The 55,719-nt window shown below is 63.2% G+C and carries 50 protein-coding genes and 4 tRNA genes; 14 read left to right on the forward strand and 40 right to left on the reverse strand.

The annotated features are described in order from the left end of the window. Window positions 1-161 precede the first annotated feature (161 nt). From glmM to P0D80_RS38730, 4 genes are all read right to left on the reverse strand, one after another. Window positions 162-1,520, reverse strand: coding sequence for a phosphoglucosamine mutase (glmM, locus tag P0D80_RS38715; protein WP_408291685.1), 1,359 nt, complete (start codon window positions 1,518-1,520; stop codon window positions 162-164). A 27-nt stretch (window positions 1,521-1,547) separates the two neighbouring features. After that, window positions 1,548-2,360 (reverse strand): dihydropteroate synthase, encoded by an 813-nt coding sequence (gene folP, locus P0D80_RS38720; protein WP_408291723.1) that lies wholly within the window; start codon window positions 2,358-2,360, stop codon window positions 1,548-1,550. Window positions 2,361-2,530: 170 nt separating this feature from the next. Further along, complete coding sequence (gene ftsH, locus P0D80_RS38725; RefSeq protein WP_006051983.1) at window positions 2,531-4,420, reverse strand: ATP-dependent zinc metalloprotease FtsH; 1,890 nt, start codon at window positions 4,418-4,420, stop codon at window positions 2,531-2,533. 189 nt (window positions 4,421-4,609) lie between these two features. Continuing rightward, window positions 4,610-5,272 (reverse strand): RlmE family RNA methyltransferase, encoded by a 663-nt coding sequence (locus P0D80_RS38730; protein ID WP_132373611.1) that lies wholly within the window; start codon window positions 5,270-5,272, stop codon window positions 4,610-4,612. A 183-nt stretch (window positions 5,273-5,455) separates the two neighbouring features. Between P0D80_RS38730 and P0D80_RS38735 the strand changes: the two genes are divergently transcribed. After that, entirely contained in the window at window positions 5,456-5,983 is a 528-nt protein-coding gene (locus P0D80_RS38735; RefSeq protein WP_408181735.1) for a YhbY family RNA-binding protein, read from the forward strand. A gap of 139 nt (window positions 5,984-6,122) precedes the next feature. Here the strand turns inward: P0D80_RS38735 and P0D80_RS38740 are convergent, their stop codons facing one another. The 7 genes from P0D80_RS38740 to gloB all read right to left on the reverse strand — a co-directional run bounded on the left by P0D80_RS38740 (window position 6,123) and on the right by gloB (window position 16,404). After that, on the reverse strand, window positions 6,123-6,632 hold the full coding sequence (locus P0D80_RS38740) for a DUF4149 domain-containing protein (protein WP_408181734.1): 510 nt from the start codon (window positions 6,630-6,632) through the stop codon (window positions 6,123-6,125). 20 nt (window positions 6,633-6,652) lie between these two features. Next, the gene (gene greA / locus P0D80_RS38745; protein WP_012433846.1) at window positions 6,653-7,129 is read right to left on the reverse strand and encodes a transcription elongation factor GreA; all 477 of its coding nucleotides are present in this window, start codon (window positions 7,127-7,129) and stop codon (window positions 6,653-6,655) included. Between the two features lie 151 nt (window positions 7,130-7,280). Continuing rightward, on the reverse strand, window positions 7,281-10,535 hold the full coding sequence (gene carB / locus P0D80_RS38750; RefSeq protein ID WP_342961240.1) for a carbamoyl-phosphate synthase large subunit: 3,255 nt from the start codon (window positions 10,533-10,535) through the stop codon (window positions 7,281-7,283). Window positions 10,536-10,715: 180 nt separating this feature from the next. Beyond that, window positions 10,716-11,870, reverse strand: a complete 1,155-nt coding sequence (gene carA, locus P0D80_RS38755; protein ID WP_132373609.1) for a glutamine-hydrolyzing carbamoyl-phosphate synthase small subunit — start codon at window positions 11,868-11,870, stop codon at window positions 10,716-10,718. Window positions 11,871-12,309: 439 nt separating this feature from the next. Then, window positions 12,310-13,551 (reverse strand): MFS transporter, encoded by a 1,242-nt coding sequence (locus P0D80_RS38760; protein WP_408291689.1) that lies wholly within the window; start codon window positions 13,549-13,551, stop codon window positions 12,310-12,312. 210 nt (window positions 13,552-13,761) lie between these two features. Then, complete coding sequence (locus P0D80_RS38765) at window positions 13,762-15,456, reverse strand: transglycosylase SLT domain-containing protein (protein ID WP_408181732.1); 1,695 nt, start codon at window positions 15,454-15,456, stop codon at window positions 13,762-13,764. 156 nt (window positions 15,457-15,612) lie between these two features. After that, the gene (gene gloB / locus P0D80_RS38770) at window positions 15,613-16,404 is read right to left on the reverse strand and encodes a hydroxyacylglutathione hydrolase (protein ID WP_132373606.1); all 792 of its coding nucleotides are present in this window, start codon (window positions 16,402-16,404) and stop codon (window positions 15,613-15,615) included. 19 nt (window positions 16,405-16,423) lie between these two features. Here gloB and P0D80_RS38775 point away from each other — a divergent pair, with 19 nt between their 5' ends. The 5 genes from P0D80_RS38775 to P0D80_RS38795 all read left to right on the forward strand — a co-directional run bounded on the left by P0D80_RS38775 (window position 16,424) and on the right by P0D80_RS38795 (window position 21,047). After that, a complete protein-coding gene (locus P0D80_RS38775; RefSeq protein WP_408181731.1) occupies window positions 16,424-17,299 on the forward strand; it encodes a class I SAM-dependent methyltransferase in 876 nt (291 codons plus the stop codon). Next, the gene (gene rnhA, locus P0D80_RS38780; protein WP_106283734.1) at window positions 17,296-17,742 is read left to right on the forward strand and encodes a ribonuclease HI; all 447 of its coding nucleotides are present in this window, start codon (window positions 17,296-17,298) and stop codon (window positions 17,740-17,742) included. The genes P0D80_RS38775 and rnhA overlap by 4 nt, the downstream gene beginning before the upstream one ends. A gap of 78 nt (window positions 17,743-17,820) precedes the next feature. Beyond that, window positions 17,821-18,555 (forward strand): DNA polymerase III subunit epsilon, encoded by a 735-nt coding sequence (gene dnaQ / locus P0D80_RS38785; protein WP_408291692.1) that lies wholly within the window; start codon window positions 17,821-17,823, stop codon window positions 18,553-18,555. A gap of 48 nt (window positions 18,556-18,603) precedes the next feature. After that, window positions 18,604-18,678, forward strand: a tRNA-Val gene (locus tag P0D80_RS38790). 488 nt (window positions 18,679-19,166) lie between these two features. Further along, entirely contained in the window at window positions 19,167-21,047 is a 1,881-nt protein-coding gene (locus tag P0D80_RS38795) for an ABC transporter ATP-binding protein (protein ID WP_408291694.1), read from the forward strand. Window positions 21,048-21,216: 169 nt separating this feature from the next. Here the strand turns inward: P0D80_RS38795 and P0D80_RS38800 are convergent, their stop codons facing one another. From P0D80_RS38800 to P0D80_RS38810, 3 genes are all read right to left on the reverse strand, one after another. Then, entirely contained in the window at window positions 21,217-21,681 is a 465-nt protein-coding gene (locus tag P0D80_RS38800) for a DUF2214 family protein (protein ID WP_408181727.1), read from the reverse strand. Between the two features lie 151 nt (window positions 21,682-21,832). Beyond that, window positions 21,833-22,687, reverse strand: a complete 855-nt coding sequence (locus P0D80_RS38805; RefSeq protein WP_408181725.1) for a hypothetical protein — start codon at window positions 22,685-22,687, stop codon at window positions 21,833-21,835. 249 nt (window positions 22,688-22,936) lie between these two features. Next, entirely contained in the window at window positions 22,937-24,001 is a 1,065-nt protein-coding gene (locus tag P0D80_RS38810) for a glycosyltransferase family 4 protein (protein ID WP_132373600.1), read from the reverse strand. Window positions 24,002-24,692: 691 nt separating this feature from the next. On the opposite strand from P0D80_RS38810, the gene P0D80_RS38815 reads away from it, so the two are divergent. Continuing rightward, entirely contained in the window at window positions 24,693-26,528 is a 1,836-nt protein-coding gene (locus P0D80_RS38815; RefSeq protein WP_132373599.1) for an ABC transporter ATP-binding protein, read from the forward strand. Between the two features lie 104 nt (window positions 26,529-26,632). Here P0D80_RS38815 and otsA read toward each other — a convergent pair whose 3' ends face one another. Beyond that, entirely contained in the window at window positions 26,633-28,093 is a 1,461-nt protein-coding gene (otsA, locus tag P0D80_RS38820; RefSeq protein WP_408291697.1) for an alpha,alpha-trehalose-phosphate synthase (UDP-forming), read from the reverse strand. A gap of 55 nt (window positions 28,094-28,148) precedes the next feature. Then, window positions 28,149-28,898 carry a trehalose-phosphatase gene (gene otsB / locus P0D80_RS38825; protein WP_408181721.1) on the reverse strand — a complete coding sequence of 250 codons (750 nt, stop codon included), beginning with the start codon at window positions 28,896-28,898 and terminating at the stop codon, window positions 28,149-28,151. A gap of 452 nt (window positions 28,899-29,350) precedes the next feature. Here otsB and P0D80_RS38830 point away from each other — a divergent pair, with 452 nt between their 5' ends. Genes P0D80_RS38830 through P0D80_RS38840 form a run of 3 tightly spaced genes read left to right on the forward strand, consistent with a single transcriptional unit; the run spans window position 29,351 to window position 31,302 of the window. Continuing rightward, entirely contained in the window at window positions 29,351-29,920 is a 570-nt protein-coding gene (locus tag P0D80_RS38830) for an SCO family protein (protein ID WP_408291699.1), read from the forward strand. 18 nt (window positions 29,921-29,938) lie between these two features. Then, on the forward strand, window positions 29,939-30,400 hold the full coding sequence (locus P0D80_RS38835; RefSeq protein ID WP_408181718.1) for a copper chaperone PCu(A)C: 462 nt from the start codon (window positions 29,939-29,941) through the stop codon (window positions 30,398-30,400). A 17-nt stretch (window positions 30,401-30,417) separates the two neighbouring features. Continuing rightward, complete coding sequence (locus P0D80_RS38840; protein ID WP_408291702.1) at window positions 30,418-31,302, forward strand: cytochrome c oxidase assembly protein; 885 nt, start codon at window positions 30,418-30,420, stop codon at window positions 31,300-31,302. A gap of 60 nt (window positions 31,303-31,362) precedes the next feature. Here P0D80_RS38840 and P0D80_RS38845 read toward each other — a convergent pair whose 3' ends face one another. The 9 genes from P0D80_RS38845 to uvrC all read right to left on the reverse strand — a co-directional run bounded on the left by P0D80_RS38845 (window position 31,363) and on the right by uvrC (window position 37,779). Then, the gene (locus P0D80_RS38845; RefSeq protein ID WP_408291704.1) at window positions 31,363-31,857 is read right to left on the reverse strand and encodes a GNAT family N-acetyltransferase; all 495 of its coding nucleotides are present in this window, start codon (window positions 31,855-31,857) and stop codon (window positions 31,363-31,365) included. Window positions 31,858-31,949: 92 nt separating this feature from the next. After that, window positions 31,950-32,930, reverse strand: coding sequence for a sensor domain-containing diguanylate cyclase (locus P0D80_RS38850; protein WP_408181714.1), 981 nt, complete (start codon window positions 32,928-32,930; stop codon window positions 31,950-31,952). Between the two features lie 179 nt (window positions 32,931-33,109). Continuing rightward, a complete protein-coding gene (locus tag P0D80_RS38855) occupies window positions 33,110-33,868 on the reverse strand; it encodes a TraB/GumN family protein (RefSeq protein ID WP_408181712.1) in 759 nt (252 codons plus the stop codon). Window positions 33,869-33,913: 45 nt separating this feature from the next. After that, a complete protein-coding gene (locus P0D80_RS38860; RefSeq protein WP_408181711.1) occupies window positions 33,914-34,153 on the reverse strand; it encodes a hypothetical protein in 240 nt (79 codons plus the stop codon). 80 nt (window positions 34,154-34,233) lie between these two features. Next, window positions 34,234-34,307, reverse strand: a tRNA-Cys gene (locus tag P0D80_RS38865). A 105-nt stretch (window positions 34,308-34,412) separates the two neighbouring features. Further along, window positions 34,413-34,488 (reverse strand) — tRNA-Gly (locus P0D80_RS38870). 62 nt (window positions 34,489-34,550) lie between these two features. Then, a tRNA-Gly gene (locus P0D80_RS38875) sits at window positions 34,551-34,626 on the reverse strand. A gap of 216 nt (window positions 34,627-34,842) precedes the next feature. Further along, a complete protein-coding gene (gene pgsA / locus P0D80_RS38880) occupies window positions 34,843-35,436 on the reverse strand; it encodes a CDP-diacylglycerol--glycerol-3-phosphate 3-phosphatidyltransferase (RefSeq protein ID WP_132373590.1) in 594 nt (197 codons plus the stop codon). A 144-nt stretch (window positions 35,437-35,580) separates the two neighbouring features. Beyond that, a complete protein-coding gene (gene uvrC, locus P0D80_RS38885; RefSeq protein ID WP_408291707.1) occupies window positions 35,581-37,779 on the reverse strand; it encodes an excinuclease ABC subunit UvrC in 2,199 nt (732 codons plus the stop codon). A gap of 271 nt (window positions 37,780-38,050) precedes the next feature. Between uvrC and earP the strand changes: the two genes are divergently transcribed. The 3 genes from earP (at window position 38,051) to P0D80_RS38900 (ending at window position 40,700) form a co-directional block, all read left to right on the forward strand. Then, window positions 38,051-39,244, forward strand: a complete 1,194-nt coding sequence (gene earP / locus P0D80_RS38890) for an elongation factor P maturation arginine rhamnosyltransferase EarP (RefSeq protein WP_408291709.1) — start codon at window positions 38,051-38,053, stop codon at window positions 39,242-39,244. 409 nt (window positions 39,245-39,653) lie between these two features. Further along, a complete protein-coding gene (gene efp, locus P0D80_RS38895; RefSeq protein ID WP_012433870.1) occupies window positions 39,654-40,211 on the forward strand; it encodes an elongation factor P in 558 nt (185 codons plus the stop codon). 282 nt (window positions 40,212-40,493) lie between these two features. Beyond that, entirely contained in the window at window positions 40,494-40,700 is a 207-nt protein-coding gene (locus tag P0D80_RS38900; RefSeq protein ID WP_062127806.1) for a CsbD family protein, read from the forward strand. A 37-nt stretch (window positions 40,701-40,737) separates the two neighbouring features. Here P0D80_RS38900 and P0D80_RS38905 read toward each other — a convergent pair whose 3' ends face one another. Continuing rightward, the gene (locus P0D80_RS38905) at window positions 40,738-41,025 is read right to left on the reverse strand and encodes a hypothetical protein (RefSeq protein ID WP_132373588.1); all 288 of its coding nucleotides are present in this window, start codon (window positions 41,023-41,025) and stop codon (window positions 40,738-40,740) included. On the opposite strand from P0D80_RS38905, the gene P0D80_RS38910 reads away from it, so the two are divergent. Further along, a complete protein-coding gene (locus tag P0D80_RS38910) occupies window positions 41,024-42,406 on the forward strand; it encodes a sigma-54-dependent transcriptional regulator (RefSeq protein WP_408181706.1) in 1,383 nt (460 codons plus the stop codon). The genes P0D80_RS38905 and P0D80_RS38910 overlap by 2 nt on opposite strands. Window positions 42,407-42,510: 104 nt before the next feature. On the opposite strand, the gene nagZ is transcribed toward P0D80_RS38910, so the two are convergent. The 14 genes from nagZ to P0D80_RS38980 form a co-directional block, all read right to left on the reverse strand. Beyond that, window positions 42,511-43,539 (reverse strand): beta-N-acetylhexosaminidase, encoded by a 1,029-nt coding sequence (gene nagZ / locus P0D80_RS38915; protein ID WP_408181704.1) that lies wholly within the window; start codon window positions 43,537-43,539, stop codon window positions 42,511-42,513. Window positions 43,540-43,610: 71 nt separating this feature from the next. Next, window positions 43,611-44,036, reverse strand: coding sequence for a holo-ACP synthase (gene acpS, locus P0D80_RS38920; protein ID WP_408181703.1), 426 nt, complete (start codon window positions 44,034-44,036; stop codon window positions 43,611-43,613). A 25-nt stretch (window positions 44,037-44,061) separates the two neighbouring features. Beyond that, window positions 44,062-44,826 carry a pyridoxine 5'-phosphate synthase gene (gene pdxJ, locus P0D80_RS38925; RefSeq protein WP_408181702.1) on the reverse strand — a complete coding sequence of 255 codons (765 nt, stop codon included), beginning with the start codon at window positions 44,824-44,826 and terminating at the stop codon, window positions 44,062-44,064. After that, window positions 44,823-45,728, reverse strand: a complete 906-nt coding sequence (gene recO / locus P0D80_RS38930) for a DNA repair protein RecO (RefSeq protein WP_408181701.1) — start codon at window positions 45,726-45,728, stop codon at window positions 44,823-44,825. Before recO ends, pdxJ begins: the two co-directional genes overlap by 4 nt. After that, the gene (era, locus tag P0D80_RS38935) at window positions 45,715-46,614 is read right to left on the reverse strand and encodes a GTPase Era (protein ID WP_408291714.1); all 900 of its coding nucleotides are present in this window, start codon (window positions 46,612-46,614) and stop codon (window positions 45,715-45,717) included. Before era ends, recO begins: the two co-directional genes overlap by 14 nt. Window positions 46,615-46,669: 55 nt before the next feature. Beyond that, window positions 46,670-47,926: a ribonuclease III gene (gene rnc, locus P0D80_RS38940; RefSeq protein WP_408291716.1), complete on the reverse strand. Its 1,257-nt coding sequence runs from the start codon at window positions 47,924-47,926 to the stop codon at window positions 46,670-46,672. A 174-nt stretch (window positions 47,927-48,100) separates the two neighbouring features. Further along, the gene (gene lepB / locus P0D80_RS38945; protein ID WP_408291718.1) at window positions 48,101-48,994 is read right to left on the reverse strand and encodes a signal peptidase I; all 894 of its coding nucleotides are present in this window, start codon (window positions 48,992-48,994) and stop codon (window positions 48,101-48,103) included. Window positions 48,995-49,012: 18 nt separating this feature from the next. Further along, on the reverse strand, window positions 49,013-50,806 hold the full coding sequence (gene lepA, locus P0D80_RS38950; RefSeq protein ID WP_132373579.1) for a translation elongation factor 4: 1,794 nt from the start codon (window positions 50,804-50,806) through the stop codon (window positions 49,013-49,015). Between the two features lie 205 nt (window positions 50,807-51,011). Next, on the reverse strand, window positions 51,012-51,275 hold the full coding sequence (locus tag P0D80_RS38955) for a glutaredoxin family protein (RefSeq protein ID WP_408181696.1): 264 nt from the start codon (window positions 51,273-51,275) through the stop codon (window positions 51,012-51,014). Beyond that, a complete protein-coding gene (locus P0D80_RS38960) occupies window positions 51,272-52,789 on the reverse strand; it encodes a DegQ family serine endoprotease (protein ID WP_408181694.1) in 1,518 nt (505 codons plus the stop codon). The genes P0D80_RS38955 and P0D80_RS38960 overlap by 4 nt, the downstream gene beginning before the upstream one ends. A 35-nt stretch (window positions 52,790-52,824) precedes the next feature. Further along, window positions 52,825-53,868 (reverse strand): MucB/RseB C-terminal domain-containing protein, encoded by a 1,044-nt coding sequence (locus P0D80_RS38965; protein WP_132373576.1) that lies wholly within the window; start codon window positions 53,866-53,868, stop codon window positions 52,825-52,827. A gap of 4 nt (window positions 53,869-53,872) precedes the next feature. Then, window positions 53,873-54,505, reverse strand: coding sequence for a sigma-E factor negative regulatory protein (locus tag P0D80_RS38970; protein ID WP_408181691.1), 633 nt, complete (start codon window positions 54,503-54,505; stop codon window positions 53,873-53,875). Between the two features lie 83 nt (window positions 54,506-54,588). Continuing rightward, entirely contained in the window at window positions 54,589-55,188 is a 600-nt protein-coding gene (gene rpoE / locus P0D80_RS38975; protein ID WP_006051939.1) for an RNA polymerase sigma factor RpoE, read from the reverse strand. A gap of 101 nt (window positions 55,189-55,289) precedes the next feature. Further along, complete coding sequence (locus P0D80_RS38980) at window positions 55,290-55,697, reverse strand: hypothetical protein (RefSeq protein ID WP_408291725.1); 408 nt, start codon at window positions 55,695-55,697, stop codon at window positions 55,290-55,292. Between the last annotated feature and the right edge of the window lie 22 nt (window positions 55,698-55,719).

The raw sequence follows: 55,719 nt of genomic DNA on the forward strand, positions 1-55,719 counted from the left end.
GGGGGGGGGGGGGGGCGGGCCGGGGGGGGGGGGGGGGTGCGGGCGAGGGCGGGGGGCGGGGGCGGTTGTGGGGGGGGGGGGGGGCGGGCGGGGGCCCGGGGGCGGGGGGGGGTCCGCACCCCCCCCCCCCCCGGCCGCGCTGTGCCGCTAAAGAACGTGGCTTACGCCGTAGCCTCTTTCACCGCGTCGGCAATCGACTCCGCATGATGAAGCGCGTCGGCGACATTTTCCGCTTCGACCATCACGCGCAGCACCGGCTCCGTGCCGGACGCGCGGATCAGCACGCGGCCGCGGCCGTTCAGCGCGCTCTCGGCCTTGGCGATGGCACGGCGGATCACGTCGCTGCTCTTCCAGTCCGCGTCGGGCTTCATGCGCACGTTGATCAGCTTCTGCGGGAACAGCGTGACGCCGTCGAGCAGGTCGGCGAGCGATTTTTCGCTGCGTTTCATGGCCGCGAGCACCAGCAACGCGGACACGATGCCGTCGCCCGTGGAATGGCGGTCGAGTGAAAGAATATGGCCGGAGCCTTCGGCGCCGAGTTGCCAGCCGTGTTCGCGCAACTGCTCGAGCACGTAGCGGTCGCCGACCGCCGCGCGGACGAACTTCACGCCGGCTTCCTGCAGCGCCACTTCCACCGCCATATTCGTCATCAAGGTGCCGACCGCGCCTTCCACCTTGCCGTCGGTCGCAACACGATCCTTGACCAGGACGTACAGCAGTTCGTCGCCGTTATAGAGGCGCCCTGCCGAATCGACCACCTGCAGACGGTCAGCGTCGCCATCGAGCGCTATGCCCAAGTCCGCATGATTCGCGCGCACAGCGCGCACCAGTGCATCCGGTGCGGTCGCGCCGACACCGTCGTTGATGTTGAAGCCGTTCGGCGCGACGCCGATCGGAATCACTTCGGCGCCGAGTTCGTGGAACACATGCGGCGCGACGTCATACGCGGCGCCATGCGCGCAGTCGACCACCAGTTTTAGACCGCGCAGATCGAACGCAGCGGGAAACGTGCTCTTGCAGAACTCGATGTAGCGGCCCGCCGCGTCGTCGAGACGCCGCGCCTTGCCGAGTTGCTCGGACGCGGCACAGGCGAGCGGCAAATCGAGTTGCTCTTCGATCAGCGCTTCCACTTCGTCCGGCAGCTTGTTGCCGTCGGCGGAGAAAAATTTGATGCCGTTGTCGTAGTACGGGTTGTGCGATGCGCTGATGACCACGCCCGCGGCGAGCCGCAACGCGCGCGTCAGATAGGCGATGCCGGGGGTCGGCATCGGGCCGGCCAGCATCACATCCACACCGGCCGCGGAGAAACCCGATTCGAGCGCGGCTTCGAGCATGTAGCCCGACACCCGCGTGTCTTTACCGATCAACACAGTTGGCCGCGCGCCTGTCCTCGCCCAGCGGTCAGCCCCTGCCAAAACCTTGCCGGCCGCATAGCCGAGCCGCAATACAAACTCCGGCGTGATAGGCCCTTCGCCGACTTTGCCCCGAATGCCGTCCGTTCCGAAATAACGACGTGCCATGTTTTATCTTCCTCCTTGGCTGTGGGTTCAACCGCGCGCGCGGCTGTGCTTCGCCGCGTCGCGCATGGCCGCCCATACTTTCAATGCATCTACCGTTTGCGCGACGTCGTGCACGCGCAGAATCGCAGCGCCCCGTTCAGCGGCGCACACCGCCGCCGCAATACTGCCCGCGACGCGGTCCGGCGCCGGGCGTCCCACCACCGCGCCGACCATTGACTTGCGCGACATGCCGGCAAGAATCGGGTACGGCGGCTCCGCTCGCGGCGCCGTTTCCGGCAAGTGTGCAAGCAGCGCGTAATTATGCTCGACTACGGCCTTGCCGAAGCCAAAACCTGGGTCCACGCTGATACGAGCACGCGCGATGCCCGCCTGCCTCAGCGCCGCGACACGCTCCTCGAGAAAATCCCGAACCTCGCTCACTACATCATCATAGACGGGCTCGCCGAGCTGCATGGTCTGCGGCTCGCCAAGCATGTGCATGACGCACAGGCCGCATTCACTGGCGCGCACCGCGTCGATTGCGCCGGGCATCCGGAAGCCCCAGATGTCGTTGATCAGATCCGCCCCCGCAGCCAACGTGTGGCGCATCACTTCGGGCTTGTAGGTGTCGATCGACAACGGTACATTCGCGCCGCGCAGTTGCTCGACGAGCGGGATCACCCGCTCCAGCTCTTCGTCGAGCGGCACCGGGGGCGCACCGGGACGCGTCGATTCGCCGCCGATATCGATGATGTCCGCGCCGTCGAGCATCATGCGCTCGGCCTGGCGCAACGCATCGCCGCGCATCGCGTACTTGCCGCCGTCGGAAAAAGAATCGGGCGTGACGTTCAGAATGCCCATGACCAACGGGCGTTCAAAGGTCAGCTTGAAGCGGCCGCATTGCAGCGGCTCGGGAATAGACAAAGAAGGGAATTCGACTTTCGACACGTGGTGGTGCTTCACGCAAAACGGATAAATGCAAAACGGGCCGGTGTGAAACACACCGGCCCGCACTTTCTACTGGTCGCCTATCAGGCCGGCGCGGTCGCGCTGCCCGGCTTGACCTCGGTGCCCGGGCTGCCGCCCGACGAGGCGTCGCTTGCCGACGGCGGCGAGCTCTTCGGCGAACGCGGCGGACGGCCTGCCATGATGTCGTTGATCTGATCGGCGTCGATCGTTTCCCACTCCATCAGCGCGGCGGTCATCGCTTCGACCTTGTCGCGGTTCTCGTCCAGCAGACGCTTCGCGAGGTTGTATTGCTCATCCAGCACGCGGCGAATTTCTGCGTCGACCTTCTGCTGCGTCGCTTCCGAAATGGTGCGCGTGAAACCGCGCCCAAACGGCGTGGCGTCGTTTTCGTCGTCGACGTAGACCATCGGTCCGAGTGCGTCAGTCATACCGAAGCGAGCCACCATGGCACGCGCCGTTTGCGTCGCCTTGTTGAAGTCGTCCGATGCGCCGGTGCTGATCAGGTTCAGGAACAGCTCTTCCGCGACGCGGCCACCGAACAGGATCGCGAGACGATCCAGCAGGTAGTCCTTCGAATACGTTTCGTTGTCATGCTCCGGCAACTGCCACGTCACGCCCAGCGCACGGCCACGCGGAATGATCGTGACCTTGTGCACCGGATCGGCCTTCGGCAACAGCTTGGCGATCACCGCATGGCCCGATTCGTGGTACGCCGTGGCGCGCTTCGATTCTTCGCGGATCACAGCCGACTTGCGCTCCGGACCCATGAAGATCTTGTCCTTCGCGTCTTCGAAGTCCGTCATTTCGACGATGCGCTTGCCGCGGCGTGCCGCGAACAGAGCCGCTTCGTTCACGAGGTTCGCGAGGTCGGCGCCCGAGAAGCCCGGCGTGCCGCGTGCGATCACCGCCGCGTCGACGTCGTTCGAAATCGGCACCTTGCGCAGGTGAACCTTCATGATGTGCTCACGGCCGCGAATATCCGGCAGACCGACGTACACCTGACGGTCGAAACGGCCCGGACGCAGCAGCGCCTTGTCGAGCACGTCCGAACGGTTCGTTGCAGCGATCACGATCACGCCCGAGTTCGCTTCGAAGCCGTCCATCTCGACCAGCATCTGGTTCAAGGTCTGTTCGCGTTCGTCGTTACCGCCGCCCATGCCGGCGCCACGGTGACGGCCGACCGCGTCGATTTCGTCGATGAACACGATGCACGGTGCGTGCTTCTTGGCCTGCTCGAACATGTCGCGCACACGCGCCGCGCCGACACCGACGAACATTTCCACGAAGTCCGAACCCGAGATGCTGAAGAACGGCACTTTCGCTTCACCCGCGATAGCACGCGCGAGCAGCGTCTTACCGGTTCCCGGCGGACCGACCAGCAGCACGCCGCGTGGAATGCGGCCACCCAGCTTCTGGAATTTCTGCGGATCGCGCAGGAAGTCGACCAGTTCGGAGACTTCTTCCTTGGCTTCGTCGCAACCGGCGACGTCGGTGAAATTGATTGCGTTGTTGTTTTCGTCGATCAGACGTGCACGGGATTTACCGAACGAGAACGCACCACCTTTCCCGCCCCCCTGCATCTGTCGCATCATGTAGAACCAGAAACCGATGATCAGGATCGTCGGCCCGAGGTAGTACAGCGCGGACACCAGCGCATTGGGTTCGTCATCAGCCTTGCCGCTCACCTGAACGCCATACTTCATCAGATCGCCGACCATCCAGATGTCGCCGGGCGACACGATCTGGTACTTCTGGCCGTCTGCTGGAGTGACCGTGAGGTTCCGCCCCTGGACAATGACGTTCTTGACTTTGCCGTTCTTCGCGTCGTCCATGAACTGCGAATAGGAAACGCCTTCCTGGACACGGGGCTTGTCGAACTGCTTGAACACCGTAAACAGCACCAGTGCGATAACCAGCCACACTGCTGCTTTCGAAAACATATTGTTGTTCAAAGCACCACTCCTTCACTTAGACGGGCGCCTACATTTGCCTTGCGGCACCACGAAAGCATTCTAATCCAGTCCGCAGACCCCTGCCATAAGGTTTCACTACCACAGAAATAGCGCAGCGGGCCATTGCTCCACCCATTTCCGGGGCCGTGATCGCATTATCGGCAGATGCGGAACCGTCCTGCAGCGCCCCTATGCGGGCCGCTTGAGATGCTTACCCAAAATAAATGTTTCTGACGACTTGTCCCGCGACGCTTTCGGCTTGCGGGCCGCCACCACCTTGAACTGATGCTTGAACTTTTCGACAATCTGGCTGTAACCGCTGCCGTGAAAGCATTTGACTAAAAGGGCACCATCCGACTTCAGGTGATTTTGTGAGAATTCCAGCGCGAGATCGCATAAATGCTCGATTCGCGCCGCATCCGCCACCGCCACTCCCGACAGGTTGGGCGCCATATCCGAAATTACAAGATCAACCTGGCGTTCTCCGACCAATTCTTCGAGTTGGCCCAGCACGGTGTCTTCACGAAAGTCGCCCTGAATGAACGTGACGTCGGCGATCGGCTCCATGGGGAGGATATCCAGCGCGATGATCGTGCCGTCGATGCCCCCTTCGCGCTCGGCGTCGCGCTGCGAACCCTTTGCGAGCTTGTTACGCGCGTACTGACTCCAACTGCCCGGCACCGAGCCGAGGTCGACGATCACCTGCCCCGGACGGATCAGCTTGTCCTGCTCGTCGATTTCCTTGAGCTTGTAGGCTGCGCGGGCACGATAGCCCTCCCGCTGCGCCATTTTTACGTACGGGTCGTTGATGTGATCATGCAACCACGCCGTGTTGAACTTGTTTTTTGCCATTAAGCGTTGAACTCTTGCTGCGTTATGACACGCTTTAGGGGATAATACGCGGTTAATTCGCGCGGACACCGCCAAAACTGGCAGTCATCCGCGATTCTGTTGTTCTGACGCGCCGCCCTGCGCAATTGGCCGAATCTCTCGGAAATGCAGGTGCCGCCATTTTAGTCGAGTCTCCCACTTTCCATGCCCGCCCTCAAAGTCTCTTCCGACCAACGCGCCGAGTTGCGCTCCCAGGCACATGCGCTCAAACCGGTCGTGCTCGTCGGCGCCGAAGGCTTGACCGACGCCGTGCTCTCCGAGATCAAGGTCCACCTTGGTGCTCATCAGCTCATCAAAATCCGCGTGTTCGGCGACGAACGCGAAGAGCGCATCGCGATCTATGAAGAAATCTGCGACAAGCTGAACGCCGCGCCGATCCAGCATATCGGCAAGCTGCTGGTAATCTGGAAGCCGGAAACCGCGCAGCCGGCGGTGAAGACCAAACGCGGCGCGTTGCCGAGCGCTCGCGAAGCCGCCGTGGAAGCCAAACCGGGTAAGGGCCGTGCGCCGCGCGTCGTGACCGTGGTGAAGCCCAGCGAAATCCCGATGCGCAAACCCAAGGCCAAAGCGGTCGTGGTACGCGGCAATGAACGCGTGACGCAAGGCGGCAATATCAAGCGCGCCAAGAAGCGCCAGACCAGCGCGAAGCGCTCGCATCAGTCGTCGAAATAAGCGAATGATGAGAGGTGCGGGCGGCGTCCGCACCTTGACGTGGGCTACGTGATCAAGACCCGAAAGCCCAACGTTGCCTATCAAGCTCGCTGCGTCAGCTTGCACGCTCAGGCGCCGCAAAGCAGTTCAGCGGATTGCCTCAGCCGGCGACCTTCCCCGCCGTGCCGCGAGCACCCTGCTCCGCCGGCACAACGCCTGCGCCGGCAGGCAGTTTCCACACCAGCGCCACGCCCAGCAGGCTTTCGATCAGATAGAACAGACTCGAGACGCCGTGCAGAATGCCGAAGCGTGTCGCATAAACCGAGTGTCCGACATCGCTGCCCGCTTCTAGCGCGGCAATGCGCATTGCATTCATAAACGGCTGCAACGCGAAGTAACCGACCAGCACGCACACCAGCATGCCGGCAATCAGCCAGCGCAAACGGCGATACGCATCGCTGCCGCGCCGAACCAGCACATTCGCGAGACCGAGCAGCAAAATGCCGCACACCGCACCCAGCACGCCTTCAATGCGAAACAGTTGCGCCGCCACCGCGCCCGCCGTCATCCGGTCGAGCGACGTGAACAGCACGGGTGCGACGGCATAGCCGATAGTCAGCAGACTACCGACCCACACCACCGTCAACAAACGGAAAAATCGATGCGGCATCTGGGACACCGGAACCGCCTTCAAACGTAGCTAACCGCGATGATTTCGTATTCGCGCACGCCGCCCGGTGCCTGCACCGATGCAACGTCGCCTTCCGACTTGCCGATCAGGGCGCGCGCGATCGGCGAACTGATCGAGATCAAACCATGGTCGATGTCCGCTTCGTCGTCGCCGACGATCTGATATTTGACGGACGCACCCGAGTCCAGATCTTCCAGTTCCACCGTCGCGCCGAACACCACGCGACCGTCCGCTTCCACCGCCGCCGGGTCGATCACCTGCGCGCCGGCCAGCTTTGATTCGATTTCAGCAATCCGGCCTTCGATAAAGCCCTGCTTTTCCTTCGCCGCGTCGTATTCCGCGTTTTCCGACAGATCGCCCTGGGCACGCGCTTCCGCGATCGAATTGATCACCGAAGGACGCTCAACCGATTTCAGGCGCTGCAATTCATCGCGCAACATTTCCGCGCCGCGCTTCGTCAATGGAACAGTGCTCATAAACAACTCTATGCAAAAAACAGCCGTAAAAAAAATCACCGCGGTTAAGTGCATTCCGCCGGGGCCAGAGCGCTGAGCAAAGCTCGGCGCCAAGCACCTGCGGAACGCCGCTTAACCGCGGCACTTACATCTTGGACAGGTATTCGAAGCCTTAGTTTAGGCGAGCGTGGAGGCCTTGTAAATCATAGACTTCCAGGTCCTTCAAATAGCGCAAACCTTCGACGGCAGCACGCGCACCCGACATGGTCGTGTAGTACGTGACCTTGTTCGCCTGCGCGCTCATGCGGATCGAGCGCGAGTCGGCGATCGCGGCGCGGGTCTCGTCGACGGTCGTGAAGACCAGCGCGATTTCGCCGTTCTTGATCATGTCGACGATGTGCGGACGGCCGTCCTTCACCTTGTTGACGACCTTCACCGGCACGCCGGCCGCTTCGATCGCGGCGGCCGTGCCCTTGGTCGCAACGATCGGATAGCCGAGTTCGTGCAGCATGCGCGCGACTTCGACGGCCTTCGGCTTGTCCGCGTCCATCACGGTCAACAGCACCGTGCCCGACTCCGGCAGACGCGAACCCGCCGCGAGTTGCGACTTGAACAGCGCTTCGCCGAACGTCTCGCCCACGCCCATCACTTCGCCGGTCGAACGCATTTCCGGTCCGAGCACCGGATCGACTGCCGGGAACTTGACGAACGGGAACACGGCTTCCTTCACGCTGAAATACGGCGGATCGATTTCCTTCGTCACGCCTTGCTGCGCGAGCGTCTGACCGACCATGGCACGCGCCGCGATCTTCGCGAGCGGCAGGCTCGTCGCCTTCGACACGTACGGCACCGTGCGCGAGGCGCGCGGATTCACTTCGAGCACGTAGATGACGTCTTCTTTCGAGCCGTCTGCCTGAGGCACCTGCTGAATCGCGAACTGCACGTTCATCAGGCCGATCACGTTCAGTGCTTTCGCCATCGCGCCGGTCTGGCGCTTCAACTCGGCCACGGTTTCCTTCGACAGCGAATACGGCGGCAGCGAGCACGCCGAGTCGCCCGAGTGCACACCGGCCTGTTCGATGTGTTCCATCACGCCGCCGATGAACACGGCTTCGCCGTCGGAGATGCAATCCACGTCGCATTCGATCGCGTCGTTCAGGAAGCGGTCGAGCAGCACCGGCGAATCGTTCGACACCTTCACGGCCTCGCGCATATAGCGCTCGAGGTCGCGCGGCTCGTGGACGATTTCCATCGCGCGGCCGCCGAGCACATACGACGGACGCACCACCAGCGGATAGCCGATTTCGTCGGCGAGCTTGAGCGCTTCGTCTTCGGCGCGCGCGGTGCGGTTCGGCGGCTGACGCAGGCCGAGGTCTTGTAGCAGCTTCTGGAAACGCTCGCGGTCTTCGGCGGCGTCGATCATGTCAGGCGACGTGCCGACGATCGGCACACCGTTCGCTTCGAGATCGAGCGCGAGCTTCAGCGGCGTCTGGCCGCCGTATTGCACGATCACGCCGACCGGCTTTTCCTTGTCGACGATTTCGAGCACGTCTTCCAGCGTCAGCGATTCGAAGTACAGACGATCGGACGTATCGTAGTCGGTCGAAACGGTTTCAGGGTTGCAGTTGACCATGATCGTTTCGTAGCCGTCTTCGCGCATGGCGAGCGCGGCGTGCACGCAGCAGTAGTCGAACTCGATGCCCTGGCCGATCCGGTTCGGGCCGCCGCCCAGCACCATGATCTTCTTGTTGTTGGTCGGGTTTGCCTCGCACTCTTCCTCGTAGGTCGAGTACATGTAGGCGGTTTTCGTGGCGAACTCGGCCGCGCAGGTGTCGACGCGCTTGTACACCGGGCGCACGTTCAACTCGATACGGCGTTGACGCACTTCCGCAGGCTTCGCGCCGAGCAGCCTGGCAAGACGGCGATCCGAGAAGCCGCTTTGCTTCAGATACTTCAGCTCTTCCTTCGAGAGGCTCGCGAGCGTGCGGCCTGCCAGCGCCTTTTCCTTCAGGATGATCTGTTCGATCTGCGCGAGGAACCACGGGTCGATCGAGGTTTCTTCGAAAATCTCTTCGGCCGTCATGCCGACACGGAACGCGTCGCCCACGTACCAGATGCGATCCGGACCGGCTTCGCCGATCTCGCGGATGATCTCGTCGCGGTTATCGGTCTTTTCGTCCAGACCGTCGACGCCGACTTCCAGACCGCGCAGCGCCTTCTGGAACGACTCCTGGAAGGTGCGGCCAATCGCCATCACTTCGCCGACCGACTTCATCTGCGTGGTCAGGCGTGAATCGGCTTCGCGGAATTTTTCGAACGCGAAACGCGGAATCTTGGTGACGACGTAGTCGATGGTCGGCTCGAACGATGCCGGCGTTTGACCGCCGGTGATTTCGTTCTTCAACTCATCCAGCGTATAGCCGACGGCGAGCTTGGCCGCGACCTTGGCGATCGGGAAACCGGTTGCCTTCGACGCCAATGCCGACGAGCGCGACACGCGCGGGTTCATTTCGATCACGATCATCCGGCCGTCTTTCGGATTGATCGAGAACTGCACATTCGAACCGCCGGTATCGACGCCGATCTCGCGCAGCACCGCGAGCGATGCGTTACGCAGGACCTGATATTCCTTGTCGGTGAGCGTTTGCGCCGGCGCGACGGTGATCGAGTCGCCGGTGTGGATGCCCATCGGGTCCAGGTTTTCGATCGAGCAAACGATGATGCAGTTGTCCTTCTTGTCGCGGACCACTTCCATCTCGTACTCTTTCCAGCCGAGCAGCGACTCTTCGATCAGCAACTCGCGCGTGGGCGACAGATCGAGACCGCGCTTGCAGATCTCTTCGAACTCGTCGCGGTTATACGCGATGCCGCCGCCCGAACCGCCCAGCGTGAACGACGGACGGATCACGACCGGATAGCCGCCGCTGCCCGTTTGCGCAGCGATCTCGGCCTGCACCTGGAGCGCTTCTTCCATGGAATGCGCGGTGCCCGATTTGGCCGAACCGAGGCCGATCTTGGTCATCGCGTCCTTGAACTTCTGGCGGTCTTCCGCCTTGTCGATCGCTTCCGGCGATGCGCCGATCAGCTCGACCTTGTACTTCTCCAACACGCCGTGCGCGTGCAGATCGAGCGCGCAGTTCAGCGCGGTCTGACCGCCCATCGTCGGCAGGATCGCGTCGGGGCGCTCCTTCGCGATGATGCGCTCGACCACTTCCCACGTGATCGGCTCGATGTAGGTCACGTCGGCCGTGTTTGGGTCGGTCATGATCGTCGCCGGATTGCTGTTGACGAGAATGACCTTGTAGCCTTCCTCACGCAGCGCCTTGCATGCCTGCGCGCCCGAGTAATCGAACTCGCACGCCTGGCCGATGATGATCGGACCCGCGCCGATGATGAGGATGCTCTTGATGTCTGTCCGCTTGGGCATAACGCTCTCGCTAATGTATTCCTGAATTCTTTCCGTCGGCGCGCGTCGCTGTGACGTTGCGCGCGCTCTGCTCTGTCTGGTGCGGCTCGCCGCGCGTGCGCCGCTGTATGTCGCGTGTGCGTCGATGACGCGCACCGCAGCGCGGCGCGAGCCGCGCGCCTCCGAGACTTGTATGCCGCTTTATGCCGCTGCGGTCTTGCCGGCCTTCTTCGTATCCATCAACGCCGTGAAGCGATCGAACAGATAGGCGATGTCATGCGGACCTGGCGATGCTTCCGGGTGACCCTGGAAGCAGAACGCCGGCTTGTCGGTCAGCGCGAAGCCCTGCAGCGTGCCGTCGAACAGCGAGACGTGCGTGGCGCGGGCGTTGGCGGGCAGCGTGTCGGCATCGACCGCGAAACCGTGGTTCTGCGACGTGATCACCACGCGGCCGTCGTCCAGATCTTTCACCGGATGGTTCGCGCCGTGGTGGCCGGTCTTCATCTTCATGGTTTTGGCGCCGACCGCGAGGCCCATGATCTGATGGCCGAGACAGATGCCGAAGGTCGGAATGCCGCGCTCGATCAGCTCCTTCGTGGCGCGAATCGCGTAGTCGCACGGTTCCGGGTCGCCCGGGCCGTTCGACAGGAAGATGCCGTCCGGATTGAGCGCGAGCGCGTCAGCGGCGCTGGCTTGCGCCGGCAGCACGGTGACGTGGCAGCCGCGTTCGGCCAGCATGCGCAGGATGTTGTATTTGACGCCGTAGTCGAACGCCACCACGCGATACTTCGGCGCCTTCTGCGTGCCGTAGCCTTCGCCCAAACGCCATTCGGTCTGGGTCCACTCGTAGGTTTCCTTCGTCGACACGACCTTCGCCAGGTCCATGCCCGAGAGACCCGGGAACGAGCGTGCGAGTTCGATGGCTTTGGCTTCGTCGTCCGAACCGGCGAGGATCGCGCCGTTCTGCGCGCCCTTGTCGCGCAGAACGCGCGTCAGCATGCGGGTGTCGAGACCGGCGATGGCGACCACGCCTTCGTCCTGCAGATATTGCGAGAGCGTGCGCTCCATGCGGAAGTTCGACGCGAGAACCGGCAGATCGCGAATGATTAGGCCGGCGGCATGGACTTTCGTAGCTTCAACGTCTTCGGCGTTCACGCCGACGTTACCGATATGCGGATACGTGAGGGTCACGATCTGGCGCGCGTAGCTCGGGTCAGTCAGGATTTCCTGATAGCCGGTGATAGCGGTGTTGAACACGACTTCGCCGATGGTGTGCCCGGGGGCGCCGATCGAGTAACCACGAAAGACCGTGCCGTCGGCGAGCGCGAGCAGAGCGGGAGAAAATGACGGCAACACGGGAGACTCCTTGGGGAACACCCTGTTGCCGACCTGTCTATCCGACTGCGAGCCGCAGCGAAACGCATCCGGGATGCGCGCGCAGACTCGCTCGCGAACTGCCGTTGACGTTGCAAGAGACGCGATGGGTCCATTGTGTGGACGGATCGGCTGGGGGCGGGGCCCTGCTTGCTACGCCGGTGGCGCGCGGCGGATGAACGGTATGGGAGAGGTAGGCGCTAGGGTGCGGGTTGATAAGCTCAAACCTTGGAATTATAGCGTGAAACTACCCTTCCCTCCAAATCCGAGATGGCTTCGACTCGTGGGACGGCGCGGCGCGAAATCGCTCAAAGCCTTGCTGCGGCTGGTGCGGACGGCGCTCCGCGGCGTTTCCATGAGCGCGAATCGGGATAGTGCCGGCAGATGGGGCGCGACCGACGAAGCGGCGCACCGGCCGGGCTCAAGCGTCCTGTTCGGCGGGGATTTCGGCCGGACGAACCATCTTGCGGCCCGGCAGTACGTACCAGATCGCGCTCAACACCTGCAGCGCGACCAGAATGCCCCACGCGGTCAGATGCGCGGCCGCCGGATAATGGCCGCCGCTCGCCGGCCAACGCGACAGCACCGCACCGACGCCGATCTGAAAGCCGAAAATCAGCAGGAAGATGATCAACGTCAGCGTGGTATTCACGCGGCCGATCATCTGCGCCGGGAAGTGCCGGGTCATGACCGCGTAGCTGAGAATGCCAGTGCCGCCGAAAATCCCGTACGCCGCCCACAACAGACCCGCGGGCAGCGGCGCCTTGAACATGATCAGCAGCTGCGTCAGAACGTACAGCGCCATGCCGATGCCGCAAAACGCATGGAGTGAGATGCCGCGCCGCTCGAGACTGCGCGCCGCCGCGCCGAAGCCCACGCAACCGGCCATCATCGCGAAACCGAGAATCGACACGAGCGCGGCGGCCTCGCGCGGCTCGAAGCCTTGCACGTCACGCAGCCACGCGCCGACCCAAAGCGACTGCATCGCGTAAAAGACGCCTTGCGTGACGACCGAGAACGACGCGACTTTCCAGAACGCCGCACTGCGCAGGATATGCAGCGTGCCTTTGAACTGGGCGCCGATACTGGCTTGGTGATGGGCTTCCTTCGTGTCCGGCGCGAGCGTCCACTGCGCCAACGCGACCAGCACGGTCAGCAAACCCAGTCCGATGCAGACCACGCGCCAGCTTGCGAACGTCAGGACCCACGTCAGCGGCGAGCCAACCATCACGCCGCCGAAGCCGCCGATCGCCATCACCAGACCGTTCATCAATGGCAGGCGCGCCGCGGCGAAGTGCTGCGCCAATGCCTTGAACGCGGCGCCAAGACAGACAGAAACGCCGACGCCGATCAGCAGTCGCCCCACCATCATCATGCCGACGCTATGCGCGGCGCCGAACACCCATATGCCGAGCGCCGCAAACAGCAGCGTGACAGCCGTGACGCGCCGCGCGCCGTAGTGGTCGAGCAGCACGCCGGCCGGAATCTGGGCGCCCGCGAAACCGAGGAAATAAAGACTCGTGAGCAAGCCCAAATCCGCAGCCGACAAACCCAGATCGTGCGTGATGAACGGCGCAAAGCCGAGGTTGACGCCGCGGAACACGTAGGAAACGAAATACCCGGCGGAGAACAGCAAAAAGACGCGCAACTGGGTCGACGACATGAGCTTTGAATTAGGCGGCTGGCCGAATGGGTTTGGGCGAAGCACGAAAGATAAAGGAAAAGCGCTCGCTTTGCCCGAAATGATCTGCACAATGAAAAACGCCGTCACCACAGGTGACGGCGTTGGAAAAAGCACGGTGCGTGATCGGAGCGCAATTCATGCGCTGCCCCCGCAACGCATGTGGTCACTACCGTGTGAGCCGCTATTGGTCTACTTACCCTTCTTCGCGTTGGCCACGGTCTTCGGGCGGCTCTCTGCCGCAGCCTTCGACGCCTTGCTGGACGTGGAAGCCGACACCTTCGTCACCTTGCCCTTATTGGCGCCGGATGCCGTCGGCTTGCTGACCTTGCCTACCGGATCGGAGACTTTCACCACCTCTGTCCGGCCACGACCCTTCTTCTTATCGTAGCGCGAATCACTGCGCGTGTCTGCGACGCGGGTGCCGATCTTCTCGACTCCGCCGCCTTGCACGTCGGTCGCGATGCGCTCCGGACCCGGCTCGCTCGGCATCGCCTTGCCGACCGGCACGTGCAGCACGATTACCTGGCCGCGCGACACGCTGTCGCGATGCGTGCGGTTCCATGCCTTCAACTGGCCGACCGACACGCCGTAGCGCACGGCGATGGCGGCCATCGACTGATTACGGCGCACGCGGATCAGCATCTTGCGCGTATCGGGGACGTCGGGCTCCATCGCCAGCACGGCGCTTTCAGCCACGTCTGCGCTGATGTCTTCGTCGTCGTCCGAACCGCGCGGCACCACGATTGTGGAGCCGGGTTTCAAACGCATGCCGACCGGAATCTTGTTCACTTCCATCAGCGTGTCGGCATCGACACTGATCTTCTGCGCGATCGCCGCGGGTGTCGCGCGTTCGGTGACCGTGTACGTGGTCCACGACGACAGCGAGCCGGAGTACGTCTTCAGATTGCGCTCGAAGGCGCTGGCGTTGTCGAACGGCAGCAGGATCTGCGGCTGCGTCGCGCCGAGAATCACCGGCTTCCTGAACGACGGGTTCAGCGAGCGGAATTCGTCTGCGGACAGATTCGAGAGCTTGGCAGCCATGTCCACGTCGATGTCGTGCGAGGTGGTCACCGTCACGAAATACGGGTGGTTCGGAATGGACGGCAGCGTGAGCCCGTACATCTGCGGGTTCATCACGATGTTCTTCACCGCCTGCAGTTTCGGCACGTAGTTGCGCGTCTCGTTCGGCATGCGCAGGCTCAGATAGTCGGTGGGCAAGCCCGCCGCTTCGTTGCGCGCAATCGCGCGCTGCACGTTGCCCTCGCCCCAGTTGTACGCCGCGAGAGCCAACTGCCAGTCGCCGAACATGTCATGCAGACGCGACAGATAGTCGAGCGCGGCGCTGGTCGAGGCCAGCACGTCGCGGCGCTCGTCCTGCCACATGTTCTGCTTGAGGTTGTAGGTGCGGCCCGTGCCCGGCATGAACTGCCACATGCCGGCCGCCTTCGCCACCGACAAAGCCTGCGGGCTATACGCCGATTCGATGAACGGCAGCAACGCGAGCTCGGTCGGCATATGGCGCGCCTCGAGCTCTTCGACGATGTGGTACAGGTACTTTTGCGAGCGCTCGGTCATGCGCTGCACGTAATCGGGACGCTGCGCATACCAGTTGACCTGCATGTCGACGAGGTCGGTTTGCAGGTCCGGCATCTGGAAACCACGGCGAATACGGCCCCACAGGTCGGCGTCGGCGCTCGTCAACTGAGTGACGGAGCCCTGGTCGACATTGATCGTCTCTTTGGCGGTGGCTGTCTTGCGAAGGGCGTCGGCTACGGCTTGCTGACTGGCGGGGCTTGTTGCGGTGTTCGGAATACTCGTCGTCGGTCCCTGGCTCGCGCAAGCGGCGAGCGTCAGGACCAGCAACGCACTAAAGATAAATCGCATGAACGTCTCGGCTTCCACAAGGGCTGGAATTTGCAGCCGATAGTACGAAACGGCAACGTTTACGTCAATCGGAAAATTACGAAAAAATCAAGTAAATCTTGGGCTTGGCGAATTTTTCCGATTCATCGCGTGAGGAATACCCTTCCTGAGATCGGGTCACCGGAAGCGGTTTTTCCATTCGCGCATCAAAGTAAAGGCCGTCAATCGATCCGGCACCTTCTCGTGCAACTGTTCCCGCAAGCTCGCCTGCACCGCTGGATCGCCGGCGCGCAAAAACGGATTCACGGCGCGTTCATGGGCGATCGTGGTGGGCAGCGTGGGCACGTCGCGCGCGCGCAGTTCGCTCGCTTTGTCCCGCCAGGCCTGCAGTTCGGCGTTGCCCGGCTCGCACGCGAGCGCGAAGCGGATATTCGACAGCGTGTACTCGTGCGCGCAGTGAACCTCGGTCGCGCCGGGCAGCGCGGCGAGCGCATCCAGCGAGGCGAGCATCTGCTTCGGCGTGCCTTCGAACAGCCGGCCGCAACCGCAGGCGAACAGCGTGTCGCCACAAAACACGTGCGGCGTGCCTTGCGGGTCGGCCGCCTGGAAATAGGCGATGTGGCCGCTCGTGTGACCCGGCACGTCGAGTACGCTCAATTCGAGCGCGGGCGCCGCAATCGACACATGATCGCCATTTTTCAGACGGCGCGTGAGATGCTCGATCGCTTCACCGGCGGGGCCGTAGACGGGCACGGCCTGGCCATTCAGCAGATCGGCCACCCCGCCGACGTGGTCTTGATGATGGTGCGTGAGTAAAATAGCGCTCAACCGCCAGCCCCGTTTCGCCAGATAGGCTTTTACGGGGGCGGCCTCACCCGGATCGACGACCGCCGCGTGGTGTCCGTCGGAAACGACCCAGATGTAATTGTCATCAAACGCCGGGACCGGTACGTACTCGAGCGCATTCATAGGCGACGCATTCTTTGATATGACTGACCGAGCGATTATAGACTGGCCCGCCTGGACCGACTCGCCACCTGGCCGATACGTACTCGAATGGGAGCAAACCCAACTCGACCGCGTGGTGTCGGACGTGTTCGGTTACCATGCGCTGCAACTCGGCCTGCCGCAACTCGACGCGCTGCGCGAGAACCGCATGCCGTGCCGCGGACTCGTGCTCGACGCCGCGAGCGGGGCGAGCGCGCCGTATGCTTTTCCGCGCGGCGCGGGGCACGTTGGCAATGGCAATCGCAACGGTTCGAGCAGCAATTCGGGCAGCGGCGCGGCGCAAGGCGCACTCGCGGGCCTGCCGGCGCCGGCCGGACGCAGTGCCGTATGGTGCGACCTGCTGGACCTGCCGTTCGAGGCGCAAAGCGTCGATCTGATCGTGATGCCGCACACGCTGGAATTCACGAGCGACCCGCACCGTCTGCTGCGCGAAGCCGAGCGCGTGCTGATGCCCGAAGGCCAGTTGATCATTCTCGGCTTCAATTCGCTGTCGCTCTGGGGCGCGCGGCAATCGGTCGGCAAGATGACCGGCCGGCCTTTCGTGCCGGCGGCCGTCGACCTGATCGCCTTCACCCGGCTGAAAGACTGGATCAAGCTGCTGGGCTTCGACCTTGAACGCGGGCGCTTCGGCTGCTATCGTCCGCCGCTTGGCAGCGAACAATGGCTCGCCCGCTACGGTTTCATGGAAGCCGCCGGCGACCGCTGGTGGCCGATTTTCGGCGCCACCTACATGATCAAGGCGATCAAGCGCGTGCGCGGCATGCGTCTCGTCGGGCCGCTGAAAGTGAAGAAACCCGTCCTCGCCGCGGGCCTCGCGCCCGCCGCCACACCGAATACACGCAACCACACTCAATGACTTCCGATCTCATCGACATTTATACCGACGGCGCCTGCAAGGGCAACCCCGGCCCCGGCGGCTGGGGCGCGTTGCTGCGCTTCGGCGACCAGGAAAAAGAACTGTTCGGCGGCGAAGCCAACACCACCAACAACCGCATGGAGCTGATGGGCGTGATCGCCGCGCTCGAAGCGCTGAAGCGGCCCTGCAAGGCGGTCGTGCACACCGACTCGCAATACGTGCAGAAAGGCATCAGCGAGTGGATCCACGGCTGGAAGAAGAAAGGCTGGATCACCGCCGCGAAGCAGCCGGTCAAGAACGCCGACTTGTGGAAGCGGCTCGATGCGCTCGTTGCGCAACACGAAATCGAGTGGCGCTGGGTGCGTGGGCACAACGGCCACCCGGAGAACGAGCGCGCCGACCAGCTGGCCAATCGCGGCGTCGCGTCACTCGCGCAGATGTAATTCCTGCTGCGACGGCCGCGCCGGCTAACCGCGCGCGCCATTTTTTTGCTGCAATTATCTTTGGCAGGCTAATCCGACATGCGTCAACTCATCCTCGATACCGAAACCACCGGCCTGAATGCCCGCACCGGCGACCGGATTCTCGAACTCGGCTGTGTCGAGCTGGTGAACCGCCGGCTCACCGGCAACAACCTGCACTTCTACATCAACCCGGAACGCGACAGCGATCCGGGCGCCTTGGCCGTTCACGGCCTGACCACCGAATTTCTGAGCGACAAGCCAAAGTTCGGCGAGATCGCCGACCAGTTCCGCGACTTCATCCAGGGCGCGGACCTGATCATTCACAACGCACCGTTCGACATCGGCTTTCTCGATGTCGAGTTCGCGTTGCTGGGCTTGCCGCAGGTGAGCACCTACTGCGGCGAAATCATCGACACGCTGGCGCGCGCCAAGCAGATGTTCCCCGGCAAGCGCAATTCACTCGACGCGCTGTGCGACCGCTTCGGCATCAGCAACGCGCACCGAACGCTGCACGGCGCCCTGCTCGACTCGGAACTGCTCGCCGAAGTCTATCTGGCGATGACGCGCGGCCAGGAAAGCCTCGTCATCGACATGCTCGGCGAGTCGCATGCCGGTGGCGATGCGCACGCGCCGCGCATCGCGATCAGTTCGCTGGATCTGGTTGTGATCGCCGCCAGCGACGACGAACTTGCTGCGCACCGGGCGGTGCTCGACGGTCTCGACAAGGCGATCAAGGGCACGAGCGTGTGGCGCCTCGAATCTGCGCCCGCCGCGGATGAGCAAACCGCTTAAAAAGTACTGGACGAGGCCGAAAATCCCTGACATAATTCGGCTCTCTTCGGGTGGTTAGCTCAGCGGTAGAGCACTGCCTTCACACGGCAGGGGTCACTGGTTCGATCCCAGTACTACCCACCAGAATTTTGGTGTGTCGATCACCGAAGACTAAAGGGCTCACGTAGAAATGCGTGAGCCCTTTTTCATTTCGTGGTTTGGCGTGTGAAAACCGTACGGAATGCCAGGCAGATTCCGGCGCTCAACGTCCGCCTCAGCCGTCAACTCCGGATCTTCGTACGTTTGCGGACGCCAGATACTGCTGATATAGTTGGCGCTCGGGCATTCGCCCCGTCAATTTCCTTCACTTCATTCGACCATAGGGAGGCGCCACATGTTTGCAATGCGTATCGCCGTCCCCGGCATGGTCTCGCGAGCGGTTTCGCGATCTTAATTCATCCGATTAAGTCGCCGAATCGCCGTTCACGTGGTGTCGCCTGAAAAGGCACTCCGCGCAATTCCCAGACAGTCCGCAGTTCAATCGCCGGTGCATTCCGGCGCGTTTTGACTGTCTCGTCCTTTCGCTTCTGACTGGAACCTCGGTGCGCTCATGCGCCACCGGGTCGTGGCAAATGACCAGAAAAAAACTCGACTTTCGTGGACAAGCCTTCAAAGATGTCCTCGGCTTTACCTTCCATCACTGGGCGCAGCAGCCCTGGCGCATCGTCGTCATTACGGCGCTGGTGCTGCTCTCGGCGTTGGCCGACGTACTCACGCCGATGTTCGCCGGACGCCTCGTCGATGCCATCGCATCCGGCGCGGCGAGCGACGCCGTCGCCTGGCATGCGGCGATCACGGCCTTCTGCGTGCTGGGCGCGCTCGGCCTCGGCGCCACATTGCTGCGGCAAGGCGTGTACTTCAACATCATCCGGCTCACGCTCAAGATGATGAGCGAGATCGCCGCGAATGCGTTTCATCGCGTGCAACGCTTTTCGACCGACTGGCACGCCAACAGCTTCGCCGGCTCGACGGTGCGCAAGATCACCCGCGGCATGTGGGCGCTCGACCTGCTCAACGACACGCTGCTGATCGCCCTGTTGCCGTCGCTCGTGATGCTGGTCGGCGCGACGGTTCTGCTCGGCTGGCGCTGGCCGATGATGGGCGCGGTCGTCGGCATCGGCTCGGTGCTGTATATGGCGGTGACCGTGGCCATGTCGCTCGGCTTTGTCGCGCCGGCCGCGCGCCTCGCGAATGCGTGGGACACGCGCATGGGCGGCGCGCTCGCCGACGCGGTCAGCTGCAACGGCGTGGTCAAGGCGTTCGGCGCGGAAGAGCGGGAAGAAGTGCTGCTGTCGCGCGTGATCGGCAAGTGGCGGCACCGCACACGCCGCACGTGGATGCGCGGCACGATCAACGGCGGCGTCCAGGGTGGCATGCTGGTGGCGATTCAGGCCGCGATCCTCGGCGCCGCGCTGCTGCTGTGGGCGCGCGGCGAAGCCGGCGTCGGCGACATCACGTTCGCGCTGACCATGTTCTTCATGCTGCAAGGCTATCTGCGCGACGTGGGCATGCACATCCGCAACCTGCAACGCTCGGTCAACGACATGGAGGAACTGGTATCGCTGGAGAGCCAGCCGCTGGGTATCGAAGACCGTGCCGGCGCGGGTCCGATCGCGATCGGCAAAGGCGAGATCCGTTTCGAGCACGTGACCTTCCACTACGAAACGAACGGCCAGCCGCTTTACGACAACTTCTCCGTGCGCATTGCGCCGGGCGAACGCGTCGGATTGGTCGGGCATTCGGGCTCGGGGAAGACTACGTTCATCAAGCTGATCCAGCGCCTCTACGACATTTCGGAAGGCCGGATCACGATCGACGGTCAGGACATCGCCCGGGTGCGGCAGGCGTCGTTGCGCAGCCAGATCGCGATCGTTCAGCAGGAGCCGGTGCTGTTTCACCGCTCGCTCGCCGAGAACATCGCGTATGCGCGGCCCGGTGCGAGCCGCGCCGAGATCGAGCGCGCCGCGAAGCTCGCGAGCGCGCACGACTTCATCGCGGCGCTGCCCAATGGCTATGACACGCTGGTCGGTGAACGCGGCGTCAAGCTCTCGGGCGGCGAACGTCAGCGCGTCGCCATCGCGCGGGCGTTTCTCGCCGACGCTCCGATCCTGATTCTGGACGAAGCGACGTCGAGCCTCGACAGCGAAAGCGAAGTGCTGATCCAGCAGGCCATGGAGCGGCTGATGATGGGCCGCACTACGCTGGTGGTGGCGCACCGTCTTTCCACCGTGCGTGCGCTGGACCGGCTGCTGGTGCTGGATAAGGGCAAAGTGATCGAGGAAGGCAGCCACGAAGCGCTCATCAGGCTCGAGAAAGGCCTGTACCGGCGGTTGTTCGAGCGTCAGGCGCTGGAGCTGATCAAAGGGCTGGGTGAGCCGGAACTCACGACGACTCGGGCCGCGCGGCCGAACGCGAACCGGACCGACGATTCCAGCTTGCTGGTCGGGAAGTGATTTGAAGGGGGCGCGTGGAAGGTCAACTGGAAACCGCTAGTATGCTGGCGGCGCTTTCGGTTGGCGTTCCACCGCCCATTTTTTACGAGCGCGAGCGTGGGTTCAAGCGCGTAAGCGCAAGCGGCTGGTCAGCACCAACCGCCCAAACGCCAACGCGCCCGCGCCGGAGTTAAACCACGCCCGCAGGCAACCCCACACCACGCGCCATCCCTGTCGCCGCAAACACCATCAGCACCATCAAAATCGTCTGTATCACGCTATAGCGTGCGTAGGAGCGCGCCTTGCGCAGATCCGGCGCCGCGCCTTTCCTGATCGCTGCGCGCCAGCGCATCAGCGCGAGCATCGACGGGACTTCGAGGATGAGAATAATCACGAGCAGCGTCATCTTGAGATGAAAGAGCGGCTCGTGGAGATAGTAGTCGGCGCCCTTTTCGAAACCGCCGAAAGCGCGCATCAATCCGGTGACGATCAGCACCAAGGCCGAGATGCCCCACCCTGTATCCGCCCGGAACACGGAGCGCAGCGCGGCAGGCACGGTGGCGCGGCGGAGCGCCCACGTGCGCCGCAGAATCGACGCGAGCGCGAAGCCATAAGCAAGCAGATGGATGGCGGCAATCAACCAGCGAACCAGCATAGCGACTCCTGCAAAGGACGCGATACGATCGTTGTGTGTCTCACTCGCCCGCGCTGAAGCGCCGGGCGCCATGACTTCATTATCGACTACGGCTCAATCTACAACGCCTGCTTCGGCCACGGGGTGTGGCCGACTGCACAAATCGGCAGACTCAGACCTGCTGCAAGGATGTGTCAAGCGCGCGGGCGGCGACGCGATCGCCCTCGGTCGTCAGCGCGGTGCGGAATACGGTTTGCCGGTTGTGCCCCGCGGCGGCCGGCGAATCCCACAGCAACTCGATCTTCGGACGGCGCCCAAAGGCGCCGTGTGCCAGCGACGGCGCAGCGGCCGAGCCCAGCGACGCGCCGGACCCTGCCGGCTCGCCTGCGGTGCCGAACGCGACCGTGGGAGTGGGCGTCGGCGTCGTTCGCACGCCCTGCCCGGCCGCCCAGCGCACGGACAATTCGCGCGCGTCGTACTGTCCCACCTTGCGACGCTCCGCCCACACGATCACCGTCCGCGTGACCGGATCGAGCGCGACCGCATAGCGGCCGATCGCGAAACGGCGCGCGGCGATATTGGTGCGCCATAGCGCGCGCGGCCGGCAGATCCACAGCACGGCCGCATACAGCGCCGGCGCGGCCAACAACCAGCCGTTGGAGGCTGCCACCGCATTGGCGGCACGCCGCCAGCCGGCGCTCGCGGTAAACGCGCCGACCGACCAGACCGCAAACAGGAACCCGAGGAAAGCGAACAGACGCAGAGCTTGCCGCAGCCATTGCGGCAGCGGATGAAACGGGCGCTCGGCCATGGCGCGCGCGCCCGGCAGGAAGATCAGCAGGAACAGGAAAACGAGGTTGATGCACGCCCACGGCGAGGACAGCATGGCCAGCAGCGACGCGCCCGCATCCAGGTCCGCCATCGAAAAAAGCCAGCGAGCAAGGATCACGAGACCGATGGCGCGCAACGCGAAAATCGTTCCGGCGCCAGGCGCCGCGTTCGCACGCGTCTCTTTCGTTCTCGGCAAGGCATCCTCCTGTCGTCGGCGGCGCCGCAGCCAAATTTGCGGCAGGGCCATTATAGGGATATTACGGAGAGTGGCTCATTCTTACCGGCCGAAACCCGCACTTTCGTCCGCTGATTAAGAAAAACGCGGCGCGCCTGCAACAACGCCCCGTGGGCAAGTGCCGCACGGGGCGTTGCTGGCGGCCGCCGGAGCGCCTGAAAGCGCTCCTCGAGCCGATGCGACTTTCTTACCTGCCGCGCATCACGTCGATTAGCTGGCGTTGACTTCGCGCAGCACGGTGCGATGCTTCTGGCGCAGCAGTTCTTCGTAGGTGGCGACGTAGTTCTTCGCCATCACCTTCGACGAGAAGCGCGACTCGAACGCCTTGCGCACACCGGCGCGCGACAGCGTGTGCAGACGCTTGACTGCGGCGACCGCGCTGATTTCGTCTTCGACGACGAAGCCCGACACGCCGTTTTCGATCACTTCCGGCACCGAACCGCGGTTAAACGCGATCGCCGGCGTACCGCACGCCATCGCTTCGATCATGACCAGACCGAAGGGCTCCGGCCAGTCGATCGGGAACACCAGTGCATGCGCGTTGCCGAGGAACTCACGCTTTTCGGCTTCGCCGATTTCGCCGATGTACTCGACGTGCGGGAGCGCCATCAGCGGCTTGATCACTTCTTCGTAATAGGCGCGGTCGGCCTTGTCGATCTTGGCGGCGACCTTGAGCTTCATGCCTGCCTGGCCGGCGATGCGGATCGCGCGGTCGAGGCCCTTCTCCGGCGAGACGCGGCCGAGGAAAGCGAGGTAGCCCGGCTCGACGTTGGCGATCGGCGTGAGCACGTTTTCCGGCAGGCCGTGATAGACGGTTTGCAGCCAGTTCGCCTGTTGCAGCGGAATGCGCTGGTTGTCCGAAATCGACACCACCGGCACGTCGCTGAACGTATTGAAGATCGGCTGCAGTTCCGGCAGATCGAGACGGCCATGCAGCGTGGTCAGGAACGGCACCGGCTGGCGCGCGAACAGCGAGAACGGGTAGTAGTCGATGTGGAAATGCAGCACGTCGAATTCGTCCGCGCGGCGGCGCACTTCTTCGAGCAGTAGCATGTGCGGCGCCATCACGTCGCGGATGGTCGGGTCGAGGCGCAGCGCCTGCGGCCAGAAGGCTTCGAGTTTCGCCGAGGTTTGCGAATCGCCGCTCGCAAAGAGCGTGACGTCGTGCCCCTGCTCGACCAAGGCTTCAGTCAGATAGGACACCACGCGTTCCGTACCACCGTACAGCTTGGGAGGAACCGCCTCGTGCAACGGAGCGATTTGAGCGATTCGCATATGAAGAACTCCTCGTAAAAAATCAGGCAAAAGTACTGCGTTTGGTAAAAGCGACTCGCTTGCTCGCCAGGGCAGTCTGGCCGGAACATGCCGGCGCGGGCCTGATTCTTTCGAGAAATCCTGCGATGGATCGCTTGGGTAATGAGCCCAGACCAGTGATCAATGTCTGCGCATGTGCCGGTAAACGCACACATGACACCTACGTTGACAAACTGTCAGAAAATTCGGCGGGCCTACAGAGCATGCATTATCAATGCCGGGATTCTCGCTGCACCACAACATTTCAAAGTCTTTACGTTGTTACAAAGGCGAAACACTTTGCAAACCCTTGTTTTCTAAGACAGTTCTACAGTGGCAACTGGCTTGCGGCATGGACCGCGGAGGTGGCGTCGCAAGCTCTTGCGTCAACTTTGCCGGCAAGCGTTGAAGAAATGCCGCATCGCGGTTGAATGCAATTTGTAATTATATCCCTAAAAGTTCCGCAGCCTGCGTGAACCCTGACCCCATCGATGGGTCGAGTAGCAGTAGGTCGCGGACGTCTATCGCGAAATCAATCGCGCCAAGGCCCGGATACACAGGGCGCAATCGCTTTTGCATGTTTACAATGCGAAGCATCGGCTTCGCGGCGAACCTTTTCCATGTGGCCTACGCTTTGCATGCACAACCCGAAACACATCGACCTCACGATCAATTGGAACATTTAACCATCGCCCAGCGTAATGCCCAGAACGCAAAGCTCGCGAGCTATGCGCACCGGCCTCTTGCGTTCCTTTTCCGCTTTATCCGCCGCCATCCGCTCGCGCATGCGATCGTCCTGTGCAGCGTGTTTGCGGCCGTGGGCTGTGCGCTCGCTTCGCAATACGCGATTAAACACCTGATCGACGTGCTCGGCGAAGGCCGGCATCATCCCGGCCCGCTGTGGGGGGCGTTCGCCATCCTGGTCGGCCTGATCGCCGCCGACAACATGCTGTGGCGGGTCGGCGGCTGGGTCGCCGCGCATACGTTCGTCGCCGTAACCGGCGACCTGCGGCGCGACCTGTTTCAGTATCTGAGCGGACACTCGCCAACGTACTACTCCGAGAAGCAGCCGGGCATGCTCGCGAGCCGGATCACGGCGACCTCGAACGCGGTCTACACGGCGGAGAACACCACCGCGTGGAACGTGCTGCCGCCGTGCATCGCGGTGCTCGGCGCGATCGTCATGATCATCGCGGTGAATCCGCTGATGGCCTGTGGCCTGATGCTGTGCTCGGCCATTCTGTCAGTCGTGCTGTACAAGCTGGCCGGCCGCGGCTCGGCGCGCCATCATCATTTCGCCACCAAGGCGGCGTCGGTGGACGGCGAGCTGGTCGACGTGATCAGCAACATGGGCCTCGTGCGCGCCTTCGGCATGACGTTTCGCGAGCAGCAGCGGTTCGGCGCAACGGTCAAGGCCGAGATGGACGCGCGCCAGCAGAGCCTGCTGTATCTGGAAAAGCTGCGTCTGCTGCACGCGGTGATCACCGCGCTGCTGTCGGCGGGCCTGCTGGGCTGGGCGCTCTGGCTGTGGGATCAAGGCAAGGCGACTTCGGGCGACATCGTGCTCGTCAGCTCGCTCGGTTTCACGATCCTGCACGGCACGCGCGACCTGGCCGTGGCGCTCGTCGACGTCACGCAGCACGTGGCGCGTCTCGCTGAGGCCGTGCGCACGCTGCTGGAGCCGCACGGCATGCCGGATCGCGACGGTGCGACCGAACTCGTGCCGCAAGGCGGCCGCATCGATTTCGAAAGCGTGACGTTCGCTTACCCGCGCCGCCGCCCGATTCTCGATCACTTCGACCTGCATATCGAACCCGGCCAGCGCGTCGGCCTGATCGGCAAGTCGGGCGCGGGCAAATCCACCGTGCTGGCGCTGCTGCAGCGTTTCTACGAGACGCAAGGCGGCGCGATCAGGATCGACGGCCAGGACATCGCCACGATCACGCAGGACAGCCTGCGCCACACGATCGCGCTGGTCCCGCAGGACATCTCCCTGTTCCATCGCACGGTGTACGAAAACATCGCCTACGGGCGCCCGGAGGCGAGCCGCGAAGAAGTGCTCGCGGCCGCGCGCGAGGCGCGCTGCGCGGACTTCATCGAGGCCATGCCGGAAGGCTACGACACGATCGTCGGCGACCGCGGCGTGAAGCTATCGGGCGGCCAGCGTCAGCGTATCGCGATTGCACGCGCAATTTTGAAGAACGCGCCGATCCTGCTGCTCGACGAAGCCACCTCGGCGCTCGACAGCGCGTCGGAAGAAGCGATCCAGAAGGCGCTCGACCGGCTGATGGTCGGCCGTACGGTGGTGGCGATCGCGCACCGTCTGTCGACGCTGAACAACTTCGACCGGATCATCGTGATGAGCGCGGGCAAGGTCATCGACGACGGCAGCCCGGAAGAACTACGCCAGCGTCCCGGCCTGTATCGCGACCTGCTCACCAAGCAGTATGGCAAGGGCCACACGCTGCACATCGGTGGAAAGAAGGTCGACGAACAGCACGTGGTCTGAACCCGCGCGGCAGGCTTCGAGCCGCGAGCCGTCACCGCCAAAAGAAAAGCCGCTCTCGAGCGGCTTTTTCTTTTACACGCGCTGCAAGCAGCCTCGAACGCAACCTACCCGGCCTGAGTTTCGCGCGCCGCCTTTCTCCCCGACACGGCGCGCGCCTTCCCGCTTCGGGTGCTCTTTGCACCAGCGACGCCCTGCAAATCGCGCATGAAGTTATCGCGCCACACCGACACATTGTTCTCGCGCAACTGCACCATCATGTCGCGATGGCGCGCCTGACGCTCCGCGAGCGGCATGGCGAGCGCCCGCGCGAGCGCCTCGGCCATGCCGGCGATATCGACCGGATTGACGATCAGCGCTCCATCCAGTTCCTGCGCGGCGCCGGCAAAGCGCGACAGCACGAGCACGCCGGGATTCTCCGGATCCTGCGCCGACACATACTCCTTGGCGACGAGGTTCATGCCGTCACGCAACGGCGTGACATAGCCGACGTGCGCGGTGCGGAACAGCGCGGCCAGCACCGAGCGCTCGTACTGCTTGTGGATGTAGAGAATCGGCGTCCAGTCCAGTTCGGCGAAGCGTCCGTTGATGCGCCCCGACTCGCCTTCGAGCTGCAAGCGGATATCCTGGTACGCGTGCATGTCGGCGCGCGTCGGCGGCGCGATCTGCAGGAAGGACACCTTGTTGCGTTGCGCGGCCGCGTGTTCGAGCAGCCGCTCGAAGGCACGAAAACGCTCGACCAGTCCCTTCGAATAATCGAGCCGGTCCACGCTCATGATCAGCTTGCGCGAATGCAGCGTCGCCTTCATCGTGCGCACCGGTTTGCCGCGCTCACCCGCTTTCGCGAGTTCGGCGATCTCGTCCGGATAGACGCCGATCGGATACGCCGCCGCGCGCAGCGTGCGGCCGAACGCGTGGATCGTCAGCGGGCCTTGCGCCGATGCGTCGACCGTGCCGTTCGCTTCATTGACGATGTAGTCGCAGAACGCGCGCAGATCCGGCGCGGTCTGGAAGCCGAGCAGATCGAACGAACACAGCGCCTCGACGAGTTCGCGATGCGGCGGCACCGCCAGCAGCACCTGCGAAGCCGGAAACGGAATGTGCAGGAAAAAGCCGATGCGATTCTTCACGCCCGCCGCGCGCAACGCTTGCGCGAACGGAATCAGATGGTAGTCGTGGACCCAGATCACGTCGTCTTCGCGCAGCAGCGGCACGAGCTGTTGCGCAAGCCACGCATTGACGCGGCAATAGCCCTCGAAGTCGTGCCGGTCGTATTGCAGCAGGTCGGCGCGATAGTGGAACGCGGGCCACAGTGTGGCGTTCGAGAAGCCACGATAGTACTGATCGTAGTCGCGGCGCATCAGCGCGATGGTCGCGAAGGTCACCGGGCCGCGCTCCTCGACCTTGATCTGCGGCTGGCCTGAGGTGAGAACGTCGCCGCTCCAGCCGAACCACATGCCGCCGGTTTCCTTCAGCGCGTCGTACACGCCGACCGCCAGACCACCTGCCGCCGGGCCGCCCTCCGAGATTGGCGCAACCCGGTTCGATACGATGATCAGTCGACTCATGAAGCGCGATTCCCGATACGGTGCGTTGTTTGCTGCGAGCGACGCGGCGTGGTCATCATGCTGTGCGCGCCGCCGCGACGATCGATGCCAGCCAGTCGAGCAGGCCCGTCACCGAGCCGATGCGCGTATGCGCCATCGTCTCGCCCGGCCCGACCTTGATCGACACGCCGCCACGTTCGTTGACGACGGCGAAGCCCTTCTCGTCGGTCAGATCGTCGCCGGCAAAGACCGGCTTGCGGCCGACGAAAGGCGGCTCGTCGAGGAACGCGCGCAGCGCGCGGCCCTTGTCGACATCTTTGGGTTTGATTTCGTAGACCATCTTGCCCGGCTGCAGCACGTAGGAGCCGGCGTAATCGGCCACCAGCCGCTCGGTCGCCTCGCGCGCCAGCGGCTCGCGATCCGGCGCATTCCGGTAGTGCAGCGCCACGGCCGCGCCCTTGATCTCGAGCAGCATGCCGGGGTTTTCGTTGACCACCTGCGCGAGCACCTGCTCCATGCGCAACAGCCGCTCGTCATGGAAGCCAATGCGCTGCGTGTCGCCGTTCGCATCGCGCCGCTCGGCGCCGTGCAGACCGGCAATCGGCAGATCGGGCATGTTCAGAAAACTGTCGATGCTGTCGATACCGCGGCCCGACACGACCGCGACCGCGCCGTTCGTCAAACTGCGCAACTCGCTCAGCAAGTCGTTCACGCGAGGTTGCACCAGCACGCCGTCCGGCGTGGGGGCGAGTTCGACGAGCGTGCCGTCGAAATCGAAGAAAAATGCCGTCTCGCTCGGAGACAGAACAGCCGGAAGTGCTTGCATCGGTTAGTTTTGCCTTTCAGCCTTCTGCGGCCGGAAAAGTGTGCGCATCTTACCGCGCATCCACCAATTTTTCGAGAAAGTAAGGCTGGGCACAAGCCCAGCCGGGCGCCACACGCGAGCCTCGCCGGCGATTGCGTTCAAAACGGGAACAATCGGGCTTCACCCAGCTTTCAGCCGCCTGCGTCAAATTGCCTCGCAAACCGCCCGCCCGTGGGCTCTGCGCGACGCCATCGGCCAATTTGCGCTAAAGTCGCTGCCACGCGGATCATTGCCGTTACGACCATATTTGCACACTATGACCGCGCACGCGCCACACGCGCATCGAGCGGCGCCGCAATTCAATCGAGTCACTGAACCCTGCTTTGTTCCCGATCTTCTCATCCCGGCACCTGCAACTGCACCCCGCAATTTCACGCAGGCCGTGGTCCGCGCGCCTGTTTGCGGCGACGGTCATGCTCGGCGCGCTGACGGCGCTCGCCGGCTGCACGCATCGCACGGAAACGTGGCAATTGACCAATGTGACCGGTCACTTGCCTGACCTCGATTTCAAGCTGACCGGCGACGATGGCCGGCCCGTCAACGGCGATTCGTTCAAGGGCCGCGCCTCGCTCGTTTATTTCGGCTACACACATTGCCCGGACGTCTGTCCTGAAACGATGGGCCGGCTGATGCAGGTGCTCGGCAAGCTCGGCCCCGACGCGCAGAAGGTGCGGATCCTGTTCATCACTGTCGATCCCGCGCGCGATACGGCGCAGGCCTTGCACGACTACGTCGGCGCCTTCGACTCGAAACATGCCGAGGGGCTGACCGGCACCGACTGGCAGATCGAGTCGCTCGCCAAGCGTTACCGCGTCGCCTATCAGATGGAAAAGCGCGACCCTTCCGGCAACTATGAAGTCACCCATAGTTCCGCCGTCTACGTGTTCGACAGCGAGGGCCACGCGCGCCTGCTGGCCACCGATCACGACACGCCCGATGCGATCGCACAAGACCTGCGCCGCATCATCGATGACCGTTCCTGACCTTTCCCGAGTTCAACCATGTCGATCAAGATCAAAACGTTCGCTGCACTGAGTTGCGCCCTCGCCCTTTCGTTCGGTGCCGCATCGACCGCGCAAGCGGCGGGCGCCAACGCGATCAGCGCGAAAGACGCGTGGGTCCGCTGGCTGCCCAACAACCTGCCCGCCGCCGGCTATGTGACGCTCGTCAATGCGAGCGACAAACCGGTCGACCTCGTCGATATCTCCAGCAACGACTACGGCGACGCGATGCTGCATCAGACCGTGTCGAACGGTTCGTCGCAGAAGATGGTGATGGTCGACAAGCTGACGGTGCCCGCGCATGGCCAGGTCGCCATCGCGCCCGGCGGCTATCACGTGATGCTCGAAGATGCGAAGCACAAGGTCGCGCCGGGTGACACCGTGCATCTCACGCTCAAGTTCTCCGACGGCGAAACACTCGACACGCCGTTCGCCGTCAAGTCGCCGGCGCAAACCAAGTAACCAGGTAACGTGCCGCGATGAATCTGCTCTACTGGCTCGATCCCTGGGAGTTCTCGCCGACCGTCGTGATCGCGCTGCTGGTGCCCGCGATCCTGTTCGTGCGCGGCGCGCGTAAAGCGAAGGTGACGGTCGCGCGGCGCATCTCCTTCTGGTTTGGGCTGGTGGCGTTGTATGTCGCGTTGCATACGCGGCTCGACTATTTCTTCGAGCATGAGTTCTTCATGCATCGCGCGCAGCATCTGGTGCTGCATCACCTCGGACCGTTCTTTATCGCGCTGTCGTATCCTGGCGCGGCGTTGCGCGCGGGGATTCCGTTCGGCTGGCGGCAGCGCTTCGTGCGGCCCGCGCTGGAAACACCGGTGGTGCGCAAGCTGCTCGACGTAGTGATGCATCCCGTGGTCGCGGTGACGCTGTTTGTCGGGCTGATCTACTTCTGGCTGATGTCGCCGATTCATTTCATGGCGATGCTCGACTGGCGGCTCTATCGCGTGATGAACTGGAGCATGGTGATCGACGGCCTGCTGTTCTGGTGGCTCGTGCTCGATCCGCGTCCCGCGCCGCCGGCGCGTCTGTCGCCGGGCAAGCGCGTGCTGGTGGTGATCGCCGCGATTCCGCCGCAGATCATTCTCGGCGCCTTCATCTTCTTCACGCCGCGCGAGTTGTATCCGATCTACTCGATCTGTGGCCGCGCGTTCACGTGGTTGAGCCCGATGCGCGATCAACAGATCGGTGGACTGTTGCTGTGGATTCCGGGTTCGATGATGAGCGTGATCGGCGCGCTGCTCGCCTTGCGTCACTGGATGCGGCTGTCGGCGCGCGGACGCTTGCGTGGCGAACAGCGTGCGAAAGCCAGGCAGACCCTAGCGCCCACGGCTTCGGCGCCGGCGCGCGGCCAGCACTGACTCTACGATTCGATTGACAACCCGGCGCGCCCGCGCCGGGCTCTGTATGCGGTAGCCGCTTCAGGCCGACCGCATCCACACATGCGGGATGCCGTCTTCTTCGTGAATCTCCGAAACGGGCGCGAAGCCGAACGCACCATAGAAGGCTTGCAGATGCGCCTGCGCATGCAAACGAATCGGCGTGCCGGGCCACTGCGCGCGAATGTGCGGCAGCGACCGTTCGAGCATCGCGTTGCCCAGACCGATGCCACGGAATTCAGCGGTCGTGAGCACACGGCCGATGCGGATATCGGCGTCGTCCGCATCGGGCAACAGCACGCGCAGATAACCCGCGAGCGCCGGCCGTTTTTCATCGGGGCCATAGACCAGCAGATGCCACGCATCCATATCGAGCCCGTCGATATCGCCATACAAGCAGTTCTGCTCGATGACGAACACCGTGCTGCGTGCGCCCAGCATCGTATAGACCTCGATGCCCGTGAGGTCGTCGAAGGATTTCCAGCGCCAATCAAGTTGCGCCAGCCGCGTGGCGGCGGTTTGCTGCGGTTCAGTCATGACAACGTTCTAAAGAAAGAGTCGCACCGCACGGAGAGCGGCGATGCGTGATTATGCCGCGCGCGACGGTTTTTTTCGCCGCCGTGCCGCGCTCAGTTGCGATGGACCGCGCGCGCCTTCGATGCCTGTTTGTGGCTGTACATCGCGGCGTCGGCGGCCGCCAGCAGTTCGGCAATCGATTGGTGCCGGGCAGAATCGTATTGAATCTGCCCGACGCTATAGCGGATGTCATAGCCACGCTGCGCTTCGGCATTGCGCTCGGCCAGCAACTGCGTGAGACGCTGCGTCACTTCCTGCGTGGCGCCGCTGTCCGTATCGGTGAGCAGCACGACGAACTCATCGCCGCCGAGCCGCCCGATCACATCGCTTTCGCGCAACGCGGTGCGCAAGACGTCGGCGAAGGTCTTCAGCGCGCGATCGCCTTCGGCGTGGCCGAGCGTGTCGTTGATCTGCTTGAAATCGTTCAGGTCGAAGAACAGCAGCGATGCCGGTTTGTGCATCCGCTTGCAAACGTTCAGCGCATGTTGCGCTAGTGCCTCGAAACCGCGCCGGTTCGACAGCAGCGTCAAATCGTCGAGCGTGGCCAACTGCACCGCCGCCAACTCCTGCTCGGCCATGCGCGCCAGATCGCGCAGCAATTCGCGCTCTTCTTCGTCGAGGCCGCGCGGCTTGGTGTCGATCAGACAGAGCGTGCCGAGCTTGCTGCCGTTGGGCACCGTGAGCGGACAGCCGGCGTAGAAACGGATATTCGGGTTGTCCGTGACGAGCGGATTGTCGTGAAACCGCTCGTCCGCGAGCGTGTCGGGCACCATCATGATTTCGTCGCCGAGAATCGCGTGCGCGCAGAATGATACGTCACGCGAGGTCTCGCTCGTCTTCAGGCCGACACACGACTTGAACCATTGACGGTCCGCATCGACCAGACTCACGAGCGCGATGGGCACACTGAAGAGTCGCTTGGCGAGCCGGGTCAGACGATCGAAGCGCTCTTCCGGCAACGTATCGAGAATATGCAGCGCACGCAGGGTGTCGAGACGGGCGCTTTCGTTACTGGGCGTCGGTGGCACATGCATGTTGTATTCCCTAGGGCGACCGGCGTGGCCGAAGTGGTAGGCGGGTAGTGTATAGCGACGTGCTTTACCTTGGGGCAAAACCCCGGCGCGAGAGTTCCCTCGGATCGCGTGCGAGCCGGACCGCTTTCGAACCGATGCAGGCCGCATCAGGCTGCCACGCTCGCGCGGCGACGGCTTTGCTATGGGTTGGCAAAGACCGGCTCGACGGGCCGCGCGAGACAGTCGATCAGATTGCCGGGGCCGCACAGATGCAGCGCGCCGACGACCACCAACGTGCGCTCCGGCCGCGTGAGGACCTCAGTCAAGCGCGCCGCCCATGCGCGATTGCGCTCGTCGAGAATCGCATGCCGGATGCCCGGCAGATTGAACATCGGCGAATCGATGGCGATCTGGTGCACGGCAAGCAGATCGCCCTCCAGCCAGGCCGCGTGCATGCGCTCGAGCGTGCGCTGCGGTTCGTCGAGGTCTGACATCAGCAAGCCGAGCGCCGCGCCGACGGCGTCGAGCGGAATCGATTCGAGCGCCGCCGCTACCTCCTGCGCGCTCTCGAGATAGCGATAGGGCTTGGCCTGCGTAATCGCCGAGCGCAGCATGCGCGGCTCGACACCTTCGACGACTTGTTGGAACAGCGTCGGCGCGACGATCAACGCGGCCCACGGACGAAGATCGGTGAGCGGCGCAAGCGGCCCTTCAACGGGCCATGCCGCGTGAAGTTGCTGCCATGCGTCGGCGGATAGCAAGGGCTGCAGTTGCTCCGCGCCGCCTCGTCGGTCGGCCTTCAGAAACGGCAGGATCGTCGGCGGATCGGACTCAAAGACGAGCGCTTCCGCCCAGTCATACGCTTCGGCAATCCACGGCGGGGTTCTTCGGCTTGTCGCCGGAAAGAGATGCATCGAGCCGAGCAGGCGAACGTGGGTGCCGGTGAGTTGTAGGTACATGCAGCCTCGGTGTGGACAAGCAATGACGTAAAGCAGGCGCGCTGTTCAATCGATCACGTGCAGCGCAGTGCGCCGGTTCACAGCCCCTCGCCCGGCCGTACGGACCGTGAACGCGATGAACAGTAGAAAGACGATCTGCGAGAGATACAGGTCCATCCGGATCGGGTGATGAAGCGCGAACCACGAATTGTGCGCCACATCCGTCACGATAACGGCAACGCAGAGAATCAACCCGGCTGCCGGCGCGATTAGCAGAAGCAAAGAGAACTGCTGCCACGTCAGCATATGTATCAACTCCGCCAGAGAAACCGACGCCGAAAAAAGAAAAGCCCCGACAAGTCGGGGCTTTTCTTTACATCAACTACTGGAGGCGCGAGCCGGAGTCGAACCGGCCTAAACGGCTTTGCAGGCCGCTGCATAACCGCTTTGCTATCGCGCCGCAAGCGGACTGGAACCTAGCAACAGATTCGCAGATTTTGTTTAGCGGACAACCGGATGGACCGGGCCACCAAACAAAAAGGGAAGCGTTGCTTCCCCTTATGTATGGAGCGGGAGACGAGGCTCGAACTCGCGACCTCAACCTTGGCAAGGTTGCGCTCTACCAACTGAGCTACTCCCGCATTGAACTGCTTCACAACGCCTTGCACTATTACTTGCCAAACAACGCGTTGCTTCAAAAATTTGGAGCGGGAGACGAGGCTCGAACTCGCGACCTCAACCTTGGCAAGGTTGCGCTCTACCAACTGAGCTACTCCCGCATTGTGCTGCTTTTGCCGTGCTATCTGCTGCCTTGTTACTGCAACTACTCTTTACTGCCACCGATGTTTCGAGCTGCGTGCATCGGAGAAACGAGATTATGGAGAAACGACTGAAACGTGTCAACCCCTTTTGCGTATCTCTTTTACCGAACAAATTTCACTCATGCGCCAGCGAAGTTCGGACACGCGCCGGGCGCCCTCCACCACGACGAAAACTCAGGCCACACCGCCCCGTTCGCGAATCTGCGGCCATGCGAGCTTCATGTAATAGAGCATCGACCAGATCGTCAGGAACGCGGCCAGATAGATGAGCCACAAGCCCCACACACGCGTATCGACCACCACGCCGCCGCCGAACGACAGCGGCCCGTAGAACAGCAGCATGGGGATCGCCACCATCTGACAAACCGTCTTGAACTTGCCGAGCGAATTCACCGCGACGCTCTTCGATGCGCCGATTTGCGCCATCCATTCGCGCAGCGCCGAGATCGCGATCTCGCGCCCGACGATCACGAGCGCGATCGCCGAATCGATTCGCGCGAGTTGCACGAGCACCAGCAACGCGGCGGTCACCATCAGCTTGTCGGCGACCGGATCGAGGAACGCGCCGAATGCCGAGGTCTGATTCCACTTGCGCGCCAGAAAGCCGTCGAACCAGTCGGTCAGCGCCGCCAGAATGAAGATGGTCGCGGCCGCCAGATTGCGGTGCGCGGGGCTCATCATCATGTCGGGCAAATAGAACACACCGACGACGAGCGGGATCAGGACGATCCGCAGCCAAGTCAGGAAAATCGGGAAATTAAACGGCATGGGCAGGCGCAGCGTCTGACAAGGGAGATGCAATTGTGCCGTGTCACAAGGCCTGCCACAAGCAAAGCGGCGCGCCGGGCCGGCCGCGCGCGCCGCGGCAGCGCCCCTCGAAGGTGGCTGAGCGGACGGCTGAAGCCGCCGCGATCAGTGCAATTGCCGGTAAATCTGCTCCGCGAGCGCCTGCGAAATGCCTTCGACGCTCGCCAGATCTTCGACACTGGCGGCAACCACGCCGCGCAGTCCCCCAAAGCGCGCGAGCAAACGCTGACGCCGCTTCGCGCCCACCCCTTCGAGTTCTTCGAGCCGCGAGGTCTGACGCGTCTTGCCGCGCTTCGCGCGCATGCCGGTGATGGCGAAGCGGTGCGCTTCGTCGCGGATCTGTGCGACCAGCATGAGTGCGGCGCTTTCCTTGCCGAGTTCGAGCGGCGCGCGGCCGTCGGCGAAAATCAGGGTTTCGAGGCCGACCTTGCGTCCCTCGCCCTTCGCGACGCCGACCAGCATGCCGGTATCGAGACCCAGTTCCGTGAACACCTGGCGCGCGATTTCGACCTGGCCCTTGCCGCCGTCGATCAGCACGATAGTCGGCAGGATGCCGCCGGCCGCGACCGGCTCCGCGGCGTCCGGCGTGAGCGACGGATCGGCGGCCGCGTCGCTTTGCAACTCCGCGGCTTCTTCAGCGGCATTCGCGGCGGCTTGCTCGACCATCTTCTCGTAGCGGCGCGTGAGCACCTGGCGCATCGCGGCGTAATCGTCGCCGGGCGTAATGCCGGTGATGTTGTAGCGGCGGTATTCCGACGACTGCATCTTGTGATGGTGATACACCACGCACGACGCCTGCGTCGCCTCCCCCATCGTGTGGCTGATGTCGAAACATTCGATGCGCAGATGTGCGAGATCGTCGCACTCCATGCCGAGCGTGTCGGTCAGCGCGCGCGTGCGGGCTTGTTGTGAGCCCTGCTCCGAGAGCAGGCGCGCGAGCGCGAGCCGCGCGTTCTGCTCGGCCATGGCGAGCCAGGCGCGCCGTTGGCCTTGCGGCTGGCGCAGCACGGTGACCTTGTGGCCGGCCTGCTCGATCAGCACGTCGACCAGTTCGCGGTTGGCGGGTGCGTGGCTGACTACCAGCACCGGCGGCACGCGATTGCCCAGGTAATGCTGGGCGATGAACGCTTCGAGGACTTCGGCTTCGATCCCCCCGGTTGCGCGGCCTTTGCGCGGTTTCGTGGGTTCGGAATCGGCTTCCCCGAGTGCGTCGTCTTCGTCGGGTGCGTCGTCGGCTTCATCGGACGCGTCGTCCTCTTCGTCTTCCGATGGCATCTCTTGCGCGATCGCGAGCGCATCGGCGGCATCGGCCGACTCCGCCTCACCGCCCGCGTTGTCTTCCGAGAGCGAACCGGACTCGATAGCGGTATCGGTCAACGCCGCGCCGTCGTCTTCCAATCCGCCCTCATCAGCCGTCAACGCGCTTTCGACATGCGCCGGGAAATACGCCTTGTCGCCTAAATGCCGTCCGCCGCGCACCATCGCCAGATTCACGCACACGCGACCGCCCAGCGCGACCACCGCGAGAATATCGACGTCGCTGTCGCTGCCGACTTCGATCGCCTGCTGGTGCAGCACCGTCGACAGCGAACTCATCTGGTTACGCACCGCCGCGGCCTGCTCGAACTTCAGCTCGCTGGCGAAGGCGTGCATCTTCTGCTCGAGTTCCTTCATCACCTCGCCCTGGCGGCCGAGCAGAAAGCGCGATGCGTTGGCGACGTCGCGCGCGTAGTCTTCTTCATTGATCGCCGCGACGCACGGCGCCGTGCAGCGGCCGATCTGATGCAGCAGACAAGGCCGCGTGCGGTTATTGAACACGGAGTCTTCACAGGTGCGCAACTGGAACACGCGCTGCAGAATCTGGATGCTCTCGCGCACCGCCCACGCACTCGGAAACGGACCGAAGTACTGATTCTTGCGATCCACAGCGCCACGGTAATACGCCATGCGCGGAAACTTGTGGCCGGTCAGCTTGAGGTAGGGATACGACTTGTCGTCGCGAAACAAAATGTTGTAGCGCGGCGCGAGCGCCTTGATCAGGTTGTTTTCGAGCAGCAGCGCTTCGGCCTCGGAGCGCGTCACGGTCGTCTCGATGCGCACAATGCGCGTCACCATCATCGCGATGCGCGGCGACAGTAGCGTCTTGGTGAAGTAGCTCGAGACGCGCTTCTTCAGATCGCGCGCCTTGCCCACGTAAAGCACCGCGCCGTGCGTATCGTAATAGCGATAGACGCCGGGCAGATGCGGCAGTTGGGCGAGCACTTTTTTCGGCTCGAAAGCGTCGGTTGCTTCGGGTTCGGTCATGCAGAATCGGTTGAGGTGGGACGTTCTCGCGAAGCCTTGCTCTGCGTGCCGCGCGCCGGGACGAACCGCAGGACGCCTTGCGCGCGCAATCGTGAACGAGTGCTTTAGAATCGCCAGTTTAGAACATTCCGCGTGCGTCCGAACGCTGTTGCCTTGAATCGGGCGACGCGTCGGCAGCCGTGGGTCGGCGCGCAACGCAGCGCGGCACCGACGCATCACTCGCATCGCCCCCCACTCCTTCCATCCGTTCGAATCCGCGACCCAGGCCATCATGTCTTCCGCTACGCCCCATTCCGAGCAGGCCGCTGACACGCCCACGGCGATCGCCTGCGACATCTTCTGCGCGGTGATCGACAATTTCGGCGACATCGGCGTGTGCTGGCGCCTCGCGCGCCAGCTTGCGAGCGAGCACGGCTGGCAGGTGCGCGTGTTCGTCGACGACCTGCATGCGTTCCAGAAGCTGTGCCCGTCGCTGACGCTGGAGCACGCTCGCCAGACGGTCGGCGGCATCGTCGTCGAACACTGGCATGAGCCGGCTCATGCGGGCGATAGGCTCGAAGTCGCCGACGTCGTGATCGAGGCGTTTGGCTGCGAACTCCCGTCCATCTATGTCGCCGCGATGGCGGCGCGCGAACGTACGCCGGTGTGGTTCAACCTCGAATATCTGAGTGCCGAGGACTGGGTCGCGGATTTTCATCTGCAGCCCTCGCCTCATCCGCGCTATCCGCTGACCAAGACATTCTTTTTCCCCGGACTCGGCCCCGGCACCGGCGGCGTGCTGAAGGAACGGCATCTCGACGGCGCGCGCGCGGCTTTTGAAGCATCGCCCACCGCGCGCGGAGCATGGTGGCAACAGACCACAGGCCACGCGCCGCCGCCCGCCGCGGCCACCGTCGTCTCGCTGTTCGCCTACGAGAACCCCGCCGCCGACAGTCTGCTCGAACAATGGCGCGATAGCGCGGACCCGGTCGTCCTGCTCGTGCCCGAAGGCCGCGTTTCAGGCGCGGTCGCGCGCTTTTTCGAACTGCCCGCGTTCGCCGCCGGCGCTCACGCGGTGCGCGGCAACCTCAGCGCACATGCCCTCGCCTTTACCGACCCGCCCGGCTACGACGCGCTGCTGTGGGCAAGCGACATCAATTTCGTGCGCGGCGAGGATTCGTTCGTGCGCGCCCAATGGGCCGCCAAACCCTTCGTCTGGCATATCTACCCGCAAGCCGACGACGCCCATCTGCCGAAGCTCGACGCCGCGCTCGCGCACTACGCGCGCACTCTGCCCGCCGACGCCCGCGACGCCCTTGCGCGTTTCTGGCACGCGTGGAACGGCACGGGTCGGCCGGACTGGGCGGAATTCCAGCGTCACTTGCCGGCGCTCAGGCAACGCGCAGCCGATTGGGCCGGCGAACTGGCTCAAGTGGGCGACCTCGCTGGAAATCTGGCCTTGTTCGCAAAAACTCAGTTAAAATAAGCGGTTATCCAACGGCCGACGACGCAAGCGCGGCCCGATCGCAATGGCGGAATCCGGTCAACTCGTTTGAGCGGCTCGCCAACCCGGCATCGCAAGATGCAACACCTTTCCCCAATATCAAAGCGTGATAGGTGGAATGTCAAAAAAGGGACGTATGTTGCGAATCGGCGCCACTCGTGTACACGCCCGCACCGGGTAAAAAGCAGGTAACGGATTGCTGGGAATGGCAGAGACCGCGGGTTTGCGGCGCTCGCGCCGCTCCCCGCGGCAAGCCGGCCACGCTTGACTCGCTCGCGACCCGCCGAGCCGCTTCGGCGGCGCGGCGCGCGGTGAGCAAAGCGCCGAAGCCGCTTGCGCCGTATGCCGTTGAGCACAAGTTGAAGCTACTAATTTCGTACAGGACAGTTTTATGAAGACCGCACAGGAACTCCGCACCGGCAACGTCGTGATGATCGGCGCAGACGCAATGGTTGTGCAAAAGGCCGAATACAACAAATCGGGCCGCAACTCCGCCGTCGTCAAGATGAAGTTCAAGAACCTGCTGACCGGCGCAGGCATGGAAAGCGTGTACAAGGCCGACGACAAGTTCGACGTCGTCGTGCTGGAACGCAAGGAAGTTACCTACTCGTACTTCGCCGACCCGATGTACGTGTTCATGGACGCCGACTACAACCAGTTCGAAGTCGAAGGCGAAATGATGGGCGACGCCCTCCATTACCTCGAAGACGGTATGGCTTGCGAAGTCGTGTTCTACAACGAGAAAGCCATCTCGGTCGAACTGCCGACCACGCTGGTCCGCGAGATCATCTACACGGAACCGGCAGTCAAGGGCGACACGTCGTCGGGCAAGGTGTTGAAGAACGCCAAGCTGAACACCGGCTTCGAACTGCAAGTGCCGCTCTTCTGCAACATCGGCGACAAGATCGAAATCGACACACGTACGCACGAGTACCGCAGCCGCGCTTAAGCGCCCTGCTCGCCTGAATCCAGCGCCCCAAGCCGGGCGCTGCGAAAAAAATGGCAAAAAAAGCGCCCAATTTGGGCGCTTTTTCTTTTTTGCGCTGCCGTGTATGGTTGAGGAAAACTTTACCGGCGATCTTCTCGAAATTGCCACACCGCAACCTCAAATTTCCCGTATGTCGGTCACCAAATCATTGATAAGTTTAAATAAATTATCGTGGCACGGTCCATGCTTCTCTCTGGATACAGGCCAGTACGGCTTTATTTTCTTCAACTCCGGAGATGCGACATGAATAACGACATCGCTGAAGGCAAGTGGAAGCAGATGGTTGGCAAAGCCAAGACGGCATGGGGTGAACTCACGGACGACGAGTTGACCAAGGCCGAAGGTCGCGCTGACAAGCTCGCCGGCCTGATCCAGGAACGTTACGGCAAGACGCGCGAACAAGCGGAACTCGAAGTACGCCGCTTCTTCGACAGCAACCGGGATTTCTGACCGCCCGAGTGAAGGAAATACAGGCGTCCGTCTGTGCTTACAAAACGTCAGGACGGACTCCCAAATTAATAACGCAAAGGACCTGAACGACTTGAGTCGAATCGCCGCTTTTCTGCCCGGTGCCGTGCTTGGTGCGCGCGCCGGACGACCTGTCTACCTCAGACGCGGCCGCTCTTGCGCCGCGCGAGCCAAGGTTGCGCGCGCGGCGCTGGATTCGACTCGGAATTCGACCGACAGTACCGGCCAGCATCGCGCCCGTGCCGCGCGCCAACGTATCGGCGCAGCGCATCGGGTATTCCATCCATCTAAAAATTGCGCTCGCCATGCCACACGCCCTGATTGTTGAAGACGATCCTAATAGCCTGTCAGGCCTGTCCGCCATCCTCGCCGCCGACGGCTTCTCCGTCGACACCGCGACCACGATCGCGGAGGCCCGGGCCGCGTTGACACGCTTCATTCCCGACGTCGTGCTGGTCGACCTGAACCTGCCGGACGGCAGCGGACTCGACCTGCTGCAACACCTCCCCGCGCATCCGCCCGGCGGCGCCTTGCCCGTGATCGTCATGACCGGCAATGCGACAGTGGAAAGCGCGATCGAGGGTTTGCGGCACGGCATCTGGGACTACCTGCTCAAGCCGGTCAACATTCCGCGTTTGCGCAGCCTGCTCGCGCGTATCCCGCGGCCGTACGAACTGACCGAAGAAGTGCAGACGCTGCGCGCGTCGCTGCGTCAACTCGGCCGGTTCGGCTCGATGCTCGGCCGCAGCGGTGCGATCCAGCACGTCTACGACACGATCGAACATATCGCGCCGACCGAAGCCGCCGTGCTGATTTCCGGCGAAACCGGCACCGGCAAGCAGATCGCGGCGCGCACGATGCACGACATGAGCCGGCGCCGTAAAGGTCCGTTCATCACATTCGACTGCCGCAGCGCGAATAGCGCGGCCGCGCAACGCTCGCTCGACAGCCTGCTGTTCGGTCACGAACGCGGCGCGTTCAACGGCGCCGAGCAGCGCGAACCCGGCCTGTTCGAGCAGGCGAGCGGCGGCACGCTGTTCATCGACGAAATCGCCGAGTTGCCGCGCGCCCAGCAGGAAGCGCTGCTGCGTGCGCTCGATTCGCAGACCTTCATGCGGGTCGGCGGCACGAATCAGGTGGTGACGGACTTCCGGCTGATCGCCTCGACACGCAAGGCGCCGCGTGCGGCGGTGGCCGACGGCAGCCTGCACGAAGATCTGGCGCTGCGCCTCGAAGCGGCCGCCGTCACGCTGCCGCCGCTGCGCGAGCGCGGCGAAGATCCGGCGCTGATCGCCCAGGCGTTGGTCGACGAATTGAATCACGAAGGGTTGACGCGCGGCTCGGCGGAGACCGCCAAGCAGGTCGCGCCGAACTTCCTGCGCGAGTGTCTCGCGTATGAATGGCCGGGCAATGTGCGCGAGTTGCAGGACCGCGTGCGGCGCGCATATCACGCGTCCGGCGACGTGCTGGAATCGCTGCGTGCCGATGAGGCGGGCTCGGCGAACGGCCGCGATCTGAATGGCAGCCGCGTGCAAGTTACCGTGGGCACGCCGCTCGCGGACGTCGAGGAAATGCTGATTCGCGCTACGCTCGACGCAGTCGGCGGTACGCGTCACCGGGCGGCGTCGCTGCTGGGCATCAGCCCGAAGACGCTGTACAACAAGCTGCAACGCATGCGCTTGAATTGAGTGGAGTGCCTCTGCGATCGCTCGCGGTCGGCCCTGGCTGAAAAAAACGGCGCCTTCATTGAAGGCGCCGTTTTTCTTACTTGCTTGCCAACTGTTCTCGCGGCTTATGCAAACGCGCTACGCAACAGCGCCTGCGCTTGCAGGTACTGCGGATCAGCGACCAGCTTGCTCCACTTCAACGCCTTGCCCCGCGGCCGCATGCGTTGCAAGCGCCGTTGCGATTCCTTCGACGGCGTAAAGCGCAGCGCATCCAGTACCTTCTCCGCTTCGTCCGGCTGATTGCAGATCAGCACCATGTCGCAGCCGGCTTGCAGCGCGGCGCTCGCGCCTTCGGTCAGCGTGCCGCCCTGGCGCGCGGCTTCCATCGACAGATCGTCGCTGAAAATCGCGCCTTCGAAGCGCAGCTTGTTGCGCAGAATGTCCTGCAGCCAGATGCGCGAAAAACCCGCCGGCTTCGAATCGACCTGCGGATAGATCACATGCGCGGGAATCACCGATCCCAACGACAAGCCGAGCCAGTCGTACGGCGCCACGTCGTCGCGCAGAATCTCCTCGAGCGAGCGGTCGTCGACCGGCATAGCGACATGCGAATCCGCCTGTGCGAAGCCGTGCCCCGGGAAATGCTTGCCGCAATTGCTCATGCCGGCCAGCGCGAGTCCGTGGTTGAGGCTCTTGGCGAGCAAGGTCACCACACGCGGATCGCGGTGGAACGCGCGGTCGCCGATCACCTGCGATTGACCATAGTTCAGATCGAGCACCGGCGTGAAACTCATGTCGATGCCGCACGCGCGCAACTCCGTCGCGAGGATATAGCCGACGGCCGTTGTCACTTTGGTGGCGTGCAGCACATCGCTGTCCCACAACGTGCCGAGCTTGCCCATCGCAGGCAGCACGGTGAAGCCGTCGGTGCGAAAGCGCTGCACGCGCCCGCCTTCGTGGTCGACGGCGATCAGCAGATCCTCACGGATCGCGCGGATCGAGTCGGTCAGCGCGATCAGTTGCGTGCGGCTCTCGTAATGGCGCGCGAACAGGATCACGCCGCCGGTCATCGGATGGGCAAGGCGGCGCTTGTCGTCGTCGTTCAGCGTTTTGCCGACCACGTCGAGCATCACCGGTCCGGGAATGGTTTTCATCGATTTCCGCTGGAAAAAAGCCTGAGGCAAGGAGAGACGCGGCCGGCCTGCGCCGCGTTCAAAAGTATTTTTTATTCGGCGACGCTGTCGGGCGTACCTGCTTGCGTCGTTTCCGCAATCACGAACGACACCGCGTAATCGCGCTCGTCGCTGATCGTGACGCGCGCCGTGATGCCGCGCGCGTCGAGCCATTCGGCCAATTCACCGGACGCAACCACCATGGGCTCGCCGCTCGGCTTGTTGAGCGTTTGCAGCGCGCGCCAGGTCATCGGCCAATGCATGCCGAGGCCGATCGCTTTCGAGAATGCTTCTTTCGCCGAGAACCGCGTGGCGAGAAACGCGAGCCCGCGCGCGGCTGAGCGCGCCTGCCGCGCGTGATAGACGCGCAGTTCGTCCGCGCCGAGCACCTTTTCGGCGAAGCGGCCGTTGGTGCGCGTCATGACCGCGGCCACGCGACTCACCTGAACAATGTCCGTACCGATGCCGTAGATCGTCATGCGCGGGCTGCCGTGTCGGGTCGCATCAGGCGCGCGCGCCGAGACGCGCGGCGACCATGATCGCCTTCATCTCGCGCACCGCGTTGTCCCAGCCGGCGAAGATCGCATGCGCGACGATCGCGTGGCCGATATTCAGTTCGTCGATGCCCTCGATCGCCGCGATCTGCTGCACGTTCGTGTAGTGCAGGCCGTGGCCCGCATTCACCTTGATGCCGAGTGTCGCGCCGAATTCGACGGCACGAACCACGCGCTCGAATTCGCGCTCCTGTTCGGCGGGATCGTGGGCTTCGGCGTAACGTCCGGTGTGCAGTTCGATCACCGGCGCGCCCGCTTCGTGCGCGGCACGAATCTGCGTTTCGTCCGGATCGATGAAGAGCGACACGCGCGAGTTCGCGTCGGCGAGCTGCTTGCATGCGGCACGCACCGCTTCGAACTGGCCGGCGACATCGAGGCCGCCTTCCGTCGTCAGCTCCTGACGCTTTTCCGGCACGAGGCAGACGTCGTGCGGCTGGACTTCACACGCGATGTCGAGCATCTCCTGGGTGACCGCGCATTCGAGATTCATGCGCGTCTTCAGGAGCGGGCGCAGCTTGTGCACGTCGGCGTCGACGATATGGCGGCGGTCTTCACGCAGATGCAGGGTGATGACATCGGCGCCGGCCTCTTCGGCCATCAGCGCGGCGCGGATCGGATCGGGATAGGACGTGCCGCGCGCGTTGCGCAGCGTGGCGACGTGATCGATATTCACGCCCAGGTCAATCACATTCGGCGACGTAAGAAAGAAGCTCATAAGTTCTGCAAGTCGATCAGGATCTGGCGCGTCGCGAGCGGCGTGCCGCCAAGGTAAGTGTTGAGCAGAAAGCGCATCAGCGTTTTGCTTTGCGCCACGGTCTGCGCTCGATGGTAATCGTCCTGTTCCATGTCGAGCAAGGTTTGCCCCGCGATTACCGGCCATTGCGCGGGCAGATCGTCGGAGGCTTCGCGCACGCCGCGCTCCGGGTCGAACACGTAGCGGCCTTCGGCCAGCACCGCTTTGCGCGCGACGGTGCGATCCAGCGCCATCGCGTAGCCGGTTTCGCGCAGCAGCACGCGCTCGAACGAACGCAGCACCTGCACGGGCGGCTCGTCGTGCGCGAGACGCGTCATCGTGACGACGTAGTGATGGAACAGTTGCGGATGCGGATCTTCGCGCGCGCAGAACTTGACCAGCAGTTCGTTGACGTAGAAGCCGCACAGCAGCGCGTCGCCGGCCAGCGGCAACATGCCGCCGACCCATTCGGCGCCGGTCAGCGTGCGCACTTCGGATTTGCCCGACCACGACAGCGCGAGCGGCTGAAATGTCTGCAACACGCCGCGCAGCGCAGAGTGCGGGCGCTTCGCGCCCTTCGCGACGAGCGCGAGGCGGCCATGATCGCGCGAGAGCACGTCGATGATCAGACTGGTCTCGCGATACGGATAACTATGGAGAACGAAGGCGGGTTGCTCCGCGATCCGGTAGTCGGACGCGGAGGTGCGCGGAGCGCGGCGAGGCGGCGCTTTACGTGGTTCGCCTTCGGCGCCCTGGGCGCTTTTAGTCGAGGACTTTCGGGTGCTACGAGCGGGTTTGGACGGCTCACGTGCCGGCACTGCCGGCTCCGAATCGTCCGGGTCAGCGTCGGAATTCAGCGTCATCCACGCGTCATTCGTACCCATACGCACGGAGCCCGGCTTCATTGTCGGCCCAGCCGCTCTTCACCTTGATGAAGGTTTCCAGATACACCGGACCGTCGAACAGCTTTTCCATGTCGAGGCGCGCTTCGGTGCTGATCTGCTTCAGCTTGGCGCCCTTCTGGCCGATGATCATCGCCTTGTGCGTGTCGCGGTCGACCATGATGGTCGCGAAAATGCGGCGCAGGCGCCCTTCGGTTTCGAACTTGTCGATCAGCACGGTGCTCGTGTAGGGCAGTTCGTCGCCAGTCCAGCGGAACACTTTCTCGCGCAGGATTTCCGCCGCGAGGAAGCGCTCGCTGCGATCGGTCAGGTCGTCGTCGCCGTAGATCGGCGCGCCTTCCGGCAGGAACGGCTTGACGGTCGCCATCAGACGTTTGATGTCGTCGGAATTCTTCGCCGACAGCGGCACGATCTCGGCGAACTCGTGCAGCGCGCTGACCTGCTGCATGAACGGGAACAGCGAATCCTTATCCGACACGCGGTCCAGCTTGTTCGCGATCAGCAGCGTGGGCACCGACGGCGGGATCAGGTCGAGCACCTTCTGGTCGTCCGGGCCGAAACGGCCAGCTTCGATTACGAACAGGATCGCATCGACCGAAGTCAGCGTGGACGTGACCGCGCGATTGAGCGAACGGTTCAGTGCGCCGCTGTGCTTGGTCTGGAAACCCGGCGTGTCAACGAAAATGTATTGCGCGTCTTCGAGCGTATGAATGCCCGTGATGCGATGGCGCGTGGTCTGCGCCTTGCGCGACGTGATACTGACTTTCTGGCCGACCAGCGCGTTCATCAGCGTGGACTTGCCGACGTTGGGGCGGCCGACGATCGCGACCATGCCGCAGCGAAAACCAGTGGGAGTGGGAGCGTTCATATTCGGGCTACGGCAAGTTTCAGATCGACGCGCGGGAATGGCGCGCCGATGGCAATCAATGGCCCGCGTCGGCGACGCGCGTTTGCACCGCGTCGGCTACGCCGGGTTCGTGTTCGGTCGGTGCCGCTGCTGCGCTTGGCACGGGCACGGCGGGACCGGGTGTGGCTTCGCGGCTGCGGTGTTTGTCGACGCTGCGGACCGCAGCGGCTTCCGGCTTGGCTTCTGGTTTGGCTTCGGCGGACTTGGCTTCGGCGGGTTTCGCATCCGCGGCCTTGGTGTCGAACTTTTCGGCGGCTTTCTCCGCTGCGGCTTTGTCAGCGGACTTGTCGCCCACGTGAGCGGCCGTCTTCTCTGCCTTCTCGGCGCGCTCGGTTTTGTCCTGTCCGCTGTACTCCACGTGCGCGGCGCGAATCACCGCCAACGGCGCGGCGGTGGCTGTCAGCGGGGTGCGTTCGGCTACCGGTTCCGCCGCGGCGGCGGCGCGGGACTCACCGCGCCCCGCTCCGCGCTCGTTCTTGCGATCCGGGCTGCGCAAATCCAGCGCGGCCTGCACACCGGTCACGCCGGGCACGATTTCCGGCTCGGCGTTCTTCGCCGCGCGAGCGCCTTTCGAGCGCTTGGGCTTGGCTACCACGGCAGGCGCCGCGGCCATCACTTCGTCGAGCGCTTTCTTGGCCGCCGCCTGCTCCGCCGCACGACGGCTCGCGCCGGAACCGGAGACTTTCACGTCCAGTTTCGGCACCGTGCATTCGACTTCGAATTGTTGATTGTGCGCCGCACCATGCGTGGCGACGACCGTGTAGGTCGGCAGAGCGATCTTGTGGCCTTGCAGATACTCCTGCAGCAGCGTCTTGGCGTCCTTGCCGAGCGTGCGTGGGTCGATGTGATCCAGAATGGGCACGTAAAGGCGCTTGATGACCGTCTGAGCGGCTTCGAAGCCGCCGTCGAGAAACACTGCGCCCAGCACCGCTTCGAGCGTGTCAGCGAGGATCGAGGGGCGGCGGAAGCCGCCGCTGCGCAACTCGCCTTCCCCCAGCCGCAGGCCTTCGGAGATATTGAGGGCCTGAGCGATTTCGTAAAGCGACTGCTGTTTGACCAGATTGGCGCGGACGCGCGACAGGTCGCCCTCGTCCAGTTTGCCGAAACGTTGGAACAAAAGCGCAGCCACCGCGCAATTCAGAACGGAATCGCCGAGAAACTCGAGCCGTTCGTTATGCGTGGAGCTATGACTGCGGTGCGTTAAAGCCTGGCGCAACAATTCCGCATTGCGAAATTCGTAGCGCAGACGGCTTTCCAACGGAGATAGGGGCATGGGCAGAGTATAACGCGGGCGCCAGACCCGGCGAAAACGCGGGACGGCCAGCGGAAAAAGCGTGGTGAAGCGACGTTACCGCGGGATCTTAAAGTAGCGTGATAACACGCCGCGGCTCACGTGACCTGGCGAAGGCCAACCGCGCGGCGTGTCGTGCAATCGACGCACACGAACTCAGTTGAATGAGCCGATGCGTTTCAGATTGCTGAAGTTCATCCAGATAAAAAACGCGCGGCCCACGACATTCTTGTCCGGCGCGAAGCCCCAGTAACGGCTATCCGCGCTGTTATCGCGGTTGTCGCCCATCATGAAGTAGTTGCCCGGCGGCACCTTGCAGATCACGCCGCGTGCGTTGTACGTGCAGTTATCGCGATACGGATAATCTTCGGCGCCGACGATGAACGGCGGCACGGCCGAATTGTTCAGAATCGCGTTCTTGCGGCCGTCGATATCTTCTTCGAACTGCTTCGCGTAACCCATGCGTTCGTCGTCGAGGTAATCGGGCAGCGGCGTTTCCGGCACCGGCTTGCCGTTGATCGTGAGCTGCTTGTCCTGATACGCAACGGTGTCGCCCGGCAGGCCGATCACGCGCTTGATGTAGTCGACCGATTCGTCTTTCGGGTAGCGGAACACCACCACGTCGCCGCGTTGGAGCGGACGGCCTTCGGTGATCTTCGTGTTGGTGATCGGCAGACGGATGCCGTAGTCGAATTTATTCACGAGGATGAAGTCGCCCACCAGCAGCGTCGGCACCATCGAACCCGAAGGAATCTTGAACGGCTCGACCACGAACGAGCGCACCACGAACACCACCAGAATCACCGGGAAAAAGCTCGCTGAATACTCGAGCCACCACGGTTGACGCAGCTTGTCGTCACGCAGACGCGCGCGCGTTTGCGCCGCGTTTTCGTCGGCGAAACGCTCGCCGATGCGTGCCTGCTGGCGGTCGAACTCGGCGACCGCGGCTTCCGCCGCGCGGCGCCGTTGCGGCATGAAAACCAGTTTGTCTGCGACCCATGCGACGCCCGTCAAAATGACGAGCACAAAAAGAATCAGCGCAAAATTCATAGGGTTCCGTTGTTCGTCTTATTTGTCTTCGACACGCAGGATCGCGAGGAAAGCCTCTTGCGGAATCTCGACCGATCCCACCTGCTTCATTCGCTTCTTGCCTGCCTTTTGCTTTTCCAGCAGCTTCTTCTTACGAGAAATGTCGCCGCCGTAGCATTTTGCCAGCACGTTCTTACGCAACGCTTTAATGTTCTCGCGCGCGATAATGTTCGCGCCGATGGTGGCCTGAATCGCGACGTCGTACATTTGACGCGGAATGAGTTCACGCATTTTCGACGCCACTTCGCGGCCGCGATACTGGCTTTGCGAACGGTGCACGATGACCGACAGCGCGTCGACCTTGTCGCCGTTGATCAGCATGTCGACCTTCACGACGTCGGCCGCGCGGTATTCCTTGAACTCGTAATCCATCGACGCATAGCCGCGCGAAATCGACTTCAGACGGTCGAAGAAATCGAGCACGACTTCGCCCATCGGGATTTCGTAGGTCAACTGCACCTGACGGCCGTGATACTGCATGTTGATCTGCGTGCCGCGCTTTTGCGTACACAGCGTGATCACCGAGCCGACGTAGTCTTGCGGCATGTACAGATTCACGGTGACGATCGGTTCGCGCACTTCTTCGATCTTCGACGGCTCCGGCATCTTGGCCGGATTCTCGACCATGATGGTCGTGCCGTCGCGTTGCAGGACTTCGTACACCACGGTCGGCGCCGTGGTGATCAGGTCCATGTCGAACTCGCGCTCGAGACGTTCCTGCACGATCTCCATGTGCAGCAGCCCGAGGAAGCCGCAGCGGAAACCGAAACCAAGTGCTTGCGACACTTCCGGCTCGTACATCAGCGAGGCGTCGTTCAGCTTCAGCTTTTCCAGCGAATCGCGCAGCGCGTCGTACTGGTTCGCTTCGACCGGATAGAGACCGGCGAACACCTGCGGCTTCACTTCCTTGAAACCCGGCAGCGGTTCGGGCGCCGGACGGTTCACCAGCGTGACGGTGTCGCCCACCTTCGCCGCGGCCAGTTCCTTGATGCCGGCGATGATGAAGCCCACCTGCCCGGCCGACAGCGATTCGAGATTCTTCGACTTCGGCGTGAACACGCCGACGTGCTCGACCGGATACTGCGCGCCGGTCGCCATCATGCGGATCTTGTCCTTGGGACGCAGCGTGCCGTTGACGATACGCACCAGCATCACGACGCCGACGTAGTTGTCGAACCACGAGTCGATGATCAGCGCCTGCAACGGCGCTTCCGGATCGCCCTTGGGCGGCGGCACTTTGGCGATCAGCGCTTCGAGCACGTCTTCGACGCCGAGGCCGGTCTTCGCGCTGCAATGCGTCGCGTCGGTTGCGTCGATGCCGATCACGTCTTCGATTTCGGCGATTGCGTTTTCAGGATTTGCCGCCGGCAGATCGATCTTGTTGAGCACCGGAATCACGTCGACGCCGAGTTCGATCGCCGTGTAGCAGTTGGCGACGGTTTGCGCTTCCACGCCCTGGCTCGCGTCGACGACCAGCAGCGCGCCTTCGCATGCGGACAGCGAGCGGCTGACTTCGTACGAGAAGTCGACGTGGCCCGGCGTGTCGATCATGTTCAGGTTGTAGACTTGCCCGTCACGGGCCTTGTATGTCAGTGCGGCGGTTTGTGCCTTGATCGTGATGCCGCGCTCGCGTTCGAGATCCATCGAATCGAGCACTTGAGATTCCATCTCGCGGTCGGACAGGCCGCCGCAAATCTGGATGATGCGATCGGCGAGCGTCGACTTGCCATGGTCGATGTGCGCAATGATCGAGAAGTTACGAATATGATCCATTCAGTGCCGATCAAGCAAAAAAGGCGCGCTCGGACAATAGCGGAGCACGCCTTGTAAGTAGGTGAAAAACCTATCTATTTTAGCCGAAAAGGCTATCGCCCGGCGCATCTTGCGAAGCTCGGGCGGAAAAGACGGCTCAGGAGAGGCGTGAAACGTGGTGTGAACGGCGCGGCGTTGGCGCTGTGTTCGAACCCTTGAGCCAAGCTCAGGGCGTCGCCGCAACCCGTGTGGCGAGCGCGGCACGAACCCGCGCTTCGTCGAGGTGATAGTGACACAGTTCAACGCCTTCGCAGACCAGAACCGGCACCAGTTCGTTGTAACGGGCTTCCAGCAACGGATCGGTGTCGACGTCGATCAATTCGACCCGCGCGCCGAATTCGGCCAGCAAGGGCTCGAGCGCGGCACGCATGTCGTCGCAAAGGTGGCACCACGCGCGCCCGTAAAGCGTGAGCGGCGCCGCCTTCGTCATTTCTGGACGCTGCGCGGGCGGACCGGCACGAACTGCGTGTTCTCGCCGCGGCGAACCAGCAGCGCGACCATCTTTTGCGGATCGAGGTGCGAGCTCACCTCGTCGAACTGCTTCGCGCTAGTGATGTCCGTATCGCCCACTCGCAGAATGATGTCGCCCTTTTGCAGGCCGACGCGTGCTGCGGGACCGTCCGCGGCGTCGATCTGCACGCCGTTGCGCAGTTTCAGCGCCTTCAGCTGATCAGCAGGGATATCGCTGACGGCCACACCCAGCGCGTTCGTGGCGCGCTGCTTCGGCGGCTGCGGCTTCTTCTGATCCGCCTTCGCCGATTTATCCGGCTGCATCTCGGCGATCGTCACCGGCAGATCGCGCGTCTGGCCCTTGCGCCAGATCGTGATCGTCGACTTGGTGCCCGGCTTCGTGTCGCCGACCATGCGCGGCAGATCCGTTGCCGTATCGACCGAATGGCCGTTGAACTTCAGGATGATGTCGCCCGGCTGCACGCCGGCTTTGTCCGCCGGGCCGCCCGGTTCGACGCTGCTGACCAGCGCGCCCTGCGCCTTCGGCAGGCCGAGCGAGTCGGCCACGTCTTTGGTCACTTCGCCGATCGCCACCGCAATCCGGCCGCGCACGACCTTGCCCGACGCCTTCAACTGATCGGCCACGCGCATGGCCTCGTCGATCGGAATCGCGAACGAGATGCCCATGAAACCGCCGGTGCGGCTATAGATCTGCGAGTTGATGCCGATCACCTCGCCCTGCATGTTGATCAGCGGACCGCCCGAATTGCCAGGATTGACAGCCACGTCGGTCTGAATGAACGGCAGATAGTCGCCCGTATCGCGCCCCTTCGCGCTGACTATGCCCGCCGTCACCGTGTTCTCGAGACCGAATGGCGAGCCGATCGCGACCACCCACTCGCCCACGCGCACCTTGTTCGAGTCGCCGATCGTGATGGTTGGCAGATTCGCGGCACTGATCTTCACGACGGCAACGTCGGTCCGATCGTCCACGCCGATCAGCTTCGCCTTGAATTCGCGCTTGTCGGTGAGCGTGACGTAAATGGTGTCCGCGTCGTCGACGACGTGCGCGTTGGTCATCACGTAGCCGTCCGCCGACAGGATGAAGCCCGAGCCGACGCCGCTGTTCTGCTCGGCGTCGCTGTTATCCGGCGTGTCCTGGCTGCCGCCACTGCCGCCGTTGTCACCGCCACGCGGCGTGCCTGGCGAACCCGGCGATTGCGGCGACTGCGGCAACGGAATGCCGAAGAAGCGCCGGAAAAATTCCGACATGTCGCCGTCGTCCATACCTGGCGGCAGGCCGCCGCGAGCACCGCTGTTCGAGACGCGTGTAGTCGTGCGAATGTTGACGACCGCCGGGCCGACCTTGTCGACCAGATCAGTGAAGTCGGGCAGATTGGCGGCAGGAGCCGCCGACGCCATATGCGGCACGAGCGGCAAACACGCCGCTACCACCGCGGCCGCGAGGAATTTGCGCACCGAGAAAGTCGTCATATCGTAGCAAGCCGAGGGATTCAGGATTCGGAGGATTACTTCGGAGCCTTGTATTCTATGGCAGACGCAAATTGCTGTAATGTGGTCTGGGGCACTTCACCAAGCAGAGTAATCCAGAAGTCGCCGCGACGCTTGACGAGCACGTGCGTGGCGCCGCTGCTTCCCGCGCCTTCCTTGCGCGTGTTGTTCTCGACCGGTTCGACGAACACCGAAATGGCCGCGAGGCCATCGGAGAACACCGCCTGGTCCACCGGAATAGTCGGCTGGCCCGGATCGCGCGCGGCCATGGGCCGGCGCAGTTCACGAATCTTACGGAAGCCCGGCACCGTCGGCGTGATCTGCCAGCCTTGCGCGGCCATGTCGACCGGCTCGACGGGCGGACGCACCACTGTCCAACCCGCGGTATTACGAATACCGCTGACGATGCCGGCCTTGTCGACCGGCACGCCGATGCGAATTTGCGAAAAGGACAGTTGCTCGAGCACCTGGCCATTCGGGTCGAGCGTTTGGGCACGCAGCAGGAGGCCAGTCTTCTTGTCCGCCCACAGCTTGTAGGCAAAGCGATACGCGTCTTTCGGATCGAGTTCGATCACCTGGCTGTCGACGCCCGCGACGCGGTCGTCGCCGAGCAGCTTGGGCTCGTAAACCGACAGCACCTGCTCGCCACTCACGGCCAGCAGCGCGGGGAACGAATCTTTGTTCTGACGCTTCTCGACGACGCACAGATGCCGCTCCGGCACGAACGTGTAGAGCTCTTCGTTATGACGCAGCATTTTGCGCGGCTTGCCGTCGAGGCTTTCGAGTTGCTCGAATTCGCCATCCGAGCGGGTCGCATAGTGCGCGATCCGCGAAGTCTGAACGTAATTGCCGCGCTGGTAGACGAACGCGCCCTCGTAATTTTGTTGTTGCGCGGCCTGATGGATGCGATCGAGCAGATCCGCAGCCGTGCGACGGGCGACGAGCGGATCGTCGGTTTGGGCAAAGACCCGCGGTGTAGCGGACAACAATACGGCTGCGCAGAAAAGAAATGCCGGCAGCCGCCCCCAGATAGTCGTTTTATTCAACCGCGGAGTCTGCATCAAACTATTGGCCTTGCGTAGAGACTGCGGCAGCGCGAATCAGCGGCATCGAGCCCGGCATGACCGGTTGTTGCGCGAATTGCTGGTGAGCTTCCAGATACTGGTCGAGACTGGCGTCACGAATGATGTTGGCGTCCTGCACGGCCGGCTGGACCGTAGCCGCCGGCACCGAAGCCATGGCCACACGTTGCAGCGCGTCGCCATGCGACTGGACCGACGCGAGTTGCGCCGTGCCCGGACCGCCCGGCACGCCTTGCAGTTGCGGCACGACGATCCACGTCAGCGTGGCGGCCGCGGCTGCGACGGCAAAGGCCGGCACGACACGGCGGCGCAGCGCCAGCAAACGACGCGCGACCGGCATGGCGGCAGGCGCCAGCACGTGCGGCTCGTTGTCGAAACGCGCGGCAAAACCGTTCAGGAATGCACTACTCGCCGCCGGGCTGACCGCCAGATCGTCGGAACGCAACGCGTCGCCGATCAGGTGATAGCTCGACCAGGCGGTGCGATCCTCGCCATTCAGCCCGGAAATAAACGTATCCAGATTCAGATGCTCTTCGCCGAACAGCTCACCGTCGACAAAAGCGGACAGACGCTCGCCGCGCGAGCTGGCTTGCGATTGCATCGAGACCGACCCCATGATGCTCCCCATCTTACAAATACCCCGTAGTGACACCACTAATCCAGATATTGCACCCGCGCTCCGTTCGGCAGGCTGGTGGTTTACCAGCGCTTGCCTTCAGGTGTGTCAAGCAACGGACGCAATTTTGCCGCAATGGCTTCGCGAGCGCGGAAAATTCGTGATCTGACTGTGCCAATTGGGCAACCCATCATCTCAGCGATTTCCTCGTAGCTCAAACCTTCAATTTCACGAAGAGTAATGGCGGTGCGCAACTCTTCCGGTAAAACCGCCATCGCAGCATTGACCGTCTCAGCGATCTGCTTGCTCATCAACATCGACTCAGGCGTGTTGATATCCCTTAGTTGGTCCGCGTCCGAGAAAGTTTCAGCTTCTTCAGCATCTGCTTCGGTCGAGGTCGGCGCGCGCCGCCCTTGGGTCGCAAGGTAGTTCTTTGCCGTGTTGACGGCAATCCGGTACAACCACGTATAAAAGGCCGATTCGCCGCGAAACTGCGGCAATGCCCGATACGCCTTGATAAAGGCGTCCTGAGCCACGTCTTCCACTTCGGCGGGGTCCCGCACGAGGCGCGAGATCAGCCGGAGAATCTTGCGGTGGTATTTGGAGACCAGAAGCTCGAACGCGGCCTTGTCGCCCTTCTGGACGCGCTCGACCAGCACCTGATCAATTTCTTTTTCGCTCACCTGATAAATCCGTTAACTATAGGGCGCATGGCGGGGCACCATTGTAGCGTTCCCGTCATCTGGGCACGTTACGCCGGTAACAGCGGTTACAGTCGTTACAGTCAGGCGCCGGCGCCACGCCGGCCCAGCACGGCCAGTTCCCGGAAGATGGGGGCCGGGAGTGCGTCGGCGGCAAGCAGCAAAGTGCGCGAGCGCCCCTGTTCCGGCATCAGCGCCAGAATCAGCAAGCGGCCGCTCCACTGCGAACAACCGGCAATGCGGCCTTGCGCCAGTAACGCGCCGGTACGGCCCCAGATGGACAAGTCGTCCGGCCCGATTTTCAGCGCGACGGGCCGCGCGCGCTCATACCGGAGCGCGCAAAGCGCGAGCCACGCCCACACGGCGAGCGTCAACGGAACTGCTTGCCACGCACCCAGATGCGGCGCGAGGCAAGCAAAGACGGCCAAAGTCGCCGTCACAACGAAAACCCCCAGTGCAGCCCAGATGGCGACGGAGCGCCCCCGCGCCATACCCGGCGGCGGGCCCGCGGGG

The organism is Paraburkholderia sp. RL17-373-BIF-A, assembly GCF_046030175.1.
GTDB lineage: Bacteria > Pseudomonadota > Gammaproteobacteria > Burkholderiales > Burkholderiaceae > Paraburkholderia.

Coding starts and splice junctions, on each gene's coding strand:
- P0D80_RS38970 (WP_408181691.1), bottom strand. CDS start 54,505: ATGGGGTCGGTCTCGATGCAATCGCAAGCCAGCTCGCGCGGCGAGCGT.
- P0D80_RS38760 (WP_408291689.1), bottom strand. CDS start 13,551: ATGTCGTCGACCCAGTTGCGCGTCTTTTTGCTGTTCTCCGCCGGGTAT.
- P0D80_RS38810 (WP_132373600.1), bottom strand. CDS start 24,001: ATGCGAATCGCTCAAATCGCTCCGTTGCACGAGGCGGTTCCTCCCAAG.
- P0D80_RS38740 (WP_408181734.1), bottom strand. CDS start 6,632: ATGCCGCATCGATTTTTCCGTTTGTTGACGGTGGTGTGGGTCGGTAGT.
- P0D80_RS38910 (WP_408181706.1), top strand. CDS start 41,024: ATGCCACACGCCCTGATTGTTGAAGACGATCCTAATAGCCTGTCAGGC.
- greA (WP_012433846.1), bottom strand. CDS start 7,129: ATGAGCACTGTTCCATTGACGAAGCGCGGCGCGGAAATGTTGCGCGAT.
- glmM (WP_408291685.1), bottom strand. CDS start 1,520: ATGGCACGTCGTTATTTCGGAACGGACGGCATTCGGGGCAAAGTCGGC.
- nagZ (WP_408181704.1), bottom strand. CDS start 43,539: ATGAAAACCATTCCCGGACCGGTGATGCTCGACGTGGTCGGCAAAACG.
- P0D80_RS38765 (WP_408181732.1), bottom strand. CDS start 15,456: ATGCGATTTATCTTTAGTGCGTTGCTGGTCCTGACGCTCGCCGCTTGC.
- acpS (WP_408181703.1), bottom strand. CDS start 44,036: ATGACGATCTACGGCATCGGTACGGACATTGTTCAGGTGAGTCGCGTG.
- lepB (WP_408291718.1), bottom strand. CDS start 48,994: ATGAATTTTGCGCTGATTCTTTTTGTGCTCGTCATTTTGACGGGCGTC.
- P0D80_RS38840 (WP_408291702.1), top strand. CDS start 30,418: ATGAATCTGCTCTACTGGCTCGATCCCTGGGAGTTCTCGCCGACCGTC.
- P0D80_RS38900 (WP_062127806.1), top strand. CDS start 40,494: ATGAATAACGACATCGCTGAAGGCAAGTGGAAGCAGATGGTTGGCAAA.
- P0D80_RS38830 (WP_408291699.1), top strand. CDS start 29,351: ATGCTCGGCGCGCTGACGGCGCTCGCCGGCTGCACGCATCGCACGGAA.
- lepA (WP_132373579.1), bottom strand. CDS start 50,806: ATGGATCATATTCGTAACTTCTCGATCATTGCGCACATCGACCATGGC.
- pgsA (WP_132373590.1), bottom strand. CDS start 35,436: ATGCCGTTTAATTTCCCGATTTTCCTGACTTGGCTGCGGATCGTCCTG.
- P0D80_RS38795 (WP_408291694.1), top strand. CDS start 19,167: ATGACCAGAAAAAAACTCGACTTTCGTGGACAAGCCTTCAAAGATGTC.
- recO (WP_408181701.1), bottom strand. CDS start 45,728: ATGGGTACGAATGACGCGTGGATGACGCTGAATTCCGACGCTGACCCG.
- P0D80_RS38850 (WP_408181714.1), bottom strand. CDS start 32,930: ATGCATGTGCCACCGACGCCCAGTAACGAAAGCGCCCGTCTCGACACC.
- era (WP_408291714.1), bottom strand. CDS start 46,614: ATGAACGCTCCCACTCCCACTGGTTTTCGCTGCGGCATGGTCGCGATC.
- uvrC (WP_408291707.1), bottom strand. CDS start 37,779: ATGACCGAACCCGAAGCAACCGACGCTTTCGAGCCGAAAAAAGTGCTC.
- P0D80_RS38980 (WP_408291725.1), bottom strand. CDS start 55,697: ATGGCGCGGGGGCGCTCCGTCGCCATCTGGGCTGCACTGGGGGTTTTC.
- rnc (WP_408291716.1), bottom strand. CDS start 47,926: ATGCCCCTATCTCCGTTGGAAAGCCGTCTGCGCTACGAATTTCGCAAT.
- otsB (WP_408181721.1), bottom strand. CDS start 28,898: ATGCAAGCACTTCCGGCTGTTCTGTCTCCGAGCGAGACGGCATTTTTC.
- gloB (WP_132373606.1), bottom strand. CDS start 16,404: ATGAATGCGCTCGAGTACGTACCGGTCCCGGCGTTTGATGACAATTAC.
- P0D80_RS38730 (WP_132373611.1), bottom strand. CDS start 5,272: ATGGCAAAAAACAAGTTCAACACGGCGTGGTTGCATGATCACATCAAC.
- carB (WP_342961240.1), bottom strand. CDS start 10,535: ATGCCCAAGCGGACAGACATCAAGAGCATCCTCATCATCGGCGCGGGT.
- rnhA (WP_106283734.1), top strand. CDS start 17,296: ATGACTTCCGATCTCATCGACATTTATACCGACGGCGCCTGCAAGGGC.
- P0D80_RS38845 (WP_408291704.1), bottom strand. CDS start 31,857: ATGACTGAACCGCAGCAAACCGCCGCCACGCGGCTGGCGCAACTTGAT.
- dnaQ (WP_408291692.1), top strand. CDS start 17,821: ATGCGTCAACTCATCCTCGATACCGAAACCACCGGCCTGAATGCCCGC.
- P0D80_RS38735 (WP_408181735.1), top strand. CDS start 5,456: ATGCCCGCCCTCAAAGTCTCTTCCGACCAACGCGCCGAGTTGCGCTCC.
- P0D80_RS38835 (WP_408181718.1), top strand. CDS start 29,939: ATGTCGATCAAGATCAAAACGTTCGCTGCACTGAGTTGCGCCCTCGCC.
- P0D80_RS38855 (WP_408181712.1), bottom strand. CDS start 33,868: ATGTACCTACAACTCACCGGCACCCACGTTCGCCTGCTCGGCTCGATG.
- P0D80_RS38905 (WP_132373588.1), bottom strand. CDS start 41,025: ATGGCGAGCGCAATTTTTAGATGGATGGAATACCCGATGCGCTGCGCC.
- P0D80_RS38960 (WP_408181694.1), bottom strand. CDS start 52,789: ATGACGACTTTCTCGGTGCGCAAATTCCTCGCGGCCGCGGTGGTAGCG.
- P0D80_RS38965 (WP_132373576.1), bottom strand. CDS start 53,868: ATGCAGACTCCGCGGTTGAATAAAACGACTATCTGGGGGCGGCTGCCG.
- pdxJ (WP_408181702.1), bottom strand. CDS start 44,826: ATGAGCTTCTTTCTTACGTCGCCGAATGTGATTGACCTGGGCGTGAAT.
- P0D80_RS38800 (WP_408181727.1), bottom strand. CDS start 21,681: ATGCTGGTTCGCTGGTTGATTGCCGCCATCCATCTGCTTGCTTATGGC.
- P0D80_RS38860 (WP_408181711.1), bottom strand. CDS start 34,153: ATGCTGACGTGGCAGCAGTTCTCTTTGCTTCTGCTAATCGCGCCGGCA.
- P0D80_RS38955 (WP_408181696.1), bottom strand. CDS start 51,275: ATGACGAAGGCGGCGCCGCTCACGCTTTACGGGCGCGCGTGGTGCCAC.
- folP (WP_408291723.1), bottom strand. CDS start 2,360: ATGGGCATTCTGAACGTCACGCCCGATTCTTTTTCCGACGGCGGCAAG.
- otsA (WP_408291697.1), bottom strand. CDS start 28,093: ATGAGTCGACTGATCATCGTATCGAACCGGGTTGCGCCAATCTCGGAG.
- efp (WP_012433870.1), top strand. CDS start 39,654: ATGAAGACCGCACAGGAACTCCGCACCGGCAACGTCGTGATGATCGGC.
- earP (WP_408291709.1), top strand. CDS start 38,051: ATGTCTTCCGCTACGCCCCATTCCGAGCAGGCCGCTGACACGCCCACG.
- P0D80_RS38775 (WP_408181731.1), top strand. CDS start 16,424: ATGACTGACCGAGCGATTATAGACTGGCCCGCCTGGACCGACTCGCCA.